The sequence below is a fragment of the Streptoalloteichus hindustanus genome, from assembly GCF_900129375.1.
Classification (GTDB): domain Bacteria; phylum Actinomycetota; class Actinomycetes; order Mycobacteriales; family Pseudonocardiaceae; genus Streptoalloteichus; species Streptoalloteichus hindustanus.
This window is the reverse complement of record NZ_FQVN01000014.1, coordinates 1-55834: the sequence shown is the minus strand read 5'-3', so window position 1 is coordinate 55834 and position 55834 is coordinate 1. Positions and strand designations below refer to the sequence as shown.

Genomic DNA, 55834 nt, shown 5'->3' with positions numbered 1-55834 from the left:
GTCGACGGCGAGCTTGCCGGCGTCGATCACCCCGGACAGCCACACCTTGCCGAAGCCGAGTTGCTTGGGGCCGAAGGTGACCGAGACCTTGTAGTTCCCGGCCTTCTTGGCCTTGAACACCATGGTCGGCACGTACAGCGTGAGCGAGTGCTTCCAGGTGTACTCCTTCTTGTCCGGGTCGGTGACCTTGACGACGAAGGTGTGCCGGGGCTCGCTCAGGTCGGTCAGGCCGAGGCTCAGCCACTCGCCCGCCTTGGCGGTGAACGGGATCTCGACGGCCTTCTCGGCCTCCTTGACCGTGAACGGCACGCCAGCGCCGTCCTTGGTCAGCTTGTTGCCGGTCAGGTCGCGGGAGGCGGTGATCCGGACCTTGCCCGCCGCGTTGTCGTCCGGCGCGACGACGATGGAGTAGGTGCCGTTGGCGCGGAACACCGGCAGGTCCTGGTGCAGCGTGCTGCCGGCCCACAGGTCGAGCGGGTCGCCCATGGCCCGGCGGGCGAAATCGCCGCCCTGCGGGGTGAACATCCACATCGCCGAGCGGACCGGAATGGTGTTGTTCTGCAGGTTCAGGTTGAGCTGCTCGCCGAACTTGCCGTCGACCAGCACCACCGCGGCCTTGCCCTGCGGGATGTCCAGGTCCACGGGCTTGCCGAGCTCCAGCCGGCCGCCGTACAGCAGCTTGCTGGTCACGAAACCGCGGGGCGCCACCAGGAAGTCGCTCGCGCTGGTCGCGGTGCCGCCCGGGGTGCGCACGGTGATCCGGCCGGAGGCCGCGGCCTCGGGCACCTCCACCACCAGGCTGGTCTCGCTCGCCTTCGTGACCCGCGCGGTGGTCTGGTGGAAGTGCACGACGTCGCGCGCCGCGTCCGGGTCGAAGCCGGTGCCGGTGATCGTCACCAGGTCGCCCCGGTCGCCGCGGTCGGTCGAGACGCTGGTGATCTTCGGCGCGGTGACGCCACGCGTGATCACGAACGGCCGCGGGCCGTCGACGGTCCTGCCGTTCGCGGTGACCCGGACGTTGCCGGCGGCGGTGCCCTGCGGCACGACCACCGTGAGCCGGTTCGGCGTCGCGGCCGTGACCTGCGCGGCGACGCCGTCGAACACCACGGTGTTGTCCGCGGGCTTCGCGGCGAAGCCGGTGCCACTGATCTCCACGCTCGTGCCGACCGGGCCGCGCGTCGGCACCAGCGCGAACACCGCCGCGCTGCCCGGCTCAAGCCGGTCGGTCCGCTCCAGGTTGCCGCTGTCGTCGTAGCGGTAGGCGGCGGCCTCGCCGGAGTTGTTGGCCACGCCGGCGAGTTGGCCGGCGGCGTCGTAGAAGTAGTCGCGGGGCCCGCCGGGCGCGCCGACGACGAAGGTGTACCTGGTCGGCGGCGACACCGTGCCGGTGGCGCTGACCTTGGCCCACGCGGTCAACGTGCGCTGACCCGAGCGGACCGGGGTGAGGCTGAGCACCGCCTTGCCGTCGGCCACCTGCTGCTCGCGGGGCGCGGCGTCGGTGTCCAACTGGTAGGTGATCACGTCCGCGGCCACCGGGCCGCTGGTCCGCACGGTCACCGACCCGGCCTGGCCGACGTTGCCGTGCGGCTGGCCGTCCGCGGGGAAGTCGGTGGAGGTGACCTGCGGTGACTCCGGCGTGGGCACCGGGAGCCCGCCGACGACGAAGGTGTGCCGGGTGGGCGCGGACGCCGTGCCGCCGAGGCCGAGCGCGGTCACGGTGAGGGTGTGCGTGCCCGAGGTGGCGGGGGTGATCTGCGCGGTGACCTCGCCGGTCCCGGCCACGGTGACGGCCGCCCCGTCGTTGAGCTGGTAGCGGTAGCCGACGACCGGGGTGGAGCTGCCCGGCGTGAACGTGAAGCCGCCGGCCTGGCCCGGCGCGCCGTGCGGCTGGCCGTCGGCCGGGTAGGCCGTCGAGGAGACCGCCGGCGCGGCGGGCGGCTGCGGCTTGGCCGGTGCCACCTTGAACTCGTAGGTGGTGGGCGCGGACTCCTCGCCCGCCGCGTTGACCGTGCGGACGGTCAGGGTGTTCGGCCCGGCGGCGGTGGGGGTGATCTTCGCCTGGGCCTTGCCGGTGCCGGGCACGTCCGTGGCCGGGCCGTCGCCGAGCCGGTAGCGGAACCCGGTGATCGGCTCGGTTCCGGTGGCGCGGAAGGTGAAGACGCCCTCCTGGCCGGGCGCGCCGTGCTCCGCGCCGTCGGCCGGGTAGTCGGCGGAGCGCACCATCGGCGCGCCCGGCGCCACGGGCGCGGCGATCTCGTGCCGCGTGGCCGGGGACTCGACGGCCGGGTCGGCGCCGACGGCGACGACCTCGACCGCGCTCGCGCCGCGCGGGAACAGGGTGGCCGCGCCGTCCTTCGCCGACTGGAAGATCCAGTCGCGGCCCTCGTTCCAGCGGTACCAGAACGCGGTCGCGCCGGCGGCGCGGGCGGTGAGCGTGTCCTGCCCGCTCACCTCGGGCGCGGGCAGGGCCGCGACCTCGAAGGCGTGGACGGCGGACTCGGAGTCGTGGCCGGTGCCGTCGACCGCGCGGACCTCCAGGGCCTGCTGGCCAACAGCGGGCGGGGCGAGGGCCACCTCGGCGCGGCCCTCGGGCGCGGCCACGCGGGCGAAGTCGCGCTGCCCGCGCCAGCGGTAGCGGAACTCGGTGGCGCCCACGGCCGAGCTGAACGAGAACTTGCCCGACTGGAGCGGAGCTCCGTGCGCGCGGCCGTCGGCCGGGTAGTCGCGGGAGAACACCTTCGGCGCGGCCAACGCGGTGGGCGTGAGGGTGAGCTCCAGCTTCGGCTCGCCCAGCCCGACCTTGCCACCGCTCGCGCGCAGGCCGAAGGTCAGCTTCGCGCGCTGCTCGTCGGCCGTGGACCGCGCCTGTTCGGTGACGTCGAAGGCGAGGGTCCGGTCAGCGCCGACGCGCTGGCGCGACAGCTCCTGGTTCCACTGCGGTTGCGCGCGGTGGGTGGTGCGGGGGTTGATCGGGCCGGTGGCCCACAACGTCGTCTCGACCGGCTTGTCCCCCGGCTCGGTGACCGGGACGACCAGCCGGGCGGAGTTCACGCGCTTGCCGGCCAACGCCAGGGTGTCGAGCTGGAAGAAGCTGCTGAGCTGGTCGGAGACCGCGGTGTCCTGCCGGTTCCAGCCGGGCTGCTCGGCGGCCGCGCTGTCGACCGTCGCCGTCTCCCGGCCCGCGACGCGCACCCGCTGGGTGAGTGTCCAGTCGCCGGTCGTCGCGGGCACCGCGTACTCGGCCGCGCCGTCGGCGACCTTGGTCGGGACGAGGTCGCGGCGGTCGCCGGCGCTCAGGGTCGCCGGGTCGGCGGTGAACACCGGGTTGTGCCGGGCGTCGAGGAACCGGATCGTGCCGTCCTCGGCGACCTGGGCCGCGAGCCCCCGCGTGGTCACCGGGAGGCGCAGCGTGCGGGCCGGGCCGGCCTTGCCGCTCACGACCTGGGTGAAGCCGTCGGGGTTGGCCGTGACGCGGAGGTCGCCGTCGGGCACGACGGCCGGGTAGGTCGCGGTGTCCCCGCGCAGTTGGGGTTCGGGCGCGGACGCGGCGGGCGCGCTCCAGCCGAGTTCGTGGCCGTCCTGCCGCAGGGTCGCGACCGGCCCGGAGCCGCCGGTGGAGAGCCGCAGGTCAACGGCGCTCACCCGGGGCGTGACGGCGTTCCCACCGTGGCCCGGGAGCGCGGCGCGCGTCAGCGTGATGTCCACCGCGCGCCACGCGCCGTCGCGGTGTACGCGCTGCGGGGAGCTGTGCAGGGTCAGCGACACCGTGCCGTCGGCGTTGGCCGTGACCGCTTCCGTCGCGCTGCTGAGCCCGAGCACCTCGACCGGGATGCCGCACGTGACGGCGACCCGCAGCGACGACGGCACGTCCGACCCGACGTCCGGGCACTCCCGCTGCCGGAACATGTCCGACGTGACCGCGAGCAGGGACAACAACAAAGTCCCGACCACCGCGAAGGTCGTGATCCGTCCGCCACGACCCCACCGCCACCGACCGGCGGCACTCCCCCGCTGCCCAGGCACGAGAACCTCCACACGACAGCCAGACCCCCCACAGGGGCCTCGACCGGATCACTGTCGTGCCGGTGGTTCTCCTCCCGCTCTCGCGCCGCTCTCGCCTCGAACAGCCGACGTGAGCCGGCTTCCGCCGGCGGTCAGTTGGCAGCAGGTGAGTTCGCGGTGGCGGACTTCAGGCAGTCGAGGATGGCGGTCCTGGCCTCCTCGCTGCCGGCGACCTGCTCCGGCGCCCGGTCGCCGGACTGCCCCCGCACGAACGCGGCGCGCTGCTCCTCCGAGGCGTAGGTCATGTACCAGTCGGCGACGCACTCGACGGCCGCGTTCGGGGTCCCCGCCATGCCCGGGTCGGACTTGATCTTCGCGACCACCTCCGCCCGTCCCGCCCCCTCGGAACCCCCGCACGCGGCCAGGCACCACGCCATCCCGACAACGACCACGCCGTGCGCCACCCGCCGAAGAGCGATCATGGCGACGGAGCATAGAGCGGGCCGCCGGCCTCGGGGCAGGTCGCGAACCTCGGGTCAGTCACCGACCTCGGGTCATGTCACCGACTCCTCCCGCAAGGCGTGAAGGAGGTGCCGCAGGGCGGGCGAGGGTGGTCCGGCGGGGACGACCAGCGAGGTGACGACGGCCGGAGCGGCGAGCGGCCGGAGCGCGACGCGCGGGGCGGGCGGCAGCCCGGAGACCTGGTAGAAGACCGTCCACGATGGACTGCTGCTCCCGATCTCGGTCAGGGTCTCCTGGAGTCCGGTGAACGCCGGACCGGCCGGGGGCTCGACGCCGGCCGCCCGGCACGCGCTCGTGATCAGGCCGTGGAAGAACGGGTTTCTCTCGCGGGGGGCCAACCTCAGGGGCAGCGCCGCGAGTTGTTCCAGGGACAGGCTCGGTTCGGCGGCAAGGGGGTGGTCGGCGGGCAGCGCCACGTGCAGCGGATCGGTCCAGACCGGCAACGCCTCCAGCCCGGGAGCCGCCGTCAGGCCACGGACGAAGGCCGCGTCCAGCGCGCCGGAGCGCACCGCCGCCACCCGCTCGGCAGGTGCGGCCCGCGTGAGGCGGACCCGCAACGCGGGGGCGACCGCCGCCAGCGCGGCCAACGCGCGGTAGAGCCGGTCGCCCGGCCCGTGGATCACGCCGAGCCGCAGGACACCCTCGTCCCCGGCGACGATCTCCGCCGCGACCGCACGCGCCCGGTCGGCCGCCGCGAGCACGGCGCGGGCCTCGGGCAGGAAGCGCTCCCCGGCGGCGGACAGCCGGACGCGGCGGGTCGAGCGGTCGAAGAGCGTCAGGCCGAGTTCGCGCTCCAGCCGGCGGATCTGCTGACTCACGGCGGACTGCACGATGGTCAGCCGCTCGGCGGCCCGACCGAACCCGCCTTCCTCGGCCACGGCGAGGAAGTACCTCAGTTGCCGCAGCTCCACGGCCACCCCCGATCCATCACGACTCGTGATCAATGCCTTCGCCAACCGCTTCTGGCTCAGCCGGTATTCCCGCGCTCGAATGAACCTGTCCGTCTGGAAGGAGCAGAGATGAGCCCCAACACCAAGGCCACCGTGGTCCACTCCGAGTCCGCCGAGCGCGTCGCGTTGTCGGCGGGCAGCGCGTTCCACCTGCTGGTCGACGCCAGCGGGACGGGCGGAGCGCTCGGCGCGAACCGACTTGTCCTCGCCGAAGGCGCTGACGGCGCGCGGCCGCACGTCCACAAGCTGTCGACGGAGATGTTCTCCGTGCTCGACGGCATCGCGGAGTTCCTGCTCGGCGACGAGCTGATCACCGTGGGCCGGGGTGGTCTTGTCGTGGTGCCACCGGGGCTGCCGCACGCGTTCGGCGCCGCCGCCGGTTCCACCGCCGATCTGCTCGTGGTCATGACGCCGGGCATCGAGCGGTTCGGGTACTTCCGACACCTGGGACGGATCGCCGCGGGCACGGACTCCTTCGGGAACCTGACGGCCGAGCAGGAACGCTACGACGTCCACTTCACCGACGCCGAGAAGTGGCAGGCAGCCCGAGCACGGTGATCATCGGGCGCTCCTCGGGGAGAAACTCATTGTCCACTGTGGACAGCAATGTGACGTGTCCTGGATCACCCTCCTGACTGTCACGCCCCACCGAGCGACCTCGTCCTGATGGCAGGACGGCACCGCTGGTCGCGGGACCGGACGGGCGAACGGACGACGGAACGGGAGGGTGAGATGGTCGACATCACGGTCGTGGGCGGTGGTTTCGCCGGCCTGGTAGCCGCGATCACCGCGGCGGAGGCCGGCGCGCGGGTGACCCTGCACGAGGCGCACCGGGAGTTGGGCGGTCGAGGACGGACCTCGGACGGCCCGTACCTCACGAACGAGGGGCCGCACGCGCTGTACAACGGTGGAGAGCCGTGGGGATGGCTGAAGCAGCGCAAGCTGCTCAAGCCGTTGGCGCCCCTCCCCCCGCTGGAGGGCGCCCGAATCCGCTTCCACGACGAGGGAAAGCTGCGCCGGACGCCCCCGATGGCCCTGTACCGGCAGGTGTTGCGTCGCGACGCTCCGGTGGACCGGGACTTCCTGAGCTGGGCCACCGACATGGGCGGCGAGCGCGCGGCGCGGATCGCGGCGAACTACATGGGGGTCGCGACCTTCCACCACGCGCCGGGCTCGCTCTCGGCGGCCTTCGTGCAGGAGCGCCTGCGTCGCGTGGGCAAGCTGCCGCCCGAGGCGCACTACCCGAAGGGCGGGTGGGGGCCGCTGATGAACCGGTTGGCGCACTACGCCACCGGCCTGGGCGTGCGGATCGAGACCGGCTCCCGGGTCGACGCGCTGCCGGAGTCCCGCCCGGTCATCGTGGCCACCTCGCTGGAGTCGGCCCGCTCGCTCCTCGGCGACGACACGCTCACCTGGCCCAGCGGCCGCACCATGTTGCTGGACCTGGCCATCTCCACCCGCAGGGGCGACCCGTTCGCGATCTCCGACCTGGACCGGCCCGGCTGGATCGAGCGGTTCACCGCGCAGGACCCCTCGTTGGCGCCCGAGGGCGAGCAGCTCATCCAGGCCCAGATCCCGTTGGGGCCGAAGGAGAAGAAGGCGGACGGGGTCAACCGGGCGGAGCTGTTGCTGGACCGGGGTTTCCCCGGCTGGCGGGAGCGCACGACCTGGATGCGCACGGCGGTGGCCAACGGCCGGACCGGAGCCGTCGACCTCCCCGGCACGACCTGGCGGGACCGGCCGGCCGTCGACCGGGGCGACGGGGTCTTCCTCGCCGGTGACCAGGTCGCGGCGCCCGGCCTGCTCGCCGAGGTGTCCTTCGCCAGCGCCGTGCGCGCGGCCCAGCTCGCGACGGCGGTCAGGCCCGCCCTGCGGTGAGGCCGCCCAGGACGGGAGGACCGGTGCGCGGCACGGACCCCCAGGCCGTGCCGCACACCGGTCATCTGTCCACAGTGGTCGGTTTGTGATCAGTCCGTGGTCAGCTCGACTTCGGGAAGGCCGCGGCGATCACGCGCTGCGCCACCACCGGCTGCCCCTGTCCCATGTGGAGGGTGTTCACCGAGAAGACCAGCCGGCGGCGGAGGTCCGGGGTCGCGCCCATGCCGTTGTTGTAGCCGGGCCGGTCCCCGCTCTTGCCCCAGACGGTCTGACCGTTCAGCTTCATCTTGGTCAGCCCCGCGCTGTGCACGGCCTTCACGTCGTTGGACGGGTCGTCGTCACCGTCGTAGGTCGGCACGTCCGGCACCGAGAGCATGACGTCGAGCTGCTCCTTCGGCAGGATCTTCCCGCCGAACAGCGCGGTCAGGAACTGGTCGAGGTCGGCGGCCGAGGAGATCATCGACGCGGCCGACCACTGCAACGACGGGTTGGCCTCGGTGACGTCGACCAGTTCCGTCTCCCCGTCCCTGGTGACGGCCTCGTAGGCGTGGGCGTGCGGGCCCCGGATCTTCGTGTTCCTGCCGGGCGCCTCGGTGTCGCCCAGCCCGAACGGGCGCAGGATCCTGTTCTCGATGACCTTCTCCCAGCGCTGCCCGGTCACCTTCTCGATCAGCAGACCGGCCACGATGTAGTCGGCGTTGCCGTACTTCTGCTTCTGCCCGGGCTGGAAGAGCAGGGGCGCCCTGGTGTCGAGCTGCTCACCGGGGCGGAACGTGTCGTACCGGTGCTCGAAGAACCAGGCCGCGTCCTTGCTGTTGACCGCGAGCCCCTGGATGCCGCTGGTGTAGGTGAGGACCTGGCGGACGGTGATCGGCGGGCGGTCGGCGGGCAGCAGGTCGGGCAGGTAGTGCTGGATCGGCCGGTCCAGCTCGACCCGCCCCTCGGCGACCAGCTGCAACACGGCAACGGCCGTGAATGTCTTGGTCATGCTGCCGATCCGGAACCGCCCGTTCTTCGGCACCGGGCGGCCGCTGTTCTTCTCGGCGAAGCCCGAGGTCCCCGACCAGCAGCCGGCGTCCCCGCTGACCCGCACGAGCGCCCCGCTCGCCTCGTCGTTGGGCAGCCCGGCGATCGCGTCCCGCAGGGCCTTCTGGTCGCGCTCCGGAAGAGCCCGGCACCGCGCGGCGGCCGCGCTCTCGCTCGGCGCGGCGGCGAGCGCGACGGGCGCCGTGCCCGCGAGCACCGCCGTGGCGACGAGCGCACCCGCCATGACGCGACGCGCGTGTCGGTTCTTCCGCAGACCCATCCTGTTGTCCTCCTGGCTGGAGACGACGACGGTCCGAAGTGGATTCGTGCGCGCTGGACCGTTCCCCAGCCGGCACGTCCCGGACGCGTCGGCGTCTGTTCACGTTGGCTCAGAGCCTCCCCCGACCCGGCCGCCCGGACATCGGGGGTGATCCCTGATCTCGCCACCAACCACCCCGGAGATGGCGCTCCGGGTCCCCCGGAGGAGCCGGGCTCCGGGGCGTGGTGCGCCGGCGCCTCCTGCCGGCACACCACGCCCCCTACTCCCGTCGAACGGCCTCGACGGCCTGTCCGCTCAGATGCGCCTCGTGCTCCAGTGCTGCCAGGCCCCGCCCACGTAGTTCCGCATGTTGATCCCGGCGCCGTCCCGGGTGTCGCCGTTGTTCTGGATGCTGAGCACCTGGCCGTTCACGTCGGTGTGGATCCTCCGGCCCTGGAAGGACCAGCGCTGGTTGGCGTTGCCGTGGCAGTCCCCCACCGCCTGCACGGCGGCGTTGATCTGCCCGTGCTTGACGTCCAGGCAGTGCCGCTCCGCCAGGTTGCGCAGCTTCGGCCCGTCCCAGAACCACACCTGCCTGCCGGTCCCGTCGCAGGTCCGCATCTCGACGTTGTCCCCGTTGGTGGTCAGGCACTTGTTGTGCAGGTCGCTGCGGATCTCGAAGAAGTCCGCGGCCGAGGCGGACGGGGCCGCGAGCAGGGACGAGGTCGCGAGGGCGAGAACGGTCGCCGCAAGGACAGAACGCATGAAGGGTTCCCCTCTCCTGTGCCGGACGGAGGCCTCGGGTTACTCCCCCTGTTCGACCGGCACACGAAGATCATGTGCCGACCGCCCCACCCACCGGCATCCCCAACATTGGGGGTTGCCATCCCACACACCGGCCGTCATGACTACCCGACACCCCTCCGTCAGCCCGCCGTTGACACCACGTACATCGAGGACAGTCAGCTGCTGAGCGTCAGGGGTGTGTGGCTCAGCCGACCCGCGAGCAGATCGTCGAGCAGGTCGGGAAGGTTGGCGGGCAGAAGCTTCTCGGGGCACCGCCGCAGATCCTCCGCCGTCCACCAGCGGCGTTCGATCAGCCCGGCCTTCTCGTTCTCCGTGGCTTTGAGCGCGACCTGCGGCGCGGTGCTGGGGGTGCGGCCGAGGAACACGTGCTCGATGCGATGGTGGTCCCGGCCCTGGTAGCGGAACCGGGACTCCCGCACCCACAGCTCGCGGCCCAGTGCGGGAAGCAGGATCCCGGTCTCCTCGGCGACCTCGCGCCGCGCGGCGTCGTGAAGGTCTTCGCCCTCGTCCAGGCCGCCGCCGGGCAACTCCCACCAGTGGTGGTTGGGGTCGGCGGGGTCGAGGGCGTGGATGAGCAGCACGCGGTCGGCGGGGTCCAGCAACAGAACACGGGCACTGATGCGGGGCCCGGTGCTGGTCGGAGCGGTCATCCTGCGGCGGGTCCCCTCGCGGTCATCACGGGCGGGTGGCCCGGCAGCCAACGACAAGCGGCACGAAGTCCCCCGGTGGCCCAGGAAACGAACATCAGACAGCGAGCCACGGCAGCGTTCAGGCCGCCAGGCGGAGTTGGCGGATGTCGTGGGCGAGTTGGGTGAGGTCGCTGTCCTGCCGGTGGCCTTCGGCTTGGGCCTGGAGCGGCGCGAGGGCATCCAGCAGCCGGGTGGAGTTCACCTCGCGGACCGCGGCGAGGGCTTGGTTGCCGACCTCGGCGCCGGCGGTGAGGTCGCCGTCGGCCAGGACGCAGGTGGCCAGCCAGCCGAGGTTGAACGCGCGCTGGCGGACGCGCTCGGCGGGGACTTCCCCGAGTGCGGTGAACAGGCGGGTGATGGCTTCCTGTCGGTGCGTGTGGTCGGTGAGGCCGAGCCGACTGTGGACGCGGGCGGCGCTGGTCCGCAGTGCACTGTGGTCGAAGAACGTCAGGAACTCGGGCCAGTCGTCATCATCGGTGGCGTGGCCGTACTCGTCCTCGGCTCGACGCAGCGCGGTGAGGGCCTGACGGGCGTCGCCGAGTTGGGCGTAGGCCATGGCCTCGTTGGCGTGCAGCAGAGCGACAGCGGCGGGGGAATGTGAGTCCTGCGCGCTGATCTGGCCGAGTTGGAACAGCTTGAGCGCTTCGCGTCCGTCTCCGTTGTCCAGCGGAACGCGGCCCAGGTGGTAGAGCACGATCGCGGAGTGGGCCGCGTTGCCGGCCTCCTGGGTGTCCCTGACCGCCTGGGTGAGGTAACGGCGGGCTTCCGCTGCCAGGCCGAGGTCGTGGGCACTCCAGCCGGCGAGGGTCTTGATCTCGGCGACGGCGGACAGCAGTGCGGGACGCACGTCGTCGGCGCAGGAGGCGTTGAGCAGGGACCCAGCCCAGTGCGTGTGGGCGAGGATCGCATCCCGGCAGGAACCGCCGCCGTGGGCGGCGTCGTAGGCGCGCAGGGCCTTGGTCAGGGCGCGCAGCTGGGTGATCTCGGTCTGGCCGACCCGGTTGGGCACGGGGGTGTGGAACGGGGCGACGGCGAGAAGGTCGAGTTCGGTCGGGGTCAACGCCGCACCCATGACGATCTTGCTGACAATGCCGAGAAACGTACGCCGTTCCATGACGTCATCCTTCGACGCGCGATCAGGCGTGGCAAGCCGTTGGGTGGCGCCGTCCGTGAACGCCAGTCCCATGTAGCCGCGGGGGATGGACAAGCCGTCGGCGATGCGGACGAGCAGGTCGTAGGCCTGGACTTGGCGTCCCTGGACGATGTCGCAGATCTCCGACTGGCTCTGGCCGGTGAGCGCGGCGATCTGCCGCTGGGACACCCCGGTCCTGCCGAGCAGGCGGTAGACCTCGCTGATGTCGTGTCTGGCCAAGGCGACCCGCATCGTGGGGTGGTCCCAGACTGCTGGGTTGATCGGCCGGCCAGGGGGCAGGACGTTCATCGGTGCCCTCCACTCGTGGTCGGTGGCCACGGTAGCCAGCACCAGGCGGGGATGTGGCGCTGCGATCGGTCAAGCCGATCGGCAACACCGATCGCCGCGGAGCGGGGCCAAGCCGAACAGGCTCGCCGCTCTCGCCACACGTGGCGTCGCGGCACGGTCAGGGGGAACACAGCGCCGCCAGGCCGCGTGAGCGAATTCCACGGTGCGGGCTGCGCGATCACGTCCCGGTTCCTCCGGTAAGGATCAGGAGCAGGCAGATGAGTACGCCGACCACTGAGCGCAGCAGCGAATCCCAGCGGATCTCCGACGCCGACGACGGTGTCGATCCGTTCGACCTCGACATCACGTTCATCGAGAACACGCCAGCGACCGAGACGGTGCTGATGTGCAGCACCGGTGACAACTGTGGGAGCTCCTGCCCGAGCGCCTGCACCACCTCCTAGCCCAGGTCAGCCGCAGGGCGCGGGCCGGGCGGTCGGCTCCGTCGGGTCCGCGTCCCTCCTGTCACGAACGGAGTGTGGGGGATGACGCGCGTGCGACGCAGCCTGTATCGGGGTGCTGACAGGGGGATGCTGCGTGCTGCGGTGAACCGCACCGAGCCGGATATGCCGCCCTGGCCGGGGCCCGGAGCTCCACAGGAGTGTTGGTGTTCGTGGCTGGCCACAGTGTGGGCCGATGACGACTTCCGGAAGGCTGTGTCCAGCGCCAGTCCTGATCTGGAACACCAGGTTGAGGCAATCCTCAGCAGACGTTTGTCGAAGATACGCCGGGTACGCCGGGCGGCGCTGGCCACCGCGCGCTATGCGATCAGGTACGCGCGCCGCTCGACCCCGTTCGGTTTCTTCGCGGGTGTCGCGCTGGTCGAGTTCGGTGACGGGGCCGAGGTGCGCTTCGGTGATGGCGATCAGGCGGTTGCCCGACCGGACCCGGTGGCGCTGGATGCGGCGATCAGTGCCTGGGAAGCCGACGTCGAGCGGATGGCCGACGTCGAGGTCTGTGTCAACAATCTGGCATGTCAGCGGGGAGGGCGCGTGTACGTCCCGTCCGAAGGCGCCTCGGAGTTCTCGCTCGTGTTGACGCCCGTGGTCGCGCTGGTGCTCGACGCGGCCCGCTTGCCGATCCGGTTCTCGGATCTGGTGGACAAGATCGCCGCTGAGTTCCCGGACACTGCCGACCATCATCGAGCTCAGACGCTCGCGCAGTTGCTGCGGGTGCGGCTGCTGCGGTCGGCGTTGCGGGCGCCCGCCACCGTTGTCAATCCCGCCGCACCCCTGCCGGCCACTCTGCGCGAGAAGGCGGCAATCAGGGCGGCGGCGCCGGATCTGCACCTGGACGCCACCGTGCGATTGCCGAAAGCGGTGATGACGGAGGCTGAGACCGCCGCGACCGTTCTGACCCGGCTGGCCACGCATCCAACGGGGACTCCCGTGTGGCGCCACTACGCCGAGCGGTTCGCCGACCGCTACGGTGAGGGCGTCGAGGTACCGCTGGATCTGGTGACGGATCCCAAGCGGGGCTTGGGTTTTCCCGAAGGGTTCGGCCAGGTGTCCGAGCCACCGCGCGCGATGACCGGACGGGACCGGCTGCTGCTGGAGCTGGCTGGCGCAGCAGCCCTGGAGAGCCGCAGATCAGTGGTCCTGTCCGACGCGATGATCGAGCGGCTGGAGGCCACCGCCGGCAAGGCCACGCTCACCCCACCTCACCTCGAACTGTGCGCGCAGGTCCAGGCTCTCTCGACGCACGCCCTGGCGCGCGGAGACTTTCGCCTTCGGATCTCGACCGTCTCCCGCTCGGCCGGGTCGATGACGGGGCGGTTCTGGCACCTGTTCCCCGAGTTCGCGGTGAGCCATGCCGGTCTGCCCACCACCGAGCCCGGAGCGGAGCTCGCCCAGCTTTCGTTCCACGCCGCCCGGACCCCGGCGGACCTGCTCACGCGTGCCCCGCAGGTCCTGCCCAGACTGGTCAGCGTCGGGGAGTTCCGCCACCGTGGAAAGGGGTCGCTGTTCCCGTCCGACCTGGCGGTCGGCATCCGCGACGGGCGCCTGTATCTCGCCGAGGCCGCCACCGGCACGCACCTGGAGTTGCTCGCGCCGACCGCGATCAACTTCCTGTGGAACAACTACACCCCTCCCCTGGCCCGGTTCCTGGTCGAGATCAGCCGCGCGGGCGCTCCTCAGGTGACGTGGTTCGACTGGGGTGCGGCCTGGACCCTTCCGTTCACCCCGTCGCTGCACTACCGGCGTTCGATTCTGGCGTGTGCCCGGTGGAAGCTGGCAGCGCGGGAGCTACCCGGCCGTACCGCCACGCTGGATGAGTGGGCCGGGAAACTGCACGACTGGAGGAGCCGGTTCGGTGCGCCGGACCTCGTGCTGCTGGCCGAGGACGACCAGCAGCTACCGCTCGATCTGCGCCAGGACATGCATCTGGACCTGCTGCGCACCCGTCTCTCCGCCAGCCCGACCGGTGTCGCCGTCCTGCACGACGCGCCGCCGCCGGACTCGGACGGCTGGATCAGCGGACGCGCCCACAGCATCGTCGTCCCGCTGGTGGTGCGCTCATGACGGGGACGGCGGCCCGGCCCAGGACACAGGACCTGTCCGAGGGGGCACTTGGTGTGGCACTACTGCACCTTGAGCGCGGGGATCTCATCGCCGCGCGACACAGCCTGGCGCAGGCGGTCGCGGGTGGTGTCAGCACTGGAGGGAACGCGTCGATGTTCCACGGCGCCCCAGCACTGGAGTTCGTGCTCAACTGCGTCCGGCAGGGCGGGCGTGAGGTCCGTGATGCCGTCGACGGGATCGTGACCGCCCGACTGGCCGCGGCCCGTCGGCGTCAGGCTTCCGGAACCTTGCCGCATCTGGCGGAGTTCGACCTGATCCGGGGTTTGGGCGGGCTGGGCGCACTGCTGCTGACCCGCGACACGCCCTCCCCGCTGCTGGAGGAGGTGCTGGCCTACCTGGTCTCCCTGTCGCGGCCGGTCCGGATCGGGGGCCGCACGCTGCCGGGCTGGTGGGCCGAGGCCGGCCCCGGCGGTGAGGAGATGGCCGGCGGGCACGGGAACAACGGTGTCGCGCACGGCATCGCCGGCCCGCTGGCGGTGCTGTCCCTCGCCGCCCGGCGCGGCGTGCAGGTGCCGGGACAGCACGACGCGATCGAGGTGTTCTCACACTGGCTGGACAGGTACGGCTGCCGCTACTGGATCACCCGCGACCAGATGTCCGCCCCCGAGCCACCCAAGCCGGCGCCCGCGCGTCCGTCCTGGTGCTATGGGCAGCTCGGCGTCGCCCGTGCCCAGCAGTTGGCCGCGATCGCCCTGGGCCACCAGGCCCGTCGGCTCGTGGCTGAGAACATGATCACGTGCACGCTCGCTGACCCGGACAACCTGGGCCGGGTCAGCGACGCCTCGCTGTGCCACGGCTGGGCCGGCCTGCTGGCTGTCACTCGTGCCGTCGCCGACGACAGTGCCGCTCCGAACCGGTTCACACCCTTGATCGACGACCTCACCGCGCGCTTGGCCGTCGACCTGGACCGGCTGTCCAAGCCCGGGTTCATGGAAGGCCGGGCCGGCGCGCACCTGGCACTGGACGGCACGAACATCACCGGCTGGACCCGAGCACTGCTGATCACCTGACCCGTTCTCCCCGAGTCGCATGAGTGAGGAGCGGCCTACGCCATGAATGAGGACGACGAGGGCCTTCCGATGACCGCGGAGAGGGACTGGTGGCATGCCACTGTGTCGTTTCCCGGCGGTGCCGGAATGACCCCGCAAGCTGCGCAGGCGCTGTGCTCCGGGTTGCAGGACCAGCGGTTTCACTTCCTGCGCAAGGACAGCGGGCTGAGGCTACGCACCGAACGCCCCGTGGCCGACCTGCTGGACAAGCTCGTCGCCCACGAGTTGGCCAGTGGCTGGGTCGGCGGCGTCTACGAGCCGGAGACCGAAGCCTTCGGCGGCCCCGACGGCATGAACATCGCGCACGAGGTTTTCTGTGTGGACAGTCGTGTCGCCCTGGCCGAAACCGGCACCCCGAACACCCGGGAACGTTGCGTTCTGCTGCTCTCTGCCATGCACCGGGCTGCCGGCCTGGACCCGTTCGAGATCGGCGATGTCTGGGCGAAAGTCGGGGCCCTGCGGCCACCCGTCGACCCACCCACCGGCAGCTCGTACAACCGGGCGGTCGCGGCCATGCGCCGACTGATGAACGCCGATGCCGCCCAGCGGCCGAACGCCGAGCCAGGCTGGGCCAAGCGTGTCGCCGCGTTCGACGATGCGGGGCGCCAGCTGACGCAGCTGGCCTCCCAGGGACGACTGGGACGGGGGCTGCGCGCGGTGCTGGCCCACCACGCGATCTTCGCGTTCAACCGCGCCGCAGTACCCACCCACGAGCAGGCCGCCACCGCCTGGCTGGGCCGCCACATCGCCTTCGCAGACACACAAGAACCGTTCACGTGCCTCCCCATGAGCCCAACCACATCGCCCCCTCACCTCCCCCGAATGGAGATCACCGTGTCCCCCGACACCGACCCCACCGTCCTGCGCGAGGCACTGGTGCGGCGCCTCATCGACGGCGGACACCTGCGGACCCCGGAGGTCATCGCCGCCTTCCGGGACACCGAGCGCCACCAGTTCCTGCCCGGCGTTGACCTCAAGGCCGCCTACGCCGAGGACGCCGTGCCCGTCAAACACGACGAAACCGGCGAGATGGTCTCGTGTATCTCCGCGCCCTCGATCGTCGCCACCCAACTGGAGCAGCTGGGCGCCCAGCCCGGCCACAAGATCCTCGAAGCCGGAGCCGCCACCGGCTACAACGCGTGCCTGCTCGGCCGCCTCGTGGCCCCCGGCGGCCACGTGTGGACCGTGGACGTCGACCAGGACCTCGTCGAGCGCGCCGAGAAGAACCTCACGCGGGCCGGGGCCGCCACCGTGTCCGTGGTGCTGGCCGACGGCGCCGCCGGCCTCGCCGAGCACGCCCCCTTCGACCGCATCCAGTTCACCGTCGGCGCCGGCGACGTCCCCGTGACAGTTCTCGACCAACTCGCTCCCGGCGGGCGCCTGGTCCTGCCGATGCGGATCCGCGGCAGCGTCTCCCGCAGCTTCGCCTTCGAACACGACGGCCACACCTGGACGACCGTCTCGTGCGAGATGGCGACGTTCGTGCCCCTGCGCAAGGGCGTCTGCGACGACATCCACACCCTCGTCCCCATGACCGGTGACGGCGACGTCCGCCTGGAGACCTTCAGCGAGCAGAACGTGGACCGCGACGCGATCCGCACCGTCCTGGACCAACCGAAGGTCACGGTCCACTCGGGAGTGAAGTTCCGCCAGGGCGACCCCTGGCAGTGGCTGTACCTGTACCTGGCGTGCGTGCTGCCCAACGGCCTGTCCCGCATGCCCGGCTCCCGCCCCGGCTTCACCCCCCACTTCGCCTGGGGATCCATGGCCGCCCTGCACGGCGACACCCTGGCCTACCTCACCATCCGCGAAGGCGCCGACGAGCGGGGCAGGTACTGGGAGATCGGGGTCATCGGCCACGGCCCCCACGCCGCCACACTGGCCGACCAGGTCGCCACCGAAATCGACCAGTGGAACCGCGGCTGGGGCAACCACGCACCCGAACCCAGCTTCCGCATGGCCGTCGGCGAGGCCCGCGACCAGCTGACGCCCTCCGACCCGCGCTTGGTCATCGACAAACCCCACAGCCGCCTGGTCGTCGACTGGCCACGCAGGAGCTGAGCCGATGGTTCCCGCGATCGCCGGCCGTATCCCGCTGGTGCGCCGCCCCAAGGCCGCTGGGTTACCGCTGGCCGAACGCATCACGCATCTCACCGCGCTGACCGTCGAGCCCGCTGGCGCGGGCCACCACGACCTGGTGGCCCGCGCCAGCGGCGTCCTCAACTACGCCGCGCTGATCGCCTCCGACGTCGGCATGCCCGACCTGGCCGCCGAGCTGTGCTGGAGACAGCATCGAGTCTTCGCCGAAGCCAGAACCCTTTCACCGGACATCGCCGTGATGTCACTCATGCCTTTGATCAACATCTCGCGACTGCTGACCCGCGAGGGCAACGGCGAGGGTGCTTACGACCTGCTGCTGCGGCTGTACCGTGCCGCCCAACGTCGTGAGACAGCCACGATCCACGGCCACGACGTCGACCTGTCCGCACTGATCCGCACCGAGGCCGACCACCGAAAGATCTCCGAAGAACTGTGGGTGAGCGTTCTCGTCGACGGTGCCAGGGCTCTGGCGCGAATCGGCCGCTGGACCGAGGCCGCCGAAGCCATGACCGCCCACCGAGGAGTCGGCAACCGACTCCTCGACGGCCGCCAAATCGTGATCATGTCGTTGATGGAACGCGGCCTCGACCAGCAGGCCCGCGCCACGATCGAATCCACCACTCCCACAGAGCCGTGGGAAAACTCCGTCGCGACCCTCCTGCGCATCAGCTGCCGGCCCCAGACCTCACCAACGCCGCAGCCAGAGCTGGATCACGCTCTGCGGGAGGCACTGGCGCTGGTCTCCCCACCCGACCCCGCCACCGCCGCGTTCCAGGCTCGGGTCGGACTGTCCGCACTCGACCTGGCCCGCAACCGAACCGGCCCCTGTGTTGCCCTCCTGCGGGACGCCGTCGCCGACGTGGCCATGCTCGACGCCTACGCCGCCCGCGACGTCCTGAACCACAGCCTGACGCACTCTCAGCTGACCAATGCGCAAAGACAGAAACTCAACGCCGTGCTCGCCGCATCGGGGCTCGACGCCGGGAGCCTCTCAACAGACCACTCGCAAGCTCTTACCACAGCTGCGGGAAAGGCCGAAGACGCACTCCACAGGCTTCTGTGATCCGTACTGCCCGAGCCGCAGGAGAGAAAGGACATCAAGTGTCCATAATGGACAAAAGTCCCGGTCCTCCCCCACGACTGGCGCGTGGGAGAGGACCGGGATGTGGAATCAGCGGGTGGAGCCCACCGGTTCCGCTCGCGGGGCCGGCTCCGCGTCCCTCTGCTGGCGGCTGTTCTTCGCCGACCGCAGCACCGTGGCCGCCACGAACAGGGCGACGACGACCAGGCCGGCACCCACCCGGAACGCGAGCTGGTAGCCGCTGGTGAGCGCGACCGCCGGCGGCTCGCCCTGGCCGAGCAGGGTGTCGGTGTGCGCGACGGCCATCGTGCTGAGCACCGCGAGGCCGAGCGCGCTGCCGACCTGCTGCACGGTGTTGAACATGCCGGAGGCGATCCCGGAGTCCTCGGGCGCGGCGGCGGACATGGCCAGGCCGGCCAGCGCCGGCATCGCCAGGCCGAACCCGACGCCGAGCGGGAGTGTGGCGGGCAGGACGTCGGTGACGTAGCCACCGTCGACCGAGACCTGGCCCAGGAGCAGCAGGCCGAGGGCGAGCAGCGCCAGGCCGACCAGCAGGACCGTGCGAGCGCCGAGGCGGGCGATCAGGCGGGGCGCGACGAACAGGGACATCAGTCCGATCAGGAGGGACACGGGCACCACGCCCCATCCGGTCCGAACCTGGTCGAAGCCGAGGACCTTCTGCATGTGGAGCACGACGAAGAACTGGAAGCCGAAGATCCCGGAAATCATCAGGGTGTGCGTTCCCAGCGCTCCGGAGACGCTGCGCGAGCGGAAGAGACGAAGCGGGAGCAGTGGCTTGGCCGCCCTGGCCTGCCGAACGAGGAACGCGCCGAGCAGGAGCACCGCGCCCGCGCCCAGGACCAGCGTGTGTGCCGAGCCCCAACCGTGGTTCGGCGTCTCGACGATCGTGTAGACGGCCAGGGTCAGGGCCGCCGTCACCAGGGCAGCACCGAGGAAGTCGGTGTTCCGGTCGAGACCGGCGCCCCGGCCGGCATCCAGGACGCGGAGGGCCATGGCCGTGGCGACCACACCGATCGGCACGTTCACGAAGAAGATCCAGTGCCAGCCGACGGTCTGGGCGAGCACTCCGCCCGAGAGCAGGCCGATCGTGCCGCCGGCCGACTGGACGAAGCTGTAGACGCCGACGGCCTTGGCTCGCTGCCCGGGTTCGGCGAACAGGGTCACGACCATCGCGAGCGTCACGGACGAGGCCACCGCGCCCCCGACACCCTGGAGGAACCGCGCGCCCAGCAGCACCGCCGGGCTCTGGGCGAGGCCGCACAGCAGCGACGCCACCGTGAAGACCACCAGGCCGACGGCGAAGACCCGGCCACGGCCCAGCAGGTCGCCGAGCCGGCCGGACAACAGCAGGAGCCCGCCGAAGGGCACGAGGTAGGCGTTGACGACCCAGGCCAGGCCCGACTCGGAGAACCCGAGGCTGTCCTGGATGGACGGCAACGCGACGTTCACGATGGTGCCGTCCAGAATGATCATGAGCTGTCCGATGCAGAGGACGGACAGCGCCAACCAGGGGGATCTCCTGGCCTCCGAGCCGACGCGGGACATGGTTGCTCCGTTCGATGGCGCACTTTTTGTAACAGCGGCCATCTTCTGTAACCATGCGGCTCAGCGGAAGGAGGCACTTTCATGTCACGGGGTAACACCGATGTGCCCGAGCAGCTCATGACCGAGGCGTGCCCCATCACCGAGGTCCTCGACCACGTGGCGGGGAAGTGGAGCATCGGCATCATCGTCGCGGCGGCGCACGGCCCCGTGCGGTTCACGGAGCTGGAGCGCACGATCAAGGGGATCAGCCGGCGCATGCTCACGCTGAACCTGCGGAAGCTGGAGCGCGACGGGCTGCTTGAGCGGACGGTCTACCCGACGGTGCCGCCCAAGGTGGAGTACAGCCTCACCCCCATGGCGCGCGAGCTCCACGCGTCGCTGAGCGGGCTGGTGAGTTGGGCGGAGAACCACCGCGCCGACATCGCGAAGGCGCGTGCCGTCTACGACGCGGCGGAGTCGCCCGCCTGAGATCCACCACCACGCATGACGTGGCGTTCCTACGACACCTCACCGTCCTCATTGGACAGTGACAAGAGGTGGTCCGCGTGGGGCGCGAGTTCGGCATCCTCCCGTGCCTCGCGCAGAACTGCGTGCAGCGCATGGAGGTAGGTCTCGCGGGCCACCTCGACCAGTTCCCGGCCCTGCGCGGTGATCTGCGTGTAGACGCCGCGTCGGTCGTACTCGCACAGGTAGCGCTCGCTGAGCCCGGCGCGTTCCAGCCGGCCGACGAGACGGCTGACCGAGCTGTGGTTGAGCGGGATCGCCTCCGCCAGCACCTGTTGCCGCAGATGCCCGTGGTCGTCGGAGAACGCCAGCGCGGCCAGGGCCAGGTACTCCGACAGCGACAGGCCGTGTTGTGCCTGCAACGCGCGCTCCGCCGCGTCGTCGATCCGCGCCTGCAAGCGGCGCAACGCCTGCCACCGCCGCTCCAGCGGGGTCGGCAGGTGGATCACGGGTCGGCGGTGCTGTGTCGGCATGGGGAACAGCTTGACAGACCATCCGTGCATGAACAGTATCTGCACAAGCACATATTCGCCGTGCATGGACTGCGAGGAGCCCTGACGATGCGTGTGTTCCTGACCGGAGTGACCGGCTACATCGGCGGATCGATCGCCACCCGGCTCGTGCGCGAGGGCCACGAGGTGGCCGGCCTGACCCGCTCGCCGGACACGGCGCACGCCCTGGTGGAGCGGGGGGTTGAGCCGGTCGCGGGCACGCTGGACGACGCGGCCGTCCTCGCCCGCGAGGCCGACCGGGCGGACGCGGTCATCAACGCGGCCGACAGCGACCACCGCGGAGCGGTCGAGGCGCTGACCACCGCGCTGGCCGGCTCGGGCAAACCCCTGCTGCACACCAGCGGGTCGAGCATCGTCGGCGAGGACACCCGGGGCGCGGGCTCCGACCTCGTGTTCACCGAGGACGACGTCCGCCCCGACGGCCCGTGGAAGCCCGCGCCGGACAAGGCGCCCCGGGTCGCCATCGACCGCCTGGTCCTCGACGCCGCGAGCCAGAACGTCCGTTCCGTCGTCCTGTGCAACACCCTGATCTACGGCCACGGCCGGGGCATCGCCCGCGACAGCGTCCAGCTCCCCCGCCTCGTCGCCCAGGCCAGGAACTCCGGCGTGGCCCGGCACGTCGGCCCCGGCCACAACATCTGGTCCACTGTGCACATCGACGACGTGGTCGACCTCTACCTGCGCGCCCTCGCCGACGCGCCGGCCGGCTCGTTCTACTTCGTCGAGAACGGCGAGGCGTCCTTCGCCGACATGACCCAGGCCATCGCGGACGCCCTCAACCTCGGCCCCGCCCAGCCGTGGGACATCGACTCCGCGATCGCCGAGTGGGGCTACGAGCCCGCCGTCTACGCCCTGGGCTCCAACAGCCGGGTCCGCGGCGCCCGCGCCCGCGCCGAACTGGGCTGGGCACCCCAGCACGCCTCCGTGCTCGACTGGATCCGCCACGAGCTGACCGCCGCCTGACACCCGGCCAGCCCCCGCGCTGATCATCCACTGAGGACGGCGGCATCCGCTCCGGCTGGGGGTCGGGGCGGATGCCGCCCACATCGGTCCGAACCGGTCCGGATCGGTCCGAACCGGTCCGAATCAGTCCTCTGTGGAGCCCACCGGCGTCAGTCCGTGGCCTGCCCGGTGCGGAACACCGCCCTGAGGAGCTTGTCCAGCGCCTTCGGGTACTCCTCCTGCAGGTCGGTTTCGGCGTCGCCGGCGGTCATCGAGGCGGTCAGGATCTTGCTGGCGTCGGGCGTGCCGTACATCAACGCCCCGTAGCCGAGGGTGCTGCCGTTGTGGCGCAGGACGGTGACGTCGCAGCCCGCGTCCTCCACGAACAGCCCGAGGCCGTAGCCGGTCTTCGGGTGCGGCTCGCACATCTCGGCCAGCAGCGGGGCCGGCAGGAGCTTGCCGCCGACCAGCGCGGAGAAGAACGTCTGGAGATCCCGGGTGGTCGAGATCATGTCACCGCCGCCGACCAGCAGAGAGGGGTTCTGGCGGGTGACGTCGACGACCTTCCACTGACCGGCGTGCTGGTAACGGTAGTAGCCGTGGGCGTGCGGCTCGGGGATCTCCGGGTCGGCGCCGGGAACCACAGTGCCTTCCAGCCCCAGTGGGCGCAGGATTCGCCGCTGCGTCTCCTCGGCGTACGAGTGGCCGGTGACCCGCTCGACCAGCAGCACGGCCAGGGTGAAGTTGGTGCTGGAGTAGTTCCAGTCCGTCCCCGGCGCGAACAGCAGCGGCTTGGACAACGCGAACCGCACCAGCTCCTCCGGCTGGTACGTGCGGAACCGGTTGTCCACCCATTCCTGGCCCGTCGAAGGGAGTCCCGGGATAGCCTTCCCGTCGTAGAAGTCGCCGGTGTGGTTGACCACCCCGCTGGTGTTCTGCAACAGCATCCGCACCGTGATCCGTCGGTCCACATTGAACTGTGGCAGGTAGTCGGCCGCCGGCGCGTCCAGTCCGACCTTGCCCTCACCCACCAGTTGCAGCACCAGGGTCGCGACGAAGGTCTTGGTGTTGCTGCCAATTCGGAACCGCCCGTTCGTCGGCGGCTTCGCGGTCTCACCCAGCTTCCGCACCCCGGCGCTGCCCACCCACTCGCCCCGCTCGTCGCGCACGCGCAACTGCATCCCCGCGAAACCGGCATCGATGAACGCCTGCATGGCCTCCCGCAGCTCCGGGCGGTCCTGCCCGGCGGCGACCTCCGGCACGGCCGTGGAAGTGATGTTGTTCGTCATGCGGCCAGGTTCCAGCCTGACCTCGGGGCGGGGTCAACACCACGTTGTCCTCGCGGGCAGCGCGGGCAACGGAAGTAGCGAGGCGTCAGTACCTGTCCAGCCCGCGCAGGGCGACGTCGACGCCGCAGCGCATCGCCGCCCAGAACTGCGCGTCGTTCTGGCCCAGCTCCAGGCTGGTCATCGCGGCGGCCTGGGTGGCGCCGACGAGGGAGCCGACCGCGGCGGCGGCGCTGACCGGGTCGAGCTTGTCCGGGTACGCCGCGCACAGCGCGCCGGCGATCTCCTTCTGCATGGCGAACGAGACCTGCAACGCCTTGGCCTGGAGCGAGGGCACGGACTTGATCAACTCGGGGTAGGCGCCGAACAGCGACGTGTCGTCCCGGCCGACGCCCCCGGCCCGGAACTCGGCCAGCAGCACCTCGTAGGCGCGGGTGAGCAGGTCGGCGACGCTCTCGCCCTCGCGCCGGTCGGCGATCACCGCGAGCGCGGTCTCGACCCGTTCGCGGTGGTCGACGAACAGCACGTCGTCCTTGCTCGGGAAGTGGTTGAAGAACGTCTTCGTGGCAACGTCCGCCGCGGCCGCGATCTGCGCCACGGTCGTCTGCTCGTACCCCTGCTCCAGGAACAGCCGGAGGGCCGTCTCGGCGAGCAGCCGCCGGGTCTGCCGCTTCTTGCGTTCGCGCCGCGACTCGTCCATGCGAAAAGTTTACATGAGTAGTAACGCTACTCTGGTTGTAGAGTTACACTCGATGTAGTTTTATGGCCGGTGTCGACGACACGACGTGGACGACCGCGCAAGGCCGGTCGCCCGGTGAGGACAGCGACGATGACGACAGAACCCCTGACGTTCCCGTTGACCAGCGGCGGCACGTTCAGCCCGCCGAAGGAGCTCATGGCGATGCGCGGGGAACGCCCGATCGCCCGGGTCCGCTACCCCGACGGCAAGCTCGGCTGGATGGTCACCCGGCGCGCCACCATCCGCGAGGTGCTCGCCAACCCGGTCTTCAGCGCGCGCCAGGAGCTGCGCAGCACCCCGTTCAGCGGCGCCGGGCCCACTCCCCCCGCCCCGCCCGGGATGTTCATCGGCATGGACCCGCCGGACCACACCCACTACCGCCGGCTGCTGACCGGCCAGTTCACGGTCCGCCGGATGCGGCTGCTCACCGAGCGCGTCGAGGAGATCGCCGAGGAGCACCTGGACCGGATGGCGGCGGCCGGCCCGCCGGTGGACCTGGTGCGGGCCTACGCCTCGCCCATCCCCGCGATGGTGATCTGCGAGCTGCTCGGCGTGCCCCAGGACTACCGCACGCGGTTCGAGCGCGAGGCCGCGGAGATGTCCCGGCGGGACGCCACGCCCGAGGAGCGGCAGCACGCCATGGTCGGGATCTTCTCCTACCTCGGGGAACTGGTCGGCCGGAAGCGGGTCGAGCCGACCGACGACCTGCTCAGCGGGCTGGTCACCGACGACGCCGGGCTGACCGACGAGGAGCTGACCAACCTCGCGTTCATGCTCCTCGGCGCGGGCCTGGACACGACCGCGAACAGCCTGGGCCTGGGCACGTTCGCGTTGCTGTGCCACCCCGAGCAGATCCCGGTGATCACGAACCCGGAGACGGTCGACAACGCGGTCGAGGAACTCCTGCGCTTCCTGCCGGTCGTGCCGGGCACGGTCCGCACGGCGCTGGCGGACGTCGAGGTGGAGGGCGTCCAGGTCAGGGCGGGCGAGTCCGTCATGGTCTCGCTGCCCACCGCCAACCGGGACCCGGAGCGGTTCACCGACCCGGACGCGCTCGACCTGGCCAGGCCGGCCGCCGGGCACGTCGCCTTCGGGCACGGCGTGCACCAGTGCCTGGGCCAGCAGCTCGCCAGGGTCGAGCTGCGCGTGGCGTTCCCCGCCCTGTTCCGGCGGTTCCCGAGCCTGCGGCTGGCGGTGCCGCCGGCGGAGGTGCCGCTGCGCGACGACATGATCATGTACGGCGTGCACGAGCTCCCGGTCGCCTGGGACACTGAGTCATGACCAGGATCGAGGCCGACAGGGAACTCTGCGTCAGCGCGGGCATGTGCGCGCTGACCGCACCGGAGATCTTCGACCAGGACGACGACGAGGGCCGCGTGGTCGTGCTCGACGCGCGACCCTCGGCGGACCTCCGCGAGGGGGCGCTGGAGGCCGCGCGGCTCTGCCCGGCCGCCGCGCTGACCGTCCACGAGGAACCCTGACCGTCCACAGAGGACACGTCAGGCTCCGGAGGAGACCGGGACTGGGGTAGGCCACGTCGTCGGGGCCTACCCCAGACCCCCAGAACGGCACGCCGCCCACCTCGGTGCGCGGCTGCCCCGGTCGGCGCCGGTGGTCACCACCGCCTCGCGGCGGCGACCACCGTCACACGTTCCACCTCGACGGCGGGCGGATGTTGTTGGCCCTGCAGTACTCGGCGATGAGGTTCCGCCTGGTCTGCTCGCCCTGCGGCCCCATCTGCGCGGTGTCCTGGTAGATCTGGTCGAGCAGGGTCAGGGTGTTCTGACGCTGCTCCGGCGGCAGGTTGTTCGCCGCGTGCTCCCGGATCGTGTTCCACTCCACGGCGGAGTACCGCTGGGCGTCACCCTGCTGGAGCGTGTACGAGAACCGCGGGTTGTCCGCGTTGACGCGGTTCTCGTTGGTGAGCACGTTGTGGTACTCCAGCACGGTGTTCTGCGTGTTGTGCTGGGTGAAGCCGTTCTGGTGCTGCTGCACGTGCCCCAGTTCGTGGAACATCGTGTTCTCCGGCTGCCCGCTCGCCACGAACAGCGTGCCGCTGCTCGGGACGTAGGCGCCACCGCCGGCGTTCTGCGCGAAGTTGTGCGCGGGGTAGTTGGCGAACTCCGGGTTGGCCAGGTCGGCCGGCGGCAGTCCGATGACGGTCGCGATGGGCCGCGTGTCGTTGTCGGCGATCCCGACCCGGAACTCGGGCGGGAGCATGTTCACCGGCGTGTTCATCGTGGGCGTGATCGTTCCGCCCGGGTTGTTGGGGTCCGGGATCGTGGTGGGCAGGCGCAGGACCGGCAACGGGCGGTTGGGGTCGATCCCCAACTGCTGCCGGTAGTCCGCGACCTGCTCCGCCAGCGGGCGTTCGGGCCGCGGCGGGTTCTGCTGCTGCCCGTGGCCACCGGGCTGCTGCGACGGTCCGCCCTGGTTACTCGGACCGCCCTGGTTGCTCGGTCCACCCGGTCGACCCGGACCGCCCGGCCGGCTCGGACCGGGCCGTCCGGAGTTCGGCATCGGCGGCGGAGGCGGCGGGCCGCCCGGCCGGCCACCCATGGGCGGCGGAGGGGGCGGCGGGCCGCCCGGCCGGCCACCCATGGGCGGCGGAGGGGGCGGCGGGCCGCCCGGTCGACCGCCCGTGGGGGGCGGCACGTGCCCGGTCGGCGTCGTGTTCGGCATCGGGGGCGGCACGTTGTTCGACTGGTTGCCCGGCGGGGGCGGGGGCGGCGGCACGTTGCCCCCCTGGGGAATCGTCGAGGGCGGCGGAGGCGGAGGCGGCACGGACGAGGACGGCGTCGTCGTCGTGTCCGCGCCGTTGGGCGGCGGCTGACGCACCGGCGGAGGCGGGGGCGGCGGGGCGGACGACGGGTTGGTCGTCGTGTCCGCGCCGTTCGACGGCGGCTGACGCACCGGCGGAGGCGGAGGAGGCGGCGGCACCGACTGGGACGGCGGCGGGGGAGGCGGCGTCGTGACGCCGACGCTGTCCGGGTGCATCCCGGTGAGCGTGGAGGCGATGTTCTCGTCGGTCTGCCGCGTGGTGTTGTGCGAGGCGCGCACCCCGCCCTGGATGTTGCCCGCGGCGGAGGCCGCGCGCCCGGCGGTGTTGCCCGCCTCCCTGATGGTGTTGTTCACCTGCCCGGCGATCGCCGAGCCGACCAGGCCGTACGAGCCCGGCGAGAGCTGGTGCTGCTGGATTCCGTTGCTCAGGGTGGACAGCCGGCTTTCGAGGTTGCCGAAGTGCTGGGTCAGGCCGTCGATCGACGAGTCGACCATGCCCACACCGGTGTTGCCCTGCGGCAGGCCGTTGTTGGACGTCGGGTTGTTCTGGCCGCCCTGGGGCGGCGGCGACGTCGCCGGTGGCGACTGCTGGGCCGGCGGCTGTTGGGACGGCGGCTGCTGGGACGGCGGGGGCGGCGGAGGAGGTGGCGGGGGCGGGTTCGAGTTGCCGCCGGGGTTCCCGGACGAGCCGGAGGATCCGGACGATCCCCCGCCGGTGTGGCGAGCCATGCTGTGTTTTCTCCTCCGCTGCGGGGAAGGACGGGGTGGCGGGCGCGGGTCAGGGGGCGTTCTTGTAGGCGTCGCCCGCCTTGGCCATCTCGTGGCCGACCTCGCCGACGTCGGCGACGTTGTCGAACCGCTCGAAACCGGTCCGCAGCTTGCCCATGCTCTCGCCGAGCTTGGCCAGCCGGCCGCCCTGGCGGCCGAAGGCCGCGGTCAGCCGGGCGATCCGGCTCGCGATGTCGGCGGCGACCGCGGCGCACTTGCCCACCGCGAACCCGATGAACCCGGCGATGGAGGCGCCGAAGGTGAAGGCGGCCGCCGCCAGGGCGATCAACGCGCCCTTGATGAGCTGGGCGATCACCTCGGCGATGATGTCGCGCACGATGTCGCGCAGCACCACCACGAGCACGCCGGTCACCGCCGCGACCTTGGCGGTGCCCTCGACCGTCTCGGCCAGCGAGTCCAACTCCTCGCCGTACTTGTTCATCGTGGCGCGGAAGGCGTCGGCGCTCTGGCCGGTCCACCCGTCGAACGACGCCATGGCCCGCTTGTGGTCGTCGGCGACGGCCCGGACCTCCTTGGCCTGGTTCTTCAGCGCCTCGGTGTTCTGCTGGATCTCGTCGGGGTCGCCCATCAACGCGTCCAGCGGCTCGCGGAGGAAGCTGACGTGCTCGATCAGCCAGCCCACCCCGGCGGCCAGCAGGGTCCCGATGGGGTCGACCGCGAACTTCACGGTCATCGCCGCCGCGCCGATCGCGTTGAACGTGATGTCCAGGACCTGGACGGTCTCACTCTCCGCGTCCTGCGTGATCGACTGGACCAACCCGTGGTAGGCCTCGAACAAACCCGACCCGCGCCACTGGTTCTCGTCCGTCACCTCGACGACCACGTACGCTCCTCCGCTCGGCCCACCATTGCCCGGTCGCCGCGCGCCGTCCACGGCACGCCGTCCCGCGTGCGGGGACTGGGGGGCTCCCGACGCGGAACGGCGTTTCCGTTATGTCCTTTTCGGACGGACGGGCAGCGGCCACCCGGGCCACGACCACGCGGGAGAGGGTAGGTCCGGGCGAAGCCGCCGTTCAGGGCCGGAGCACGCGCCGTGCCCCTTCGTCCCCGAACTCTGCCCGAACGACCCCCTCGCCACTCCGAGCGCTGTCCCCCGCGATGGACCACGGGCCGCCAGCGGCCCGGTAGCGGGCGAAGGTGTCGGGGCGGTGAACTCACCAGGAGCGGCCGGTGTCGATCTCCGGCTTCGGGTGGCGCGCGGCGTTCTCCGAGCACCCGACGACGACACGGCCGCGCCGGCCATCCCGGGTCAGATCACCTCGATGGCGTTCAGCCGGTAGTCGGCGAGGATCGAGCCTGAGCCCGAGCGTCGTCTGGCGGAGTGGAGTGCGGCGGAGCGCAGCACCCCGGTGGCACCGTCCACAGTGAACTCACAGTGGACACTCTCGTCAGGCGCCCAAGCGCTGAAGGGGAACGTGCGCATCGGCCGCACCGATGCCGTCACGGTCTCGCCCACAACCGTCACGTCGGTCAGGTGCGACACGATCCGCGCCGGCGTGAGCAGCTCCGCCAGGCGGGCGACCGGGAACGGCGCGGAGTCCGGGGCGTGGTCGTCGCCCATCGTCAGCTCGCGGCGAGCCCCGTCCGGCGTCGTGACCCCGACGGTCCACCGCCGCGACCCGACCGGCGGGAGCCCGTCGAAGGACAGCTCTCTGGTCTCGGCCCGGATCTCGACCTCGGCCCGCAGGGACACGGAATCGAGCAGGGTGGCGGCCATCCTGGCGAGTGTCCAACCAGGACGGTCCTGTGCCGAGGGCGGGAGAGCCGGCCACCGACCCGACGACAACAGCGGTTCGCCCTCAGGCGTCACTGACCCGGCCTCCAGGGACGTGATCTCGTAGCGGGCGACGACACCGCTGTCGGCGAGAAGTTCGGCGGAGAGGAGGAATCCGGTGGCGGTGTCCACCGCGAGACGGGTCAGCCGTGCGCCCGGCGGGCACCACGCGCTCTCCGGATCGGCCCAGACGGGGTGCGGGACCACGTCGAGCAGGACGCAGGGCCGCCCGGCCACGACACCGTGCCGAGCGGTGGCCGAACCGATGTCGCGCACCAGGACCACCGGGTCGAACAGGACGGCGAGGGCCGGGTCCGCCAGAGCGTCCCGCCAGGCCACGCCAGGAAATCCCGTCACTTCAACGGATTCGTCACCGGGCTCGGCAACTCCCCCGGCGCCCGGCGCCGTGCCGCCGAACCTGCCCGAGAGATCGACCGAGTCCGGAGCACCGGACCGCCGCACGACAGCGCGGAACGTCAGGTCCTCGGCGCCGGTGGCCGCCATGCGGGCCAGGGCCCACGCCGGCAACGCGCTGTCCCCGTCAGGGGGCGGAGCACCTAGCCAGTCGGCAACTGCCACGACACCCACCTCTCCCCCGCCTCCGGATCACCCGGAGCCCACTGTACGTACAGAACCCGGTACGGGTGCCGCGCGTCGAGCGGAGCGGTTGACTCCACTGTGTACTCACCGGAGTACTCACCGGAGCCCTGGCTGATCGTGCAGCCGGGTTTCGTGATGCCTTCCCCGCACTCCAGGACCACCTGGTCGGTCTCGTCCGGGATGCCCTCGGCGTTCACCTTGCTGTGCGCCATGATCGACACGTACGCGGGGGCCGACTTCGCCGCGACGGTCGCGGACACCTTCGCCTCCCCCGAAGATCCGCCCGACGCGCCCGACGGCCGCCATTCCATTCGGGCCGGCGGACTCTGACCGCCCCGGCCCGGCCACTGGGCCGCCACCACCGGCAGCGCGACGTCCCCCTGACGCGCCAACGGCAGGGGGTCGGCGGGCGGCGCGGGCGGTGCGGGCGGCGGACTCGTGCACCCCGCGACGAGGGCGCACGTCACGGCGGCGAACGCCAACGGCAGAGCCGGGGCCGGTCGGTCGACCGGCCCCGGCGCCCCGCGACGGGTCAGCCGCGGCAAGTGATCTCGCTGTCGTTCTGGTTGTAGACGTGGGCGGAGCCCCGGCCCTCCGGGCCGCTCACGTAGAACCGGGCCTGACCGCGGTAGCGGTACTTGGTGCCCGGCTTGCAGCCCTTCGGCGCGACCACGCGCAGGTTGCGGGAGTTGGACTTGTTGCCGCTCTTGGTGGTCAGGTGCTCCCAGCCGTACCAGCGGGAGCGGTAGAGCGACCCCTCCGTGGACAGGTTGGGGGCGGTCCGCCCGCACTTGGTGTCGAAGTGCACGTTGATGGTGCGCGTCGTGGTGTGCGAGTTGTGCGGGTAGTCCACGCTGGCCTTGCACAGGTAGGGCAGGCGTCGCGCGGCCGCGCCCATCGGGGCCTTCCCGCCATGGCCGTCCTCGGTGAGGTCGACGCTGCCCTTGTCGACGTCCTCCAGGACGACCGGCGCGGGCTGCTCGGTGGTCGTCTCCGTCTCGGCGGCGGACGCGGGCAGGGCGCTCGCGGCCAGGACGACGCCGACCAGCAACGGTGCGGCCAACAACGACTTGATCTTCATAGAGCGGTCCAACCCCCAGTGCTCCCGCCACTCCGGACGGGCCCGTCGGTGCGTGTTCGCGGCGGACGCTAGTCGATCGGTCCCGTCGGGGCCGCCCCGCGGGCTGTGATCCTGGTCCCACTGGCGTCCTCAACGGACAGTCGACCTGTCCGCGAATGTCCACTCGCGACTGTCACGCACCCGTCGCACCGGATTCCCGTTCCGCCCGGAAAATCACCTCACCAATGCTCGTGGTCCAGTCCACTGTGGATCACGGTCAGCGGAGCGGCCGAACCGACTGCGCGACACCCGCGACACCCGCGGCACCGGCAACACCGGCGGCGCCGAGCGGGTCGGGGTGCTCGGCGAGCCAGCGCTCGGCGTCGATGGCCGCCGAGCAGCCCGAGCCCGCCGCCGTGATGGCCTGCCGGTAACGCCGGTCCACCAGGTCGCCGGCGGCGAACACCCCGGCCACCCCGACGCTGGTGGAGTCCGGGTCCACGAGGACGTAGCCGTCCTCGTCCAGCGGCACCTGACCCCGGACCAGCTCGCTGCGCGGCGTGTGTCCGATCGCGACGAACAGGCCGGTGACGTCCAGCTTGCGGAGCTCGCCGTCCCGGTCGGCCAGGCGCACGGAGGTCACCGAGGACTCGCCCACCACCTCGGCGACCTCGTGGTTGGTCAACCAGAAGATCTTCGGGTTGGCCTTCGCCCGCTCCACCATGATGGTGGAGGCGCGGAAGGTGTCGCGGCGGTGCACGATCGTCACCGACGACGCGAACCGGGTGAGGAACAGGGCCTCCTCCATGGCCGAGTCGCCGCCGCCGACGACCGCGACGTCCTGGTCCCGGAAGAAGAACCCGTCGCAGGTCGCGCAGGAGGACACCCCCCTGCCCAGCAGCCGGGCCTCACCGGGGACGCCGAGGTACCGGGGCTGCGCGCCCATGGCGAGGACCACGGCCTTCGCCCGGTGCCGCTCGTCGGCGAAGACGGTCTTGGCCGGGCCGGCCAGGTCGACGCCGACCACGTCGGTCGTCACCAGTCGGGCGCCGAACCGCTCGGCCTGCGCCCGCATCCGGCCCATGAGGTCGGGGCCGAGCAGGCCCTCCTCGAAGCCGGGGAAGTTCTCCACCTCGGTCGTGGTCATCAACGCGCCGCCGGGGGTGGTGCCCTCGAACACCAGCGGCCGGAGCTGGGCCCTGGCGAGGTACAGCGCCGCCGTGTACCCGGCGGGCCCGGAGCCGATCACGATCACGTCCTCCAACTGCGCCGCCACGATGCCGCCTTTCTCCGATTTCCGCCGGTTTTCCGACCCTCACCGTCGCCGGCCCGCACCGCGCGCGGGTAGTGCCGGCGCGCGATGCCACGGCGTTATGCGCGAGGCGGATAAGCCGCCGTCAGAACGAAGTGGCAGTGGCCACCGACCTGGCGCGACACCAGACTCGCGACGTCGGGCGACCCCGGACTTCGGGACGTCCCGCGGAAAGGAGGTCCACAGATGGTTCCGCGCAAGCGATGGCACGTCGCCGCGCTCGGGTTCGCGGTCACCGCGGGATCGTTGCTGGCGCCCGGTTCGGCTGGCGCCGCGGCGTCGACCATCGGTACCGACGGCTATGTCCACGTGGCACCGAACGGCACCGTCCTCGGCGTCGATCCCTACTACCCCAAGGACGGCAACGGCGGCTACGACGTCGCCAGCTACGACATCACCCTGGGCTACGACCCGTCCCACAACTACGTGGCGGGCAAGGCGGTCATCAAGGCCACCACGACGCAGGAGCTGAGCCAGTTCAACCTGGACCTGCGCGGCATGACGGTCAGTTCGGTGCGGGTCAACGGCGCGAAGGCGAACTTCCAGCGCGCCGGGGAGCACGAGCTCGTCATCCGGCCCGGGTCCACCCTGGCCAAGGGGGCCGAGTTCACCGTCGAGGTCAGCTACGCCGGTGTTCCCTCCGCGATCTCCACCAGTCGCGGCCCCGTCGGCTGGCAGCGGTCCCGCCAGGGCGGCGCCTTCGCCGCCGGCGCTCCGCACGCGGCGCGCACCTGGTACCCGGTCAACGACACCTCGGTGGACAAGGCGACCTTCAAGGTCACCGTCACCGCCCCGCAGGGCTACACCGTGGTGTCCAACGGAAAGCGCACCGGACAGTCCACTCAGTACGGGTACTCCACCACCACCTGGACCGAGGACAAACTGGTCAGCCCGTCCTCGACCATGATCGGCATCGGCCGGTTCGACGTCACCGAGGCCGAGCTGCCCGGCGGGGTCAAGGCGGTGCACGCCGTGCAGGGGAACTCGCCCAACGGTGAGGACCTCGCCGCGGCGCTGCCCGAGGCCGTCCGGTTCCTCACCGAGAAACTGGGCGACTACCCGCAGGGCACGGCGGGCGGGATGTACCTGGCCGACGGGCTCCGCTTCACCTACCCCGCGCAGGGTCGGCCCGTCTACGGCGCCTGCGCCACGACGGCGGACGTGGTCTACGCGACGGCCGCGCAGTGGTGGACGAACAAGCTCGGCGTCAAGATGTGGAAGGACGCGCCGCTGGTCGAGTCCTTCGCCCGGTACTCGGTCTGGCTCTACGAGGCCGAGCGCGAGGGAGTGGACATCAACGCCCGCTACGAGGCCGCGCTGAAGGCCGCCGGCAACGGTTCGGCCTTCTGGGGCCGGAAGTTGTCCGATCCGGGCCGGGGCAACGAGTTCTCGGTTTCGGACAAGGGCGTGCTGATGGTCCACGCGCTGCGCCGGCACCTCGGCGACGGCGCGTTCTTCACCATGTTCCGCGGTTTCCCGGAGATCAACGACAACTGGCCGCAGGGCTGGTACGACTGGCGGCTGTTCACCGAGGCCGTCGCCGACCGCGATCTCCACGATTTCTACTCGGCCTGGGTCGACGGCACCACGGTGCCGCCGGACTCCCTGCTCCGGCCGACGCCGCCCGCGTCCTGACCCCTGCCCGGGACGCGACAGCGGGAGCTGGGACGACCGCCTACGTCCCAGCTCCCGCCCCTTCGGCGTTCCGGGCCCGGTCCCGGGGATTCGGTGGTCGTCGGTGCGGTTGTCGTGGGTCCGGTTCTCGGGGGTTCGGATCTCGTGGGCTCATGTCCTGGTGGGTCATGTCCTGGGATCGCGCCTCGACACCGCCCAGAGGCCGGCGCCGGGATCAGCCCGGAAGTCGGCCCAGAAATCAGCACAGCCGTAGGCGGTCAACGCCGAGCGCAGCCGGTCCCGGTAGGCCGTCCTGGCGGCCGCCGCCACCGCCGACCCGTTGTCGGCGAACGGACCGTCGCGGTGCCAGGCCATGATGAACCGCCGGTCGAGGATGTTCGTGGTCAGGGGGCGCAACACGTTGCGCGCGTTCATCTCGCACACCCCCTGGCTGAGCCCGACCGCCCCGGCCCGCACCGCGTTGTTGGTCTCCGCGCAGGTTTCCGCCGTGTGCGTCACGTTGGGCACGAACCCCAACGACCAACACGTCGCGCGGAAGTACTCGTGGAAGCGGTTGGCCCCGGGCGGCGGCAGCACCCACCGCTCGCCGGCAAGGCTTTCCAGGGTGATCTCCGAGCGCTCCGCGAAGGGGTGCCCCGCGGGCAGCACGACCATCGACGGGTCCTTCGTGATCACCTCGGTCCGCACCCCCGGCGGCACGTCCAGCTCGAACCCGGGGTACTCCTTGACGATGGCCAGTTCCAGCCGGTGCTGCGCGACCATCGACAGCAGCAGCACGCTGCACTCGTAGGCCAGCATCGAAACCCTGGACATCGGAAAGGTCTCGTTGAGCACCGTGAGGACGCGCTCGATGACCGGGGTGCACACGGTGCCGAGCCGGATCTGGTCGCTGTGCACGGGGTTGTGCGCCCGGCTCTCGATGTCGTGCAGGAAGTCCTCCATCAACGGCAGGACGGCGAGCGCCCGCCGAAGCAGGAGCTCGCCGGTCGGCGTCGGCACCACCGCCGCCGACCCGCCTCGTTCGAACAGGCGCTGGCCGAGCAGCGTCTCCAGCCGTTTGAGCTTGTAGCTCACTGCCGGCTGACTGACGCCGAGGAGAACGGCAGCCTTGCTCAGGCTGCCGGTCTCCCCGATCGCTCGCACCAGGCGGAGGTGATGTGTGTCCAACTCCATGGTCACCCAGCCACTGTCTCCGGTTCGGGCGCCGCGGCCCGTGATCTCCGTCCACTTCTGAGCCGCCCCAACCCGGCGTAGAGCACGAACGCCACCACGACCGAGTTGATGGTGGGAATGCCGACCGAGACGCCGGCGCCGACCGCGGTGCCCACGGCCCAGCACACCAGCGACAGCGGGAGCCAGTCCGGCGGGTCCGCCGGCAGCTCGCCCCGGCGCAGCGAGTCGGCGAGCTGCCCGCGCCAGGTCCGCACCACGAAGTACTCCGCGATCACGATGCCGGCCACCGGCGGTGTGATCACCCCGATCCAGGTCAGGAACGTGGTGAAGTGCTCCAGGATCCCGATCGCCGACAGCACGGTGCCCGCGCCGCCCAGGATCAGCGCGGCGTGGGTTCGGGTCACGGTTCGGCCGGTGAGCACGTGCACCGCGTTCACCAGGCCCAACGACGCGGAGTAGAGGTTCCAGTCGTTGATCTTGACGATCGCCGCGACGAGGACCAGCGCGCCGAGCGTCCCCGAGGTCGACGTGATCATCACGGTGACGTCGGCGCTGCGCGCCACGTGCGCGAGGACCACGCCGGTGAGGCCGATCAGGTACTCGCCCAGGGTCACGCTGATCACGGTCTGCTTCACGACGTCGGACACGGACCGGTTGAACCGGGTCATGTCCGGCGTCATGACCGCGCCCATGATGAACGCGCCCGCGACCAGCGTGGTGCCCTCGGCGATCGACATCGTCGGGCCGGGCGCCGGCGAGGACACCAGCTCGCCGACCGAGTGGTCGCGCAGTTGGCTGACGATCGCCCAGCCGGCCAGCAGCAGGAACGCCGGCACGGTCAGATATGCGGTCCACGCCATGAATCGGAACCCGAACACCACGATCGCCGTGACGCCCACACCGCCGATGAGGGCCCACAACCACTGCGGCGGGCCGTCGACCAGTCCACTGAGGCCGCGCGCGAACAGTCCGTTCTGGACACCGAACCAGCCGGCGAGGCTGATCGTGACGAGCAGGCCGACCAGCGCGGAGCCGCGGTTGCCGAATCCGGCCCATCGGGCCAGAACCGAGGTCGAGACGCCCTCGCGCATCCCGGCGACGCCCATCAGGATCGTGACGACCTCCAGCATCACCGACCCGAGGGTGATGGCGATGAACGCGTCCCAGAACGTCATGCCCAGGCCCAGCGCGGCGCCGAGCATGAACTGGTGCAGCGCCGAGACCTGACCGAAGCGCTGGATCGCCACGGTGACCCAGGAAACCTTGTCCTGCGGCGGAACCCGGCGCAGGGAGTGGTCGTCGTGGACGTCGGCCGGCGGGTCGGACCGGCCGGTGCTGGGGGGCCGGCTCATGCGAACGTTCCTCCGTCTGGGGTCGAGGCCTCGTCATGGGACAGAACGACGAAACCCTGTCGGGGGTGCGGTGTGAGTGACAGTTCCTGTCGGTAGAGCAGTTCCAGGAAGTGAACGCGTTGGTGGTAGGCGAAAACCGAACTTTCCACCTTCGCGATCGAGACGGTGTCCAGGAACATCGGCAGTTCGGCGAGGAAGTAGCGGACCGCGATCGCCAGTTGGTCCGGCGTCGGCTCCTCCCCGTCGGGCAGCCGCCGGTCCAGCACCCACCTGCTGGCCTCCAGGCACTCGTGGGCGAAGGCCGGGTTGTCGTCGAACTCGGCGTGGACCCGGTCGAGCAGGGCCAGGTAGGCGGGGTCGCCGTCCAGCGCGGCGGAGCTCAGGACGTAGCCGGTCGGGTCGGCGACGCCGACCTCGTCCAGCGCCCGGTGGATCTTGTTGATGACGTACTGGCCCTGCCGGCCGGCCTTGTACCGGGCGCGGTTCGGGGGGTACCCGAGGGCTTCGAGCGTGTGCACCGAGGCGCCGTCGGGGACGAAGAAGTGGAACGCGTCAAAAGATCGCTGCGCCCACCGGGCGATGGCCGCGATCCGGTCGACGCTGAAGTAGCTGTTGAATGGGCTGACACCGATGCACACATGGCTACCTGTTGACAACGGGCCGGCGCAGGAATCGGTGAGAGGAGCGGCGAGAAGCATCATCGTCTCCCAGTGCAGGGGGTGGCGGGAGAGGCTCCGACCGAATGGTGGAGCGTGCGACGATTCTGCGATCGCCTCCGACGTCCGGGTAATGTCAGACGATCATGCCGTTCGGTTATCGGCGCAGCCGCGGTGCCGCGGACCTGACCGACGCGAGACCCCGTGCCCGCCATCATCCTGCAAGAAAACACCGTTCCACCGGAACCGAACGGACCAGTTCTTTACTCCGCAAGGAGTAAAGGTGGAGTCCATTCGACGCAAAGTAGTGACATAACCCCACCGCATACCACTAATAAGGGCCATGGAACTCCACGTCCGCCACCTGCGTATCCTCTGCGCGATCGCCCGTGCGGGCAGCCTCAACCGCGCGGCCGTCGAGCTGCGGGTGGCTCAACCCGCGTTGAGCCACCAACTCCGCCGCATCGAGCAGGTCGTCGGCTGCGAGCTGTTCGAACGTGACCGGCGTGGGGTCCGGCCCACCAGGGTGGGCATGCTCGTGCTGGCCAGGGCCGAGGCGATCGTGCCGGCCTTCGACGAGCTGGAGCGCGACTTCCGGCCGCGCGAGCACGAGCCGGCCGGCCGGCTGCGGGTCGGCTGGAACGACAGCGCGATGACCGCCGCGCTGGTGGGCTGTCTGCGGCGCGCGCTGCCCGGTGTCTCGGTGAGCACCAGGGCCGACATGTCCCGCACGCGGCTGTTATCCCAGGTCGCCCGGCGCAGCATCGACCTCGCCCTGGTGATGATGTGCGGCGACCGCACCCAGACCGTTCCCGACGAGCTGGAGGCGCGGGTGCTCGTCCGCGAGCCCGCGTTCGTCGCGCTGCCCGCCACGCACCGGCTCGCCGACCGCTCGCACGTCGACCTGGCCGACCTCGCCGACGAGGACTGGATCGTCTCCAGTTGCGGGGAGGGCTGCCGCGTGGTGTTCCGGGAGATGTGCCTGGCGCACGGGTTCACGCCGCGGATCACCCACGACGTCGACACCGCCCGCGACGAGCTCGTGCTCGGCGGCCTCGGGGTCACCCTGGTGCAGCCCACCCGCCCGGCGCGGCCCGGCCTGGTCGTGCGCCCGCTGGTCGGCGACCCGATGACCGTCCAGCACATCCTGTTGTGGCGCAAGGACAGCCCGGTCTCGCACCTCGCGTCGGGCCGGCTGCCGCGCGCGCTGCTCACCGCCTACGAACTGATGGCGGAAAAGAACGACCACTACCGGCGGTGGCTGGACGAGCGGCGGATGGCCCAGGCCGTCCAGCCGTTTCTCCCGCCGGACACGGGCGTGAATAAGCGCACGGCATGAGCGCCTGGCAGTAGGCCGGACGCGCCGGACGCGGCAACACTGGACGCGGAAGCGACACCGAGAGTTCGGCCGAACGGCCTGAGCCCGACGACCCGCGGACAGGAACCGATATGCTGCCTCTGATCACGCGTGCCGAGATACAGGCGGGAATCGACGCCGGAAACATTGTCGTGGTCGACACCATGCCCGTGTCCTATTACGAGCGGGAACACCTGCCCACCGCGGTCAACATTCCCGGTTTCCCGTACGAGCAGGCCGCCGCGTTCACCACCGAACTCGCGCCGAAGGTCGTTCCGGACAAGAGCGCGACCCTGGTCGTCTACTGCGCCAACGTCGCCTGCCGCAACAGCGAGCTGGTCGGGCAGCGGTTGCTCCAGATGGGTTACCAGAGCGTCTACAAGTACCGGGAGGGCATCGAGGACTGGGTTTCCGCCGGCCTGCCCACCGTGAAGGCCGAGTCCGCCCAGTAACGCCTTCCCCCTGCCGTCCGCGCCCCGCGCCGGGCCGCGGCGATCCCCTGCATCCCTGTTCCCTAGGAGGCCCTCGTGGCTGTCAAGTCCCTGCTCCGCACCGCGGTGTGCGCCGTCGTCACGGCCGCCACGCTGCTGACCGCCCACGCCGGTCTGGCCTCGGCCGAGACCACTCCCGCTCCCGCCGCCGCGAGCGTGAAGACCAACAGCGAGAACGTCATCACCGTGACCTCGGAGAACCTCGACGAGGTCCTGGAGATGTCGAAGGAGAAGCTGGTCGTCCTCGACTTCGGCGCCTCCTGGTGCGGCCCGTGCCGCCAGATGAAGCCGGTGATCGAGCGGCTGGCCGCCGAGTACGAGGGCCAGTTCGTGCTCGGCGAGGTCGACGCCGACACCCAGCGCGCGATCATGCAGAAGTACCGCGTGAAGTACCTGCCCACGCTGGCCCCCATCCGCAACGCCAAGGAGTACGCGAACTCCCGTCAGGTCGGCTACAACGGCGAAGCCGCCCTGCGGCGCTGGATCGACGCCCAGCTGGCCAAGGGCTGATCCATCCCCACCGGAGGTCCGGTTGTCCACATCGGACAACCGGACCTCCGGCCATCCCGGCTTCCCCTGCGGCTACTGGCTTTCCTTCTCTACGGCATCCAGCAGCGCGCGAACGTGCTCGACCGAGGCGTCGGCGTCGAGAGCCACCCGGCGCAGCCCGCCGATCGCCTCGGCGTAGTAGTCCACTTCGGACGGTCCGTCCACGAAGGACACCGCCCTGGGCGTCTCCAGCACCACGACGGGGGACAGGTCCTCGCACTCGTAGAACGCGAACGCGCCCAGCCGCGGGGCGCTGACCTCGGCCGGCACCACCCGGAACGTGATCGACCGCCGCCACGCGAGGTTCACCAGGTGCTCGTACTGCGCCGCCATGACCTGTGCGGGGCCAGTCAACCGGGACAACGCGGCCGCACTGACGAACATGGCGGATTCCGGTGCGCGGTCCCGTAAGAGCACCTCACCACGACCCCAGGCGCAGGCCATCCGACGCTCGGTCTCCTCCGGCGTCAGACCCAGGTCCCCGCACAGGTGACGGGTGTAGTCCGGGGTCTGGAGCGGCGCGGGGATGGTCAGGGCGTCGAACATCGTGACGCGCGTGGCCTTCGACTCCAGGTGCATGTGCGCCCGAGGAAGTTCCCGCGTGGCCAAGCACCACCCCCGGGTGGGGGTGTTCGGCCGGCACAGGTCCAACAACGCCTCGCGCTCGGCTCCAGTCACCCGGTACAACGCCAGCAGCCCAGCGGCATCCACCAGTTTGAGACCCCGCCGGCAGTGCTCGATCCGGGAGATCTTGCTGGCGGAGACGTCCATCATCACAGCGACCTCCTGCACGGTGTACCCGGCGGCCTCCCGCCGGTGGCGCAGCTCGGCGGCGGCCATCCGCTCACCAACCGTGGCCGAACTAGCCGAAGTGGCCGGCACAGCGTGGTCAGCCATCAGCGCCCCCACACCGTCGAACGAAGAGAAATCAAGACTGCCCTTTCCGAAGGGGTGTTCGCGGTAGAACGTGCTCGTTGTGAAACGGTGGGGCCAGGGCATACCTGGCCCCACCGCTGCCCCGGCCAGATGGGACGACCCAGCCGGAGCACCTGCCCGCGCGAGCGTGACGAGAAAACGCGGACAGGAAACCTGGAGAAGACCTACTGGAGAAGAGGTTCGGCCGGGGTCCACAGCCGAGGCGCCGCCGCCGTGACCAACCTGGGCGCCAACCGCTCCCCCGGCGGCGGCAACGACACCAACGCCGCCACCACATCCACCATCCCGCCCTCGTACTCCCACACCACCCCCGGCCGCCGCCCACCCGTCATCCGAAGCCCCAACGCCTCCGAGCTGTCCCGAACCCGAATCACGTCACACCACCCACCCGGCCACTCCCAGAACCCGTCCACCTCCACCGGCACCCCGTTCCGCACCAGCGGAGGCAGAAACCGCCACCCCAGGTTCCGCAACGCGATCAGGTGCCCCAACTCCGGAAACGCCTCCACCGCCCGCTGATCTGTGACGTTCACCGGCCACCCCGCAGAGCCCGCATACGAAGCTCGTACGCCAAGACGGCGCGAGGGTCCGCCGGCAGCCTGTCCCGCACCCGCCGCCGCACAACCGCTCGCCTCGGTGCCACGTACCTCATCAGCCTGCTCACGAACTCGATCACGAAACCCTCCGGTCCTAGATGGACAGTTTTGGGTGGACGACGAGGCCGGCCGTTGTTGTCGAGACACCGGTCCGGCCCCGCCGCCGGAGGCCCCCGCCGTTGGGGGCCTCATCCCCTGCCCACCCGCTCACACAGCCCTGCGGGAGACCCAGGACCGGGCGGAGCCGGAATGAGGACCGGCTCCGCGTTAGTCATGCCGGGCATCAGCTCAATGGACACCGATCACAGCTGGATCCGTCCCGGTTGCGGCGCTGTTTGGGCCGCGGCGATGAATCCGCTGACCGTGCACGGTGCCCCCGCCGAGGATGGCCAAGATCGGCACGATGGCCTGTTCAGGATTGATGTCCGCACGGCAGGTGAACAGGTCGATGTGCGCGAGGTGGTGTTCGGGCCAAGTGGAGACGGTCAGGTGGGACTCGGCGAGCACGAGGACGCATGTGGCACCGTGCGGCTGGAAAAGGACGGGTAGCTCGCCGACGACACTGCAGCCTAGGCAGTGGGCAGTGTGACGCATGGCCTCGATCAGCTCAGCGAGTTCAGGGTTGGGGATGGTGCAGTGGGTGACGTCGTAGACGGCGTGGATCAAGAGGCACCTCCTGAAAGTCAGGCTGTGTGTCGGTTGAGGATCGCGTTGTGTGCGGAGGCGCGGATCAGGTCGGCGAGGTAGTCGACCGTGTAGGCGCGGTGCAGCCGGCGAGGTTCGGCGGCCCAGCGGGTGATCTCGGTCCAGATCGCGTCGAAGGTGCCGTCGCCGTACTGGTCGAGCAGGACGTCGAGGTTGAGGAACGCCTCAGGCAGGTCGGCGTAGGCGGGGCCGTAGCGGACGTAGAGGGTCTTGGACAGCTTGCCGCCGCTGCGATCCAGGACGAGCGGGGTGAACATGCTGACTGGCCAGTTGGCCGCTGGGATCCCCAGTGTCGTCAGTGCCGGTGCGAGGACATGGGCGTGCCAGGCCCCGCCCCAATCAGCACCGTCGACCGACACCGAGCATGCCTCGTACAACTCACGTTCTGCAGAGAGCAGGAACCCTTTTTGGATAGAACGGACCGGAGTGTTCGCGTCGTACCAGCCATCCGAACCGCTGATGTCGATGATCTCCTGGTACCGACCGTGAACCGGGCAGAGCGAGTCGAGCTGGACAACTCCATCGCCTGCGGAGATGGTCAGGTTCTTCGCCGATTTCTCCATCAGACGGCACTCCGGACAGCGCGGCCGAATGCGCACGATCCCATCGGACGGGGCCACGATCGATCGGAAGTCCTCCAGACGAGATGCCATGGTGTATAGGCAGGTCCGCACGGGCGGTAGCCCCTGGTAGATCGAGTAGGGACGGAACTCGTACCGGACATCTGAGCGAGCCGCCGCCCACCGCAGCAGCCGCTCGAACCCCGAGATCCGGTTCGCTCGGTCGAGCTGGCCGGTGTCGATGAGGTCACCAACAGTGCGGGTGTAGATCTCTCCGTCGATCTCGATCTGCTCTGCCGGGGCGTTGTCAAGCGCGTCGAATATGACCGTGGCCGGCAGGTCAAGCGCCTCGCGGGCATGGGCCGCGATGGCGAACACGGACAGCACGGTGACGACGGTGCCAATGTGCGGGGTACCGTTGAGCTGTGCCGCCGTGGTGATTCGCAGCCGCTGTTTGCCACGGGCCGCACCCCGCAGTAGATCGGCGTTGTCGCGGGTGAGGTGCGCGATCCCGACGGGAGCGAAGATCAGCTCACTCGACGATGGAGGTTGGGCGGTGGGGGGCACAGGGGTGTCCTCCTTGTCTGGCCAAGATAGATCCACACGGCGGGGAAGTCAGGGTCGGCACTGGTGATCTTTTTGAGCAGCAGCAGGTTCACACCCGCGCGGGTGGCGGCGTTCCGGTACAACTGCTCGGTCAGCTCGACGCGCCCACGGGAGTCGCGGGCGACCCAGTTCGCGCCGGCCGTCCAGCCGCCAGGCGTGAGCAGGAAGTGCAGGTGGGTGAAGCTGGTGGTGAAGTGCTCAGCGTCACGACACAACCCGAGCAGTCCGAACTGAGTGATCAGCTCGAAAGAGCCTGGTATCAGGTGCGGGTCCGCAGGTAACGACTGGGCCAGGCAGTCGGCACGGACGACGGCGGACAGCGATCGGCAACGCATCTCGAAGGCGTTGGAATCGGTGCGTCCACACAGGCGCAGCGCTGTGGCGTGTACTCCACGCGGTCGGCCCCTGGCGGCGAACTGCCGAAGGATCTCCAGTCGCTGTGGGTCAGCATCGACCGCGACGAACCGGCAGGCGCGCAGGGCGATGGCCCACAACATCGACTCCGAGCCGGATCCCAGGTCCGCCCAGCTGTCGATGGGCGGGATCTGCATAAGGACGGCGAGGATGTCCTCAGTGGCCAGGCCGAAGCGGAACCGCTCGGCGTAATAGCGCCGCCAGTAGGCGTCCGCGTTCGCCACGGTCTGGGCGCCATTCATAGCCGGTCTCCTCCCTCAGCAGTCGCGAGGACTTCGGAGAGCCCGCCCTCGCCTGGCAAGAACCGGACATGCCCGAACCCCGCTGAGGTGAACGCCTCGGCCAACCGAGCTGCGGTGAACAGCTCCAGTTCCACCGTGCTGGAGTGCATGCTGGTCCCCGTCCCGTCGCGGTAGTCGAACTCGATGTGCAGCCGGTTGCCGTCGCGATGCTGGCGGCGTCGCCGGAGCACGGCACCGCTGGTTTGGGTGGGCTTGAACCCGCGGTCGGCGAACCACACCCGGTGCTGCCGGGCCGGGTCATAGAAGGTGGCGGTGTCCACACCGCCGTCACGATGGGTACAAGCCACCTGAGCCAGCACCTCGGTGCCTGGACTCGCGGCCACACGCAGACAGGCAAGCAGGTCGGTCAACGGCGCTTGGCAGGCCAGCTGGTTCAACGCGGCGTTGGGCACCACGACCAAGTCGACGTCTTCGGGCAGCGTCACCTCCTGCCAGTAGGCCAGCATCGGGAACGTCCGCTCGGCACGCTGCCCGACCTCCACGGCGTGCTCGACTGCGGTGGCGAGCATTGCCGCGCTGGCATCCACCAGGGTCGCCGCGACCGACGTGCGGGCGTAGCTGGAGAGGAAATGCCCTGCCCCACAAGGGATCTCCGCGACGTGAGCAGCGGTGGCGAGCAGCCCTCGCAGGAGGCGCGGGCGGCGAACTGCCGCAACTTCGGTGCGACCGAACCTGGCCCGCCCGTCGTAGGAGGCCACCACCGCGGCGGAACTCGGGGTGATCACGCCGGGATCCCGTGGAATACGGCGTGCTGGCGGCAAACCGGGTGCACCAAACGGCCCTCCTGGGCGATTCGCGCCGACTCGATCGCCGGATCAGCGGCATCAAGTAGGGCGACGCGGGCGAGCCGCACCAGGTAGGGAGCGGCGTTGGCGGTGTACGCCTCGGTCGTAGTGACGGGAACCAGTGCCGGGAGCGCGTCGAGCTTGACGTGCAGCACGCCCTGGACTACCTGCGGCGCGTCACCAGGTCGCTGTACCGGACCAGCGGTGGGAAGGTAGCCATCCCCGTAACCGCAAGTGGCGTCCACGATTACCGCGCCCTGCTTCATCTCCCGCAGGTCGGCTTCCGTGATCATCGGCGGGGTGTCGAAGGTGGATACCAGGATTGCCCCGATCACAAGGTCCGCTCCGGACAGCGCGCTATGGCGGGACTCGGGCGTGTTGACCGTGACCCGCACGCCCCGCGGCACGGTTGGCAGATAGCGGTTTGCTGACGTCTCCGACCGCACCAGCACAGTGACCTCCGCGCCAAGCGCCGCGGCGGTTCGCGCCGCGGCCGAGCCCACGTTGCCGCAGCCGATCACCACGACGCGGGGCGCGGCGGCGCCAGTAACGCGCGCCAGGAGCACGCCGCGTCCATTGTGGACAGTCTGTAGTGCTTGCGATCCAACGAGAACTGCTTGGATACCGGCGATCTCCCCGCCCGGCGCAGCCAGCGGAAAGCGGCCGCCCTCCTCGACGAACTCGTAGCTGTACGCGCTAACCCCGCTGCTGGCCAAGGCGGACAGCAGAGCCCGGTCGCCCTCGGCATGGAACAGCGCACCTATTGACTGCCCGGGATGCAGGCAGGCCAGGTCGCCAGCACTGGTGTTCTTGTAGCGCAGCACCAGCGGTGCGTTCCACACCTCCTCAGGATCGGAGAACCGCACTCCCTGGGCGGCCAGGTCGGCATCGCCACAAAACACCCCAGCACCGATACCGGGCTCCGTCACGACCTCGAACCCGCCCTCGCGCAGCGCACAGGCCACGGTCGGGGTGAGCAGCGTGCGTCGGTCGCCGGGCGTGGACTCACGGGGGAAGCCGATAACGTGCGCGGCGGAGCTGTGCATCCGAGCCTCCAATAGCCTGCCGTACTCGTCGCATTGGAAGCGTCACGCACCGTGATCCGCAGAGCCAGATCATCGCGTGCGCGGTCCGTGATCACCGCTTGTCGATCCGTTGTTCACGGGCCCGCCGAATGTCCTGGTGAACAGGCAGGAGAGACGTCAGAACAGAGCCACAAGCATCCGGGTGACTACACTGCGTTGCCTCAGCGAGTCGCCGACCGCTGGTGGCGTGATCATGATGAGGAGCTTGCGAGTGCAAGACGACTTGTTCGGTGCCGCCGACCTGGATCTCCCCGTGGAGCGCGAGCGGGTGCTGATGTCGCTCAACCCGGAGTACTACGAGCTGATCTGGCAAAGGCTGAAGCGGCACGAGTTCCGCCGCCGATACCTCGCGGACCGGCCCACCACATGGTTCGTCTACCTCACCGCACCGGTGTCGAAGCTGGCCGCAGTGATCGACCTTGCCCCCGCCGTCGTGGACACACCCCGCCGGATCGCCGACATCGCCGAGCAGGCCCACGTGGGCAACGGCAAGTCCGTCTACGAGTACCTCAAGGACCTGGAGCGCGGTTTCGCAATCCCGATCCGGCAGGTGCGCGAGTACCCCGGGTTCACCGCCGAGGAGCTGACCGGGATACTCGGCTCCTTCCACCCACCGCAGGGCTACACCCTCGTCGACCGCAACCCCGCGTTGGTTGGCGTCTGCACCAAGCTCACCTCCGTCGACGTGGTGCGCGAGCTGATCATTCAGCATCCTGCCTCGGTAGCCTGATCACCGTCACGAGAAAGGGCAGGGATCGCGATGGCCGGGCGTCGACGCACTACGAAGAGCCCGACCGGCGTCCAGGGCATGTCCCCACTGCGGCAAGCCAGGTTGGCGATTCCCGCCACGCTGGAGCAGCTGTGCGAAGACCTGGACCACCAGTCGAAAGAGGGCTCGTCCGGAGTGACGCCGAGCATGCTGTCCGGCTGGGAGCGCGGCGTCCACATCACCAGCATCAAGTACCGCAAGGTGCTTTCCGACTACTTCGGTCAACCCCCGGAAGTGCTGTTCGCGCACCAAGACCAGAAGTTGACCGCCGCGTCGGAGACCCCGCGGCTGCTGGTTGGGCACCACGATCTGCGCGAGGCGATGACTGAGGTCGTGCGCGACGCCCGGCAGTACTTGGCGGTCGTGGGATCCCGGTCCCGCGACGGAACCTACCTGGACACGATCGTGGCTGTACTCTCCGAACGACCCGAGCTGGTGCACTACCGGGTGCTGTTCGGACCACCCCGCCACCCGGTGCTCAGAGAGCACCTACTTCGGCTGGTTACCATTCGCGACCCCCACGACCGGAGCCTCGGGGTGAAGACGCTGCACATCGGCATCGTCGATGACGACCTTCGCACACCGGAGCGCTTCTTCTGCGCATCGGAGTCCGCCGCCGTCGTGCCGATCCCGTCGCTGACCTCGTCCGAGGCGTTTGACTCCGGAGTGCTGTTCGAGTCGGGCGTGGCCGAACGGCTGATCGACCATGCACGCCAGTGCTACGCGGGTGCCCGGAGGGTGGAGACCGAGCAAGCGTTACGCGACCTACCTACCGTGCGAAGCTACACGCAAGGCACCCATCAGAGTAGCTGGATTGAGGGAGGTGCCGGTCGTGAACGCGATCATTCATGACGTACTGGCCGAGGCCAAGGAAGACCACGAGTCCGTGATCGAGTTGACCCGTGACCTGGTCGCCATCCCCAGCCGGGGCGGTCTAGACCCCTACGAGCCGGTGCTCGACCGAATCGGCAGCTGGCTCGCCCAGCGCGGGCTTCCCGCGACCGTGCTCAAGGACTCCACCGGTGCCACGGTGGGCCTCACCTGTGAAGTCAGCGGCTCGCGGCCCGGTCCGCGGTGGGTGCTCGACGCCTGCCTGGACACCGCGCCCTTCGGCGACGAGCACGCCTGGACCCACGCGCCGACTGCTGCCGTCATCGAGAACGGTTGGCTCTATGGGCGTGGCAGCGCCGATTCCAAGTCCGGGGCCGCGATCTTCTGCCATATCGCCGCCCGCCTGGCCACCATCACCGATCAGCTCCGCGGCAGCATGGTGCTGCTGTTCGACGTCGACGAGCACACCGGCGGATTCGGTGGTGCCCGCCGCTACTTCGAGGGCCCAGACGCTCCTCATGACGTGGCCGGTGTGATGATCGGCTACCCCGGAATGGACAAGCTCGTCGTCGGCGGACGCGGCGTGCACCGGGCCAAGCTGCACGTCCACGGAGTCGCCTCGCACTCCGGTGGCAGCAAGACCACCCCCAGCGCCATCGAGAAGGCCGCCGACCTCATCCGGGCCCTGTCCACTGCTGAGCTTCCCGACGGCGCGAGCGCCGGATTCCCGCTGACCGGCAAACTCACCGTTACCTCGGTCCAGGGCGGCGGAGGTTATTCAGTCACTCCGGACCTCTGCACGCTCAACGTCGACATCCGTACCACTCCTACCTTCCACAGTGCCGACGGCGCCCGGTTTCTTGAGCGTCTCGTGGCAGAGGTCGATGATGCCTGGCCAGGTACCCGGCCCACCCTCATCCAGGTCGACACCCGATGGCCTGCCTACGCCCTCGCCGAGGACTCCCGACTCCGCACGGCTCTTCTCGATGCCGCCAACAGCGCCGGGATCGAGGTCAAGGCGAAGGTCGCTGGGCCGTCCAACATCGGCAACTACCTCGCCGGCCTCGGCATCCCCGCCACCGCCGGCTTCGGCGTCGCCTACATCGGCCTGCACGGCACCGACGAACGCATCCAACTGGACACGATTCCCACTGTCCAGGCCATCTACCACGCTGCGGCACTCACACTGCTGGGCGCTTAACACTCGTCAGCCACCCGATCGCCGAATGTGGGGCACCGAGACGGGCCTCACCGATGCCGCGGGCGAAACCCGGCAGCTTCGGGAAGCCGGCGGTCGTCGCAACCTCGCTGTACGCCCCGACACTAACCATTGACTCACAGTGAAAGCAGAACGGGCTGAACTCATCCGTGCTTGCGGAGACAACTCTTCGCAACGAGTGGAACAGATGGCCATAACGCTAGCCATCCGAAGGATGCCTGATCATCCCTGTTCCTTCGGTCTCGCCCTGGAGGGAGGTATCTGGGCTGGCTGGCCGGCCACTTGTGGGAGGGTTTCACGGGAGGAGACCAGCATGCCCGTTCTCACGCGTCTGGCGGCGCTCGGAGCGCCGTTGGCGGAGGAGTCCAACGGCGTTCCCGATCTCGAACTCTCGGTCGTGGCCTGTATGGACGCCCGAATGGACATCTACAGCATCCTCGGGATCGAGGTCGGGGATGCCCACGTCATCCGGAACGCCGGTGGCGTCGTGACCGACGACGTCATCCGGTCGCTGGCCATCAGCCAACGCGAGTTGCGGACGCGGGTGATTCTGCTGATCCACCACACCAAGTGCGGGATGTCAGCGCTGTGGGAGAAGGAAGCGGAGTTCCTGTCCGAGATCGAGCAGGATGTCGGGTTCCGCCCGGAATGGGCACTGGAGACGTTCGGCGATGCGGAGACAGATGTGCGGCAGTTGGTCCTCCGCATCAGGGCGAACCCGTTCGTGCCGCACAAGACCCGAGTCCTGGGCGCGATCTACGACGTGGACACGAAGACGCTTCACTGGGTGCGCTGACGCGTCCGGGGGCTGGTGGGTGCCCGGCGTAGGCCGGGCACCCAGCAGCGGGTGGGTCAGGTTGTGGGGGCTGGGGTTGGGGGGCGGGTCAGGTGGCCGGACTTGTCGAGGAGTGTCATGGCGAGTACGCAGATGGCGCCGAGGAGGGTGAGCGCGAGCCAGGGAAGTCCTGGTGTGCCGAGGTCTCGGGCCAGGTCGAGTGAGGCGCCGGTGCCCAGGTTGCCGAGGGTGATGCCGATGCCCGACAAGGTGCTGTAGAGGCCGTAGTGCGTGGCCACCAGGCGGCCTTCGGACATGGTCACGATGGTGTCCATCTCGAAGGGGTAGAGGACGATCGTGCCGAGCGTGAGCAGGAGGCCGCTCAGCACGATCGGGGTGAAGGCCAGGGCCTGTGCGAGCCAGCCGGCTGCGGGGGCGGGGTCGATCAGTGCGGCGCAGGCGGGTGGGGCGAACGCGGCGGCCATGAGGGTGAGGCCGAGCCTCATGGCCCGGGCGTGTCGGAGGCGTTGCTTGCACCAGGCCGCGAGGCGAACCTGGGTGAGGATCGCGAGCAGCCCGGACAACGCGAAGAGCACTGCCACGCCGGCGTTTCCGGCGTCCGTGCCGCTGGCGAGACGGCGGATCTCCAGCGGCAGGGCGAGGTAGACCTGGAAGGACAGGACGTAGGAGCCGATCATCACCAGGGAGAACAACAGGAAGGGCCGGTTGCCCAGCACGGCGCGCCAGTCCCGGATCATCGACTTCTGGTCCTCTGCCGGGGTCGCCCGGCGCGAGGGAAGTGCTCGTGCCTGCAACACCGTCAGCGCGGCGAACACCAGGGCCGCCGTCGCGGCGGTGAGCCGGAAGCCGACCCCGGTCAACACCACCCCGACCAGCGGGCCGACCAGGATGCCCGCCTGGTAGGCGGTGTTGAACAGGGCGAACGCCTCCACCCGGCGCTCGCCGGCGTCGTGGGCGACGTAGGCGCGGACGGCCGGGTTGAACAGCGCTCCCGCGAACCCGGTCGCCGCCGAGGCGAGGACCAGGGTAGGCAGAGTGTCCACAATGGCCAGAAGACCGAACCCCGCGGTGCGCAGCGCGCAGCCGGTCACGATCAGCGGCTTGTAGCCGAGCCGGTCGGCGAGACTGCCGCCGACGAGGAACATGCCCTGCTGCGAGAGGTTCCGCACCCCGAGCACGAGTCCGACGAGCCAGCCCGCCATTCCGAGGCCGACCGAGAGGTGGTCGGCCAGGTAGGGCATCAGCATGTAGAAGCCGAGATTGATGGTGAACTGGTTGACCAGCAGGAGTTGGACGCTCCGCTCGTGGGAACGGGCCTGGGCGATGATTCCCTTCACGGGCGCCGGTCCTCCTCGGTCGGATCGACGACCCGGGCGCACCGCGTCCACCGGTGGACCTCGGTGGTCAGCGGGTTCGTGATCTCGTCCGGGTCGCTGGCGGGCCTGGCGCCCAGAAGGCCGTGCTGCGCGCAGTAGTCGTTGTCGTAGACGGTGCCGAGGTAGCGGTGTGGTCCGTCGGGGAACACCGCGGCGATTCGGGTGTCCTGTGTGGAGTTTCGCGCCAGCCACCCGGCGACCAGCGCGACGGCCCCCACGCTCCAGCCGCCCGTGGCGTAGTGGCTGGCGGCGAGGGCGCGGCAGGCCCACACGGCCTCGCCCGGCGCGACCCAGTGCACCTCGGAGAAGTTCCGGTAGTCCACGTTGCGCGGGTAGATGCTGCTGCCCAGGCCGCGCATGAGCCGGGGGCGCGCGGGCTGGCCGAAGATGGTCGACCCGACGGTGTCGACCCCGACGAGCCTGAGGTGGGGGAAGAACTCCCGCAGCGCGGCGAACACCCCGGCCGAGTGGCCGCCCGTGCCCACACTGCACACCAGCACGTCGATCCGGCCGAGCTGGGCGACGAGTTCGAGCCCCAGGTCCGCGTAGGCGGCGACGTTGTCCGGGTTGTGGTACTGGTCCGGACACCACGCGTTCGGTTGTGCGGCCAGGAGTTCGGCGACCCGGTCGCGGCGGGCCTGTTGCCAGCCGCCGGTCGGATGCGGCTCGGTGACCCGGTCGACGCGTGCGCCGTAGGAGGTCAGGAGTCGTTCGACGGTGAGTTCCATGCCCGGGTCGGTGACCAGCGTGACCGGGTGGCCGTACACCATGCCGGCGAGCGCGAGCCCCAGCCCGAGGGTGCCGCTCGTGGACTCGACAATCGGCGCGCCGGGACGCAGGTCTCCGCGTTCCCTGGCCCGGTTCACCATGTAGAGCCCGGGTCGGTCCTTCATCCCGCCCGGGTTGTGGCCTTCCAGCTTGGCCCAGAAGCCGCGTCCCGGCGGGCACAGCGGCTCGCTGACCCACAGGACCGGTGTGTTGCCGACCAGTCCGGCCGGGGTCGGGCTGGCCGAGGAGCGGGGCGGCACGAGCTGCGCCCGCGACGCGCACGGCAGGGACGGGACGAGGGCATGCGTGATCACGTTGACTGCTTCGGCGTTCATGCGTCCTTCAGGAGTCCAGGCGTCAGGAGACGACGCGCGGAGGCAGGGGAACCGGGCAGCGCGCGCGGACCGCTGTCGTGCTCAACGACGAGGGCGGTCCGGCGCCGTGCCGATCAGTTCCGCCAGACACAAAGGACGCACCGCGTCTCTCGTCCGGTGCCTCTGCGGCCGTTCGTGCCGTCAGGGGTCAGGGGAACGGACGCGGGAACGATCTCCGGGGGTGGCGCGGGTGCGAGCACCAGGGCGATCCAGAACGCGATGACCGCCGCAGTGGGCGGAGCCGGCCCCACATCGCACCGGGGATGTGACTCCCGTTGGTGCGACGGGCGATGCGGAGCGTTGTGGCGTCCTGGTTCCTGACCGGGCTGCTCGACAGCGACAGGAAGAGTGCCGGCAACAGCGCCGACAACAGTGCTGGCAGCAGCGGCGGCAGCAGCGCTGGTCGGGGCGTGCTCACCCGTCACCAGGTGCACCGCGTCGGTCGGGCCGCAGCCGAGGAGGTGCACCAGCACGAGCACCGCCAGCGCCACGATGTGCACGACCGCTCCTCATGACGTTCGGGCGGCGAGAGCCCGATGGTAGCGAGGGTCGTTCGTGCCGTGAAGGTGCGCTGAAGGCACCCTTCACCCAACCAGCCCACATCCAACGTCGGAACTGTCAGCAGGGACTACCCGATGCCGCCCCGAGCGCGTCGGCCGCATCTGCCGGCTTCCGCCCACCTTTGTCCACTATGGACACATCGCGCCGTGGCTACCGCTTCGACGCCATCCACTCCGGGTAGAACAGCCACGCGACGGCGTTGGCCGCGATCAGGAACCCGGCGATGCCGACGATCCAGCTCGTGGCGCTGGCGCCCTTGCTGGAGATCCAGTCGTTGAGCCGCTGGAGGATCGGCTCGACCCGGGCCTGGGAGACGACGCGGGCGGTCAGCAGCGCGCCGGCGGGCGCCACCATGACGAGGCAGTACCCCGCGAGCAGCGTCGCCACCAGGGCCGCGCCGAGGTTCGAGGTGGTCATCATGCCGATCGCGCCGAGGTAGGGCAGCATCGTCGCGACCTCGGCCAGCCCCGCGAGCAGTGCCAGCCCGACCAGCCAGCCCGCCGACGAGGACGCGGACATCGCGCGCTCACGCCACCGCGCGTTCCCACCGTTCTCCTTCTTGTCGCGGCGGTTCGGGTCTATGCGGTAGCTGAGCAGGAACAGTCCGACACCGACGAAGAGCTGAACCCACAGCGCGGCACGGCTGTTCAACACCCCACCCGCCGCGTCCGCGAGCGAGCCGGCCCCGTAGACGACGAGCAGCCCGACAGCGAAGTAGAAGACCGTGATGGTGGCCAGGTACACCAGAACACGCCCGACTCTGACGCGCCCCGGAGCCAACAGCAACCACACCGGAATGAACAGTGTTCCGATGCTCGTGCTGTCCACCAGAGCGAGGCTGGCCAGTGACAGGACCAGTCCCAAGCTCATCCATTCCCCCTGTTTGGTTCTGGCTACCCGGTGAAGATCCGGGCGAGGTGGTCGTGCAGCAGGCGGCGCGCCACGTCCTTGGTCACCCGCTCCGGCTCAAGGGCGCGCTGGAGCGCGATGCCGTCGACGAAGGCCCCCAGTGCGACGGCCGCGGCCCGGGCGTCGAGATCACCGGCGACCTGGCCGTGCGTCCGCGCCCACTCGAAGGCCTCCTCGAACCGGTCGCGGATCTCCGCCGCGCCGGCGAGGTGTCGTTCGCGCAGCACCGGGTGGAACGCCGCGCGGGCGAGGAACGCGAGCCAGACCCGGCCCTCGCTGTCCTGCGCGTCCTCGTCGGCGCTGGCCAGCACGCAGGCGACGCGGAGCAGGCGCCCGTCGAGGCTGTCGTCGGTGTCCTCGCTGAGGATCGCCGCGACCCGTTCGCGCACCAGGTCCTGGAGGTGGCCGAACGCGAACAGCAGGAGTTCGTCCTTGCTGCGGAAGTAGGTCTGCACCAGGCCGGTCGTCGCGCCCAGCTCCCGGGCGATCCGGGGAATGCTCGCGGCGTCCAGCCCTTCGGCGTCGACGACGCGCAACAGGGCCTCCGCCACCTGACGACGGCGTTGGACGGGATCGGCGTGGCGCGGCACGCCGTAAGATTAAGGCCTTAATCTTACGGGGGTCAACCTGGGCGGCCCGATCTCTCCCGGGCGCGGCGCCTGATAGAAAGGCCATGACAGAAAAAGACATCGGGGACGAACGTCGGCGGTTCTGGGCTCTCGGCCCAGGACCACGACGACAGGAGTCAGCCAGAATGACGACGTCGAGGGTGACCCGGGACTCGGAGATCTCCTTGCGGCGGATCTCCGCTCTCAACGTCACGGAGGTGAGCGCGCTCAGCGAGACCCTGTCCAAGCAACACCGGAACATGGTCGCCGACAACGCGCTCTCCATCGCGGAGGGTTTCTGCTCGCAGAACGCCTGGTTCCGCGCGGTCTACGCCGACGAGACACCGGTCGGCTTCGTCATGCTCCACTACGGCGCGGACTGGGACGACGGCGTCGAGTGCCACGGCGCCTACCTGTGGCGCCTGATGATCGCCACTCCCTTCCAGGGCATGGGCTTCGCCCGACGCACCCTCGACCTCGTGACCAGCGAAGTGCGCTCACGCGGCTACCGCGAGCTGTTCACCAGCTTCGCCGAGGGCGAGGGCAGCCCGGAGAAGTTCTACGAGCGCCTGGGTTTCGTCCGCACGGGCGACCACTACGGCGACGAACCCGAAGTGGTCCTGGCACTGAAGGACTGACCCGGTCCCGGGATCGGGTCATCACGACGCGACAGGAGCGGCCCATGACGACGGAATCGGTGACCACGGACCCGGTGGCAACGGACCCGGTGTCGGAGGATTCCGCGATGGCGGAACTCGTATCGACGGAACCCGTGACGCGGGACTCCGAAGTCACCCTGAGGCGAGTCACCGCCCTCAACGTCCCCGAAGTCTGCGCGCTCAGCAGGACGTTGTCCGAGCGGCAGCGGTACATGGTCGCCGACAACGGCACCTCGCTCGCCGAGGGTTTCTGCTCGCAGAACTCCTGGTTCCGCGCCGTCTACGCCGACGAGACACCGGTCGGCTTCGTCATGCTCCACTACGGCGCGGACTGGGACGACGGCATCGACTGCGAGGGCGCCTACCTCTGGCGCCTGATGATCGCCACCCCCTTCCAGGGCATGGGCTTCGCCCGACGCACCCTCGACTACGTGGCGCGGGAAGTGCGGGCGCGCGGCTACCGCGAGCTGTTCACCAGCTACGTCGACGCCGAGGACGGACCCGAGAAGTTCTACGAGCGCCTGGGTTTCGTCCGCACGGGCGTGTCCTACGACAACGAGGTCGAGGCGGTGCTGAGGCTGGCGGGGTGAACCACCGGGGCGGCGAACGCCGTCACCCGACCCCACTCGCCACGACGGCATAGGCTCCAGGGCATGGAGATCACCTGTGCTGCCCTGCTGTTCGACGCGGACGGCACCCTGGTCGACTCGGACGCCGCCGTGCGGCGCGCCTGGCGAACCTGGGCGCGGGGCTACGGGCTCGACGTCGAAGCCGTGCTCCGGGTCTGCCAGGGACGGCGGTCAGAGGAGACGATCGCGATGTTCCTGCCGGCCGAGGAGATCGAGGCCGCGGTGGCCCGCCTCGACGCGCTGGAACTGACCGACCTGGCCGACGTGACGCCCTGCCCCGGCGTCCCCGAGCTGCTCGCCGCGCTGGACGGGCCGCACCGCCTGCCGTGGGCGGTGGTCACCTCGGGCATCCTGCCGCTGGTCACCGCGCGCACGGGCGCTGCGGGACTGTCCCTGCCCGACGTCGTGGTCACGGCCGAGTCCGTCAGCGCGGGCAAGCCCGATCCGGAGGGCTACCGGCTCGCGGCGCGCGAACTCGGCGTGCCGATCGAGCGGTGTGTGGTTTTCGAGGACTCCCCCGTCGGCATCCAGGCCGGGAAGTCGGCCGGCGCGACCGTCGTCGCCGTGACCACGACGCACGCGGCGGAGGAGCTCACCGCGGCGGACGTGGTCGTCCCGTCCCTGCGGGAGATCACCTTGGGGTCCGGCGTTCTCACCGTGACTTCCCCCGGGCCGCGGTCCCGGCACTAGCCGTTCCGCCGGAGGCATCGGGCGAGCCGGGGAGCAGGTGAGACGCAGGCCACATCCGGGCCTGTCACATCCCGCCTCGCTGTCCCGTCAGACAGGTGTACCCACCGCATCGGCAAGGAGTGCACAGTGGACGCTCGTCTGAACATCTTCGAC

Annotated in this window: 54 protein-coding genes (1 of these 54 cut by a window edge); 23 read left to right on the top strand and 31 right to left on the bottom strand. The window is 70.3% G+C overall.

The annotated features are described in order from the left end of the window. The 3 genes from BUE43_RS28830 to BUE43_RS28820 form a co-directional block, all read right to left on the bottom strand. A protein-coding gene (locus BUE43_RS28830; protein WP_143174462.1) for an RHS repeat-associated core domain-containing protein crosses the window boundary here: on the bottom strand, window positions 1-4023 show its 5' end (the start). It extends 5436 nt beyond the left edge of the window; the window shows 4023 of its 9459 coding nt (coding positions 1-4023); it begins with the start codon at window positions 4021-4023; its stop codon lies beyond the left edge, outside the window. Window positions 4024-4154: 131 nt separating this feature from the next. Continuing rightward, a complete protein-coding gene (locus BUE43_RS28825; RefSeq protein ID WP_143174461.1) occupies window positions 4155-4484 on the bottom strand; it encodes a nucleoside/nucleotide kinase family protein in 330 nt (109 codons plus the stop codon). 72 nt (window positions 4485-4556) lie between these two features. Then, window positions 4557-5441, bottom strand: a complete 885-nt coding sequence (locus tag BUE43_RS28820; RefSeq protein WP_234995982.1) for a LysR family transcriptional regulator — start codon at window positions 5439-5441, stop codon at window positions 4557-4559. 102 nt (window positions 5442-5543) lie between these two features. Here BUE43_RS28820 and BUE43_RS28815 point away from each other — a divergent pair, with 102 nt between their 5' ends. Together BUE43_RS28815 and BUE43_RS28810 are read left to right on the top strand one after the other, a co-directional pair. Beyond that, on the top strand, window positions 5544-6032 hold the full coding sequence (locus BUE43_RS28815) for a cupin domain-containing protein (RefSeq protein ID WP_073489366.1): 489 nt from the start codon (window positions 5544-5546) through the stop codon (window positions 6030-6032). 174 nt (window positions 6033-6206) lie between these two features. After that, window positions 6207-7352, top strand: coding sequence for an FAD-dependent oxidoreductase (locus tag BUE43_RS28810; RefSeq protein ID WP_073489364.1), 1146 nt, complete (start codon window positions 6207-6209; stop codon window positions 7350-7352). 100 nt (window positions 7353-7452) lie between these two features. Here BUE43_RS28810 and BUE43_RS28805 read toward each other — a convergent pair whose 3' ends face one another. From BUE43_RS28805 to BUE43_RS28790, 4 genes are all read right to left on the bottom strand, one after another. Further along, entirely contained in the window at window positions 7453-8658 is a 1206-nt protein-coding gene (locus BUE43_RS28805; RefSeq protein WP_073489362.1) for a serine hydrolase domain-containing protein, read from the bottom strand. Window positions 8659-8952: 294 nt separating this feature from the next. Next, the gene (locus BUE43_RS28800) at window positions 8953-9402 is read right to left on the bottom strand and encodes an RICIN domain-containing protein (RefSeq protein ID WP_073489360.1); all 450 of its coding nucleotides are present in this window, start codon (window positions 9400-9402) and stop codon (window positions 8953-8955) included. A gap of 197 nt (window positions 9403-9599) precedes the next feature. Next, window positions 9600-10094, bottom strand: a complete 495-nt coding sequence (locus BUE43_RS28795) for an NUDIX hydrolase (RefSeq protein WP_073489358.1) — start codon at window positions 10092-10094, stop codon at window positions 9600-9602. 118 nt (window positions 10095-10212) lie between these two features. Further along, on the bottom strand, window positions 10213-11574 hold the full coding sequence (locus BUE43_RS28790; RefSeq protein ID WP_073489356.1) for an NsdA family TPR-like regulatory protein: 1362 nt from the start codon (window positions 11572-11574) through the stop codon (window positions 10213-10215). 257 nt (window positions 11575-11831) lie between these two features. On the opposite strand from BUE43_RS28790, the gene BUE43_RS28785 reads away from it, so the two are divergent. The 5 genes from BUE43_RS28785 (at window position 11832) to BUE43_RS28765 (ending at window position 18407) form a co-directional block, all read left to right on the top strand. After that, window positions 11832-12017: an FxLD family lanthipeptide gene (locus BUE43_RS28785; RefSeq protein WP_073489353.1), complete on the top strand. Its 186-nt coding sequence runs from the start codon at window positions 11832-11834 to the stop codon at window positions 12015-12017. An 81-nt stretch (window positions 12018-12098) separates the two neighbouring features. Beyond that, window positions 12099-14135, top strand: a complete 2037-nt coding sequence (locus tag BUE43_RS28780) for a lantibiotic dehydratase family protein (RefSeq protein WP_200797708.1) — start codon at window positions 12099-12101, stop codon at window positions 14133-14135. Beyond that, complete coding sequence (locus tag BUE43_RS28775; protein WP_073489349.1) at window positions 14132-15205, top strand: lanthionine synthetase C family protein; 1074 nt, start codon at window positions 14132-14134, stop codon at window positions 15203-15205. The genes BUE43_RS28780 and BUE43_RS28775 overlap by 4 nt, the downstream gene beginning before the upstream one ends. 126 nt (window positions 15206-15331) lie before the next feature. Further along, window positions 15332-17305, top strand: a complete 1974-nt coding sequence (gene fxlM / locus BUE43_RS28770) for a methyltransferase, FxLD system (RefSeq protein WP_200797706.1) — start codon at window positions 15332-15334, stop codon at window positions 17303-17305. Window positions 17306-17309: 4 nt separating this feature from the next. Next, window positions 17310-18407, top strand: a complete 1098-nt coding sequence (locus tag BUE43_RS28765) for a hypothetical protein (protein WP_073489347.1) — start codon at window positions 17310-17312, stop codon at window positions 18405-18407. A gap of 108 nt (window positions 18408-18515) precedes the next feature. On the opposite strand, the gene BUE43_RS28760 is transcribed toward BUE43_RS28765, so the two are convergent. After that, window positions 18516-19991 (bottom strand): MFS transporter, encoded by a 1476-nt coding sequence (locus BUE43_RS28760; protein ID WP_073489345.1) that lies wholly within the window; start codon window positions 19989-19991, stop codon window positions 18516-18518. Between the two features lie 81 nt (window positions 19992-20072). Here BUE43_RS28760 and BUE43_RS28755 point away from each other — a divergent pair, with 81 nt between their 5' ends. Further along, entirely contained in the window at window positions 20073-20459 is a 387-nt protein-coding gene (locus tag BUE43_RS28755; protein WP_200797705.1) for a winged helix-turn-helix transcriptional regulator, read from the top strand. Between the two features lie 29 nt (window positions 20460-20488). Here BUE43_RS28755 and BUE43_RS28750 read toward each other — a convergent pair whose 3' ends face one another. Next, on the bottom strand, window positions 20489-20968 hold the full coding sequence (locus BUE43_RS28750; RefSeq protein ID WP_200797704.1) for a MarR family winged helix-turn-helix transcriptional regulator: 480 nt from the start codon (window positions 20966-20968) through the stop codon (window positions 20489-20491). 87 nt (window positions 20969-21055) lie between these two features. Here BUE43_RS28750 and BUE43_RS35705 point away from each other — a divergent pair, with 87 nt between their 5' ends. Then, window positions 21056-21970 (top strand): NAD-dependent epimerase/dehydratase family protein, encoded by a 915-nt coding sequence (locus BUE43_RS35705; RefSeq protein ID WP_073489341.1) that lies wholly within the window; start codon window positions 21056-21058, stop codon window positions 21968-21970. A 149-nt stretch (window positions 21971-22119) separates the two neighbouring features. Here BUE43_RS35705 and BUE43_RS28740 read toward each other — a convergent pair whose 3' ends face one another. Together BUE43_RS28740 and BUE43_RS28735 are read right to left on the bottom strand one after the other, a co-directional pair. Beyond that, window positions 22120-23238: a serine hydrolase domain-containing protein gene (locus BUE43_RS28740; protein ID WP_073489338.1), complete on the bottom strand. Its 1119-nt coding sequence runs from the start codon at window positions 23236-23238 to the stop codon at window positions 22120-22122. An 85-nt stretch (window positions 23239-23323) separates the two neighbouring features. Further along, complete coding sequence (locus BUE43_RS28735; RefSeq protein WP_073489336.1) at window positions 23324-23935, bottom strand: TetR/AcrR family transcriptional regulator; 612 nt, start codon at window positions 23933-23935, stop codon at window positions 23324-23326. A 129-nt stretch (window positions 23936-24064) separates the two neighbouring features. Between BUE43_RS28735 and BUE43_RS28730 the strand changes: the two genes are divergently transcribed. Both BUE43_RS28730 and BUE43_RS28725 read left to right on the top strand, forming a co-directional pair. Then, window positions 24065-25255: a cytochrome P450 gene (locus tag BUE43_RS28730; protein ID WP_073489334.1), complete on the top strand. Its 1191-nt coding sequence runs from the start codon at window positions 24065-24067 to the stop codon at window positions 25253-25255. After that, the gene (locus BUE43_RS28725; RefSeq protein WP_073489332.1) at window positions 25252-25455 is read left to right on the top strand and encodes a ferredoxin; all 204 of its coding nucleotides are present in this window, start codon (window positions 25252-25254) and stop codon (window positions 25453-25455) included. The genes BUE43_RS28730 and BUE43_RS28725 overlap by 4 nt, the downstream gene beginning before the upstream one ends. A gap of 163 nt (window positions 25456-25618) precedes the next feature. Here BUE43_RS28725 and BUE43_RS35700 read toward each other — a convergent pair whose 3' ends face one another. The 6 genes from BUE43_RS35700 to trxB form a co-directional block, all read right to left on the bottom strand. Continuing rightward, a complete protein-coding gene (locus BUE43_RS35700; RefSeq protein WP_143174459.1) occupies window positions 25619-27484 on the bottom strand; it encodes a hypothetical protein in 1866 nt (621 codons plus the stop codon). A 49-nt stretch (window positions 27485-27533) separates the two neighbouring features. Beyond that, window positions 27534-28367 carry a WXG100 family type VII secretion target gene (locus tag BUE43_RS28715; RefSeq protein ID WP_073489328.1) on the bottom strand — a complete coding sequence of 278 codons (834 nt, stop codon included), beginning with the start codon at window positions 28365-28367 and terminating at the stop codon, window positions 27534-27536. A gap of 426 nt (window positions 28368-28793) precedes the next feature. Beyond that, window positions 28794-29897: a LolA-like protein gene (locus BUE43_RS28710; protein ID WP_143174458.1), complete on the bottom strand. Its 1104-nt coding sequence runs from the start codon at window positions 29895-29897 to the stop codon at window positions 28794-28796. Next, window positions 29876-30178, bottom strand: coding sequence for a hypothetical protein (locus BUE43_RS33840; protein WP_073489324.1), 303 nt, complete (start codon window positions 30176-30178; stop codon window positions 29876-29878). The genes BUE43_RS28710 and BUE43_RS33840 overlap by 22 nt, the downstream gene beginning before the upstream one ends. A gap of 272 nt (window positions 30179-30450) precedes the next feature. Then, a complete protein-coding gene (locus BUE43_RS28700) occupies window positions 30451-30999 on the bottom strand; it encodes a hypothetical protein (protein WP_073489322.1) in 549 nt (182 codons plus the stop codon). Window positions 31000-31255: 256 nt separating this feature from the next. Then, window positions 31256-32254: a thioredoxin-disulfide reductase gene (trxB, locus tag BUE43_RS28695; RefSeq protein WP_083960265.1), complete on the bottom strand. Its 999-nt coding sequence runs from the start codon at window positions 32252-32254 to the stop codon at window positions 31256-31258. A 222-nt stretch (window positions 32255-32476) separates the two neighbouring features. Here trxB and BUE43_RS28690 point away from each other — a divergent pair, with 222 nt between their 5' ends. Then, window positions 32477-33925 carry a gluzincin family metallopeptidase gene (locus tag BUE43_RS28690; RefSeq protein WP_073489318.1) on the top strand — a complete coding sequence of 483 codons (1449 nt, stop codon included), beginning with the start codon at window positions 32477-32479 and terminating at the stop codon, window positions 33923-33925. Between the two features lie 165 nt (window positions 33926-34090). On the opposite strand, the gene BUE43_RS28685 is transcribed toward BUE43_RS28690, so the two are convergent. Genes BUE43_RS28685 through BUE43_RS28675 form a run of 3 tightly spaced genes read right to left on the bottom strand, consistent with a single transcriptional unit; the run spans window position 34091 to window position 37148 of the window. Beyond that, window positions 34091-35098, bottom strand: coding sequence for a LysR family transcriptional regulator (locus tag BUE43_RS28685; protein ID WP_073489316.1), 1008 nt, complete (start codon window positions 35096-35098; stop codon window positions 34091-34093). A gap of 2 nt (window positions 35099-35100) precedes the next feature. Then, window positions 35101-36450 carry a purine-cytosine permease family protein gene (locus tag BUE43_RS28680; protein ID WP_073489314.1) on the bottom strand — a complete coding sequence of 450 codons (1350 nt, stop codon included), beginning with the start codon at window positions 36448-36450 and terminating at the stop codon, window positions 35101-35103. Further along, entirely contained in the window at window positions 36447-37148 is a 702-nt protein-coding gene (locus BUE43_RS28675) for a tRNA-dependent cyclodipeptide synthase (RefSeq protein WP_073489312.1), read from the bottom strand. The genes BUE43_RS28680 and BUE43_RS28675 overlap by 4 nt, the downstream gene beginning before the upstream one ends. 301 nt (window positions 37149-37449) lie before the next feature. Here BUE43_RS28675 and BUE43_RS28670 point away from each other — a divergent pair, with 301 nt between their 5' ends. From BUE43_RS28670 to BUE43_RS28660, 3 genes are all read left to right on the top strand, one after another. After that, window positions 37450-38445, top strand: coding sequence for a LysR family transcriptional regulator (locus BUE43_RS28670; protein WP_073489310.1), 996 nt, complete (start codon window positions 37450-37452; stop codon window positions 38443-38445). 110 nt (window positions 38446-38555) lie between these two features. Further along, entirely contained in the window at window positions 38556-38915 is a 360-nt protein-coding gene (locus BUE43_RS28665; RefSeq protein WP_073489308.1) for a rhodanese-like domain-containing protein, read from the top strand. Window positions 38916-38990: 75 nt separating this feature from the next. Further along, window positions 38991-39464, top strand: coding sequence for a thioredoxin family protein (locus BUE43_RS28660; protein WP_073489306.1), 474 nt, complete (start codon window positions 38991-38993; stop codon window positions 39462-39464). Window positions 39465-39536: 72 nt separating this feature from the next. Here BUE43_RS28660 and BUE43_RS28655 read toward each other — a convergent pair whose 3' ends face one another. The 7 genes from BUE43_RS28655 to BUE43_RS28625 all read right to left on the bottom strand — a co-directional run bounded on the left by BUE43_RS28655 (window position 39537) and on the right by BUE43_RS28625 (window position 45453). Beyond that, the gene (locus BUE43_RS28655) at window positions 39537-40400 is read right to left on the bottom strand and encodes a helix-turn-helix domain-containing protein (RefSeq protein ID WP_073489496.1); all 864 of its coding nucleotides are present in this window, start codon (window positions 40398-40400) and stop codon (window positions 39537-39539) included. 203 nt (window positions 40401-40603) lie between these two features. Next, window positions 40604-40972 (bottom strand): hypothetical protein, encoded by a 369-nt coding sequence (locus BUE43_RS28650; RefSeq protein ID WP_073489304.1) that lies wholly within the window; start codon window positions 40970-40972, stop codon window positions 40604-40606. 351 nt (window positions 40973-41323) lie between these two features. Continuing rightward, the gene (gene speD / locus BUE43_RS28645) at window positions 41324-41701 is read right to left on the bottom strand and encodes an S-adenosylmethionine decarboxylase (RefSeq protein WP_073489302.1); all 378 of its coding nucleotides are present in this window, start codon (window positions 41699-41701) and stop codon (window positions 41324-41326) included. A 17-nt stretch (window positions 41702-41718) separates the two neighbouring features. Continuing rightward, entirely contained in the window at window positions 41719-42867 is a 1149-nt protein-coding gene (locus BUE43_RS28640; protein WP_073489300.1) for a hypothetical protein, read from the bottom strand. Continuing rightward, window positions 42828-43562 (bottom strand): class I SAM-dependent methyltransferase, encoded by a 735-nt coding sequence (locus tag BUE43_RS28635; protein ID WP_073489494.1) that lies wholly within the window; start codon window positions 43560-43562, stop codon window positions 42828-42830. The genes BUE43_RS28640 and BUE43_RS28635 overlap by 40 nt, the downstream gene beginning before the upstream one ends. Further along, window positions 43559-44347, bottom strand: a complete 789-nt coding sequence (locus BUE43_RS28630; RefSeq protein WP_073489298.1) for a hypothetical protein — start codon at window positions 44345-44347, stop codon at window positions 43559-43561. The genes BUE43_RS28635 and BUE43_RS28630 overlap by 4 nt, the downstream gene beginning before the upstream one ends. Then, window positions 44344-45453: an NAD(P)-dependent oxidoreductase gene (locus BUE43_RS28625; protein WP_200797703.1), complete on the bottom strand. Its 1110-nt coding sequence runs from the start codon at window positions 45451-45453 to the stop codon at window positions 44344-44346. The genes BUE43_RS28630 and BUE43_RS28625 overlap by 4 nt, the downstream gene beginning before the upstream one ends. Before the next feature lie 250 nt (window positions 45454-45703). Here BUE43_RS28625 and BUE43_RS28620 point away from each other — a divergent pair, with 250 nt between their 5' ends. The 4 genes from BUE43_RS28620 (at window position 45704) to BUE43_RS28605 (ending at window position 49107) form a co-directional block, all read left to right on the top strand. Then, entirely contained in the window at window positions 45704-46222 is a 519-nt protein-coding gene (locus BUE43_RS28620; protein ID WP_073489294.1) for a hypothetical protein, read from the top strand. Between the two features lie 102 nt (window positions 46223-46324). Next, window positions 46325-47113: a helix-turn-helix domain-containing protein gene (locus tag BUE43_RS28615; protein WP_143174456.1), complete on the top strand. Its 789-nt coding sequence runs from the start codon at window positions 46325-46327 to the stop codon at window positions 47111-47113. Further along, window positions 47094-48293 carry a M20 family metallopeptidase gene (locus tag BUE43_RS28610; RefSeq protein ID WP_234995980.1) on the top strand — a complete coding sequence of 400 codons (1200 nt, stop codon included), beginning with the start codon at window positions 47094-47096 and terminating at the stop codon, window positions 48291-48293. The genes BUE43_RS28615 and BUE43_RS28610 overlap by 20 nt, the downstream gene beginning before the upstream one ends. Window positions 48294-48624: 331 nt before the next feature. After that, entirely contained in the window at window positions 48625-49107 is a 483-nt protein-coding gene (locus BUE43_RS28605; protein WP_073489288.1) for a beta-class carbonic anhydrase, read from the top strand. Between the two features lie 56 nt (window positions 49108-49163). On the opposite strand, the gene BUE43_RS28600 is transcribed toward BUE43_RS28605, so the two are convergent. Together BUE43_RS28600 and BUE43_RS28595 are read right to left on the bottom strand one after the other, a co-directional pair. Further along, the gene (locus tag BUE43_RS28600; protein ID WP_073489285.1) at window positions 49164-50444 is read right to left on the bottom strand and encodes an MFS transporter; all 1281 of its coding nucleotides are present in this window, start codon (window positions 50442-50444) and stop codon (window positions 49164-49166) included. After that, a complete protein-coding gene (locus BUE43_RS28595) occupies window positions 50441-51586 on the bottom strand; it encodes a PLP-dependent cysteine synthase family protein (protein ID WP_200797702.1) in 1146 nt (381 codons plus the stop codon). The genes BUE43_RS28600 and BUE43_RS28595 overlap by 4 nt, the downstream gene beginning before the upstream one ends. Window positions 51587-51915: 329 nt before the next feature. On the opposite strand from BUE43_RS28595, the gene BUE43_RS28590 reads away from it, so the two are divergent. After that, window positions 51916-52140, top strand: coding sequence for a hypothetical protein (locus BUE43_RS28590; RefSeq protein WP_143174455.1), 225 nt, complete (start codon window positions 51916-51918; stop codon window positions 52138-52140). 196 nt (window positions 52141-52336) lie between these two features. Here BUE43_RS28590 and BUE43_RS28585 read toward each other — a convergent pair whose 3' ends face one another. Continuing rightward, entirely contained in the window at window positions 52337-53056 is a 720-nt protein-coding gene (locus BUE43_RS28585; protein ID WP_073489281.1) for a GAP family protein, read from the bottom strand. Between the two features lie 23 nt (window positions 53057-53079). Next, on the bottom strand, window positions 53080-53685 hold the full coding sequence (locus tag BUE43_RS28580) for a TetR/AcrR family transcriptional regulator (RefSeq protein ID WP_073489279.1): 606 nt from the start codon (window positions 53683-53685) through the stop codon (window positions 53080-53082). A gap of 164 nt (window positions 53686-53849) precedes the next feature. On the opposite strand from BUE43_RS28580, the gene BUE43_RS28575 reads away from it, so the two are divergent. From BUE43_RS28575 to BUE43_RS28565, 3 genes are all read left to right on the top strand, one after another. Then, window positions 53850-54341, top strand: coding sequence for a GNAT family N-acetyltransferase (locus BUE43_RS28575; protein ID WP_073489277.1), 492 nt, complete (start codon window positions 53850-53852; stop codon window positions 54339-54341). A 44-nt stretch (window positions 54342-54385) separates the two neighbouring features. Then, the gene (locus BUE43_RS28570) at window positions 54386-54952 is read left to right on the top strand and encodes a GNAT family N-acetyltransferase (protein ID WP_200797701.1); all 567 of its coding nucleotides are present in this window, start codon (window positions 54386-54388) and stop codon (window positions 54950-54952) included. A 63-nt stretch (window positions 54953-55015) separates the two neighbouring features. Further along, the gene (locus tag BUE43_RS28565; protein ID WP_073489275.1) at window positions 55016-55681 is read left to right on the top strand and encodes an HAD-IA family hydrolase; all 666 of its coding nucleotides are present in this window, start codon (window positions 55016-55018) and stop codon (window positions 55679-55681) included. Window positions 55682-55834: the final 153 nt, after the last annotated feature.

What these genes read in the sequence shown, in the direction of transcription:
- BUE43_RS28575 (WP_073489277.1), top strand. Translation starts at nt 53,850, where the DNA reads ATGACGACGTCGAGGGTGACCCGGGACTCGGAGATCTCCTTGCGGCGG.
- BUE43_RS35705 (WP_073489341.1), top strand. Translation starts at nt 21,056, where the DNA reads ATGCGTGTGTTCCTGACCGGAGTGACCGGCTACATCGGCGGATCGATC.
- BUE43_RS28735 (WP_073489336.1), bottom strand. Translation starts at nt 23,935, where the DNA reads ATGGACGAGTCGCGGCGCGAACGCAAGAAGCGGCAGACCCGGCGGCTG.
- BUE43_RS28765 (WP_073489347.1), top strand. Translation starts at nt 17,310, where the DNA reads ATGGTTCCCGCGATCGCCGGCCGTATCCCGCTGGTGCGCCGCCCCAAG.
- BUE43_RS28815 (WP_073489366.1), top strand. Translation starts at nt 5,544, where the DNA reads ATGAGCCCCAACACCAAGGCCACCGTGGTCCACTCCGAGTCCGCCGAG.
- BUE43_RS28655 (WP_073489496.1), bottom strand. Translation starts at nt 40,400, where the DNA reads ATGGCTGACCACGCTGTGCCGGCCACTTCGGCTAGTTCGGCCACGGTT.
- BUE43_RS28775 (WP_073489349.1), top strand. Translation starts at nt 14,132, where the DNA reads ATGACGGGGACGGCGGCCCGGCCCAGGACACAGGACCTGTCCGAGGGG.
- BUE43_RS28750 (WP_200797704.1), bottom strand. Translation starts at nt 20,968, where the DNA reads ATGCCGACACAGCACCGCCGACCCGTGATCCACCTGCCGACCCCGCTG.
- BUE43_RS28685 (WP_073489316.1), bottom strand. Translation starts at nt 35,098, where the DNA reads ATGGAGTTGGACACACATCACCTCCGCCTGGTGCGAGCGATCGGGGAG.
- BUE43_RS35700 (WP_143174459.1), bottom strand. Translation starts at nt 27,484, where the DNA reads ATGGCTCGCCACACCGGCGGGGGATCGTCCGGATCCTCCGGCTCGTCC.
- BUE43_RS28810 (WP_073489364.1), top strand. Translation starts at nt 6,207, where the DNA reads ATGGTCGACATCACGGTCGTGGGCGGTGGTTTCGCCGGCCTGGTAGCC.
- BUE43_RS28790 (WP_073489356.1), bottom strand. Translation starts at nt 11,574, where the DNA reads ATGAACGTCCTGCCCCCTGGCCGGCCGATCAACCCAGCAGTCTGGGAC.
- fxlM (WP_200797706.1), top strand. Translation starts at nt 15,332, where the DNA reads ATGACCCCGCAAGCTGCGCAGGCGCTGTGCTCCGGGTTGCAGGACCAG.
- BUE43_RS28700 (WP_073489322.1), bottom strand. Translation starts at nt 30,999, where the DNA reads ATGAAGATCAAGTCGTTGTTGGCCGCACCGTTGCTGGTCGGCGTCGTC.
- BUE43_RS28670 (WP_073489310.1), top strand. Translation starts at nt 37,450, where the DNA reads ATGGAACTCCACGTCCGCCACCTGCGTATCCTCTGCGCGATCGCCCGT.
- BUE43_RS28570 (WP_200797701.1), top strand. Translation starts at nt 54,386, where the DNA reads ATGACGACGGAATCGGTGACCACGGACCCGGTGGCAACGGACCCGGTG.
- BUE43_RS28725 (WP_073489332.1), top strand. Translation starts at nt 25,252, where the DNA reads ATGACCAGGATCGAGGCCGACAGGGAACTCTGCGTCAGCGCGGGCATG.
- BUE43_RS28690 (WP_073489318.1), top strand. Translation starts at nt 32,477, where the DNA reads ATGGTTCCGCGCAAGCGATGGCACGTCGCCGCGCTCGGGTTCGCGGTC.
- BUE43_RS28805 (WP_073489362.1), bottom strand. Translation starts at nt 8,658, where the DNA reads ATGGGTCTGCGGAAGAACCGACACGCGCGTCGCGTCATGGCGGGTGCG.
- BUE43_RS28565 (WP_073489275.1), top strand. Translation starts at nt 55,016, where the DNA reads ATGGAGATCACCTGTGCTGCCCTGCTGTTCGACGCGGACGGCACCCTG.
- BUE43_RS28680 (WP_073489314.1), bottom strand. Translation starts at nt 36,450, where the DNA reads ATGAGCCGGCCCCCCAGCACCGGCCGGTCCGACCCGCCGGCCGACGTC.
- BUE43_RS28825 (WP_143174461.1), bottom strand. Translation starts at nt 4,484, where the DNA reads ATGATCGCTCTTCGGCGGGTGGCGCACGGCGTGGTCGTTGTCGGGATG.
- BUE43_RS28665 (WP_073489308.1), top strand. Translation starts at nt 38,556, where the DNA reads ATGCTGCCTCTGATCACGCGTGCCGAGATACAGGCGGGAATCGACGCC.
- BUE43_RS28800 (WP_073489360.1), bottom strand. Translation starts at nt 9,402, where the DNA reads ATGCGTTCTGTCCTTGCGGCGACCGTTCTCGCCCTCGCGACCTCGTCC.
- BUE43_RS28755 (WP_200797705.1), top strand. Translation starts at nt 20,073, where the DNA reads ATGTCACGGGGTAACACCGATGTGCCCGAGCAGCTCATGACCGAGGCG.
- BUE43_RS28605 (WP_073489288.1), top strand. Translation starts at nt 48,625, where the DNA reads ATGCCCGTTCTCACGCGTCTGGCGGCGCTCGGAGCGCCGTTGGCGGAG.
- BUE43_RS28730 (WP_073489334.1), top strand. Translation starts at nt 24,065, where the DNA reads ATGACGACAGAACCCCTGACGTTCCCGTTGACCAGCGGCGGCACGTTC.
- BUE43_RS28780 (WP_200797708.1), top strand. Translation starts at nt 12,099, where the DNA reads ATGACGCGCGTGCGACGCAGCCTGTATCGGGGTGCTGACAGGGGGATG.
- BUE43_RS28585 (WP_073489281.1), bottom strand. Translation starts at nt 53,056, where the DNA reads ATGAGCTTGGGACTGGTCCTGTCACTGGCCAGCCTCGCTCTGGTGGAC.
- BUE43_RS28740 (WP_073489338.1), bottom strand. Translation starts at nt 23,238, where the DNA reads ATGACGAACAACATCACTTCCACGGCCGTGCCGGAGGTCGCCGCCGGG.
- BUE43_RS28625 (WP_200797703.1), bottom strand. Translation starts at nt 45,453, where the DNA reads ATGCACAGCTCCGCCGCGCACGTTATCGGCTTCCCCCGTGAGTCCACG.
- BUE43_RS28590 (WP_143174455.1), top strand. Translation starts at nt 51,916, where the DNA reads ATGCGGAGCGTTGTGGCGTCCTGGTTCCTGACCGGGCTGCTCGACAGC.
- BUE43_RS28595 (WP_200797702.1), bottom strand. Translation starts at nt 51,586, where the DNA reads ATGAACGCCGAAGCAGTCAACGTGATCACGCATGCCCTCGTCCCGTCC.
- BUE43_RS28635 (WP_073489494.1), bottom strand. Translation starts at nt 43,562, where the DNA reads ATGAATGGCGCCCAGACCGTGGCGAACGCGGACGCCTACTGGCGGCGC.
- BUE43_RS28760 (WP_073489345.1), bottom strand. Translation starts at nt 19,991, where the DNA reads ATGTCCCGCGTCGGCTCGGAGGCCAGGAGATCCCCCTGGTTGGCGCTG.
- BUE43_RS28795 (WP_073489358.1), bottom strand. Translation starts at nt 10,094, where the DNA reads ATGACCGCTCCGACCAGCACCGGGCCCCGCATCAGTGCCCGTGTTCTG.
- BUE43_RS28675 (WP_073489312.1), bottom strand. Translation starts at nt 37,148, where the DNA reads ATGCTTCTCGCCGCTCCTCTCACCGATTCCTGCGCCGGCCCGTTGTCA.
- BUE43_RS28785 (WP_073489353.1), top strand. Translation starts at nt 11,832, where the DNA reads ATGAGTACGCCGACCACTGAGCGCAGCAGCGAATCCCAGCGGATCTCC.